The 42,890-nt window shown below is 37.1% G+C and carries 41 protein-coding genes (1 of these 41 only partly in view); 17 read left to right on the forward strand and 24 right to left on the reverse strand.

All coding sequences use genetic code 11. The annotated features are described in order from the left end of the window. Nucleotides 1–1,079, reverse strand: partial view of a M14 family metallopeptidase gene (locus ML462_RS13135; protein WP_240714285.1) — the 5' portion only. It extends 673 nt beyond the left edge of the window; 1,079 of the gene's 1,752 nt are visible here — the first part of the coding sequence; its start codon is at nt 1,077–1,079; the stop codon falls past the left edge of the window. Between the two features lie 229 nt (nt 1,080–1,308). Here ML462_RS13135 and ML462_RS13140 point away from each other — a divergent pair, with 229 nt between their 5' ends. Next, a complete protein-coding gene (locus tag ML462_RS13140) occupies nt 1,309–2,583 on the forward strand; it encodes a PQQ-dependent sugar dehydrogenase (RefSeq protein WP_240714286.1) in 1,275 nt (424 codons plus the stop codon). Continuing rightward, the gene (locus ML462_RS13145) at nt 2,555–4,879 is read left to right on the forward strand and encodes a TonB-dependent receptor (protein ID WP_240714287.1); all 2,325 of its coding nucleotides are present in this window, start codon (nt 2,555–2,557) and stop codon (nt 4,877–4,879) included. The genes ML462_RS13140 and ML462_RS13145 overlap by 29 nt, the downstream gene beginning before the upstream one ends. Before the next feature lie 211 nt (nt 4,880–5,090). Here ML462_RS13145 and coaD read toward each other — a convergent pair whose 3' ends face one another. Together coaD and ML462_RS13155 are read right to left on the reverse strand one after the other, a co-directional pair. Further along, nucleotides 5,091–5,546: a pantetheine-phosphate adenylyltransferase gene (gene coaD / locus ML462_RS13150; protein WP_240714288.1), complete on the reverse strand. Its 456-nt coding sequence runs from the start codon at nt 5,544–5,546 to the stop codon at nt 5,091–5,093. Between the two features lie 47 nt (nt 5,547–5,593). Continuing rightward, the gene (locus tag ML462_RS13155; protein WP_240714289.1) at nt 5,594–6,574 is read right to left on the reverse strand and encodes a D-alanine--D-alanine ligase; all 981 of its coding nucleotides are present in this window, start codon (nt 6,572–6,574) and stop codon (nt 5,594–5,596) included. A gap of 101 nt (nt 6,575–6,675) precedes the next feature. On the opposite strand from ML462_RS13155, the gene ML462_RS13160 reads away from it, so the two are divergent. From ML462_RS13160 to ML462_RS13175, 4 genes are all read left to right on the forward strand, one after another. Next, on the forward strand, nt 6,676–7,302 hold the full coding sequence (locus ML462_RS13160; RefSeq protein ID WP_240714290.1) for a PASTA domain-containing protein: 627 nt from the start codon (nt 6,676–6,678) through the stop codon (nt 7,300–7,302). Next, the gene (locus tag ML462_RS13165) at nt 7,292–8,350 is read left to right on the forward strand and encodes an RluA family pseudouridine synthase (protein WP_240714291.1); all 1,059 of its coding nucleotides are present in this window, start codon (nt 7,292–7,294) and stop codon (nt 8,348–8,350) included. Before ML462_RS13160 ends, ML462_RS13165 begins: the two co-directional genes overlap by 11 nt. Before the next feature lie 99 nt (nt 8,351–8,449). After that, entirely contained in the window at nt 8,450–9,211 is a 762-nt protein-coding gene (yaaA, locus tag ML462_RS13170; protein ID WP_240714292.1) for a peroxide stress protein YaaA, read from the forward strand. Between the two features lie 109 nt (nt 9,212–9,320). Beyond that, nucleotides 9,321–9,986 (forward strand): uracil-DNA glycosylase family protein, encoded by a 666-nt coding sequence (locus ML462_RS13175; RefSeq protein ID WP_240714293.1) that lies wholly within the window; start codon nt 9,321–9,323, stop codon nt 9,984–9,986. A 1-nt stretch (nt 9,987) separates the two neighbouring features. Here ML462_RS13175 and ML462_RS13180 read toward each other — a convergent pair whose 3' ends face one another. From ML462_RS13180 to ML462_RS13235, 12 genes are all read right to left on the reverse strand, one after another. Further along, a complete protein-coding gene (locus tag ML462_RS13180) occupies nt 9,988–10,122 on the reverse strand; it encodes a 30S ribosomal protein THX (RefSeq protein WP_089666642.1) in 135 nt (44 codons plus the stop codon). 3 nt (nt 10,123–10,125) lie between these two features. Further along, nucleotides 10,126–10,281, reverse strand: coding sequence for a hypothetical protein (locus tag ML462_RS13185; RefSeq protein ID WP_240714294.1), 156 nt, complete (start codon nt 10,279–10,281; stop codon nt 10,126–10,128). 71 nt (nt 10,282–10,352) lie between these two features. Beyond that, a complete protein-coding gene (gene trpA / locus ML462_RS13190; protein ID WP_240714295.1) occupies nt 10,353–11,123 on the reverse strand; it encodes a tryptophan synthase subunit alpha in 771 nt (256 codons plus the stop codon). Nucleotides 11,124–11,222: 99 nt separating this feature from the next. After that, a complete protein-coding gene (trpB, locus tag ML462_RS13195) occupies nt 11,223–12,404 on the reverse strand; it encodes a tryptophan synthase subunit beta (protein ID WP_240714296.1) in 1,182 nt (393 codons plus the stop codon). Nucleotide 12,405: 1 nt separating this feature from the next. Continuing rightward, nucleotides 12,406–13,122: a phosphoribosylanthranilate isomerase gene (locus ML462_RS13200; protein ID WP_479876078.1), complete on the reverse strand. Its 717-nt coding sequence runs from the start codon at nt 13,120–13,122 to the stop codon at nt 12,406–12,408. Then, nucleotides 13,123–13,911, reverse strand: a complete 789-nt coding sequence (gene trpC, locus ML462_RS13205) for an indole-3-glycerol phosphate synthase TrpC (protein ID WP_240714297.1) — start codon at nt 13,909–13,911, stop codon at nt 13,123–13,125. Continuing rightward, the gene (gene trpD, locus ML462_RS13210) at nt 13,912–14,907 is read right to left on the reverse strand and encodes an anthranilate phosphoribosyltransferase (protein WP_240714298.1); all 996 of its coding nucleotides are present in this window, start codon (nt 14,905–14,907) and stop codon (nt 13,912–13,914) included. Nucleotides 14,908–14,995: 88 nt separating this feature from the next. After that, nucleotides 14,996–15,619 carry an anthranilate synthase component II gene (locus ML462_RS13215; protein ID WP_240714299.1) on the reverse strand — a complete coding sequence of 208 codons (624 nt, stop codon included), beginning with the start codon at nt 15,617–15,619 and terminating at the stop codon, nt 14,996–14,998. Between the two features lie 10 nt (nt 15,620–15,629). Further along, the gene (locus tag ML462_RS13220) at nt 15,630–17,024 is read right to left on the reverse strand and encodes an anthranilate synthase component I family protein (protein WP_240714300.1); all 1,395 of its coding nucleotides are present in this window, start codon (nt 17,022–17,024) and stop codon (nt 15,630–15,632) included. A gap of 224 nt (nt 17,025–17,248) precedes the next feature. Then, a complete protein-coding gene (locus tag ML462_RS13225; RefSeq protein ID WP_240714301.1) occupies nt 17,249–17,818 on the reverse strand; it encodes a YceI family protein in 570 nt (189 codons plus the stop codon). Nucleotides 17,819–17,837: 19 nt separating this feature from the next. Next, complete coding sequence (locus tag ML462_RS13230; RefSeq protein ID WP_240714302.1) at nt 17,838–18,491, reverse strand: NAD(P)H-dependent oxidoreductase; 654 nt, start codon at nt 18,489–18,491, stop codon at nt 17,838–17,840. Next, the gene (locus tag ML462_RS13235; RefSeq protein WP_240714303.1) at nt 18,475–18,924 is read right to left on the reverse strand and encodes a MarR family winged helix-turn-helix transcriptional regulator; all 450 of its coding nucleotides are present in this window, start codon (nt 18,922–18,924) and stop codon (nt 18,475–18,477) included. Before ML462_RS13235 ends, ML462_RS13230 begins: the two co-directional genes overlap by 17 nt. A 152-nt stretch (nt 18,925–19,076) precedes the next feature. Between ML462_RS13235 and ML462_RS13240 the strand changes: the two genes are divergently transcribed. Both ML462_RS13240 and ML462_RS13245 read left to right on the forward strand, forming a co-directional pair. After that, complete coding sequence (locus ML462_RS13240) at nt 19,077–19,391, forward strand: rhodanese-like domain-containing protein (protein WP_240714304.1); 315 nt, start codon at nt 19,077–19,079, stop codon at nt 19,389–19,391. A gap of 162 nt (nt 19,392–19,553) precedes the next feature. Then, the gene (locus tag ML462_RS13245) at nt 19,554–20,243 is read left to right on the forward strand and encodes an outer membrane beta-barrel protein (RefSeq protein ID WP_240714305.1); all 690 of its coding nucleotides are present in this window, start codon (nt 19,554–19,556) and stop codon (nt 20,241–20,243) included. Between the two features lie 417 nt (nt 20,244–20,660). Here ML462_RS13245 and ML462_RS13250 read toward each other — a convergent pair whose 3' ends face one another. Continuing rightward, on the reverse strand, nt 20,661–21,251 hold the full coding sequence (locus tag ML462_RS13250; protein ID WP_240714306.1) for an HD domain-containing protein: 591 nt from the start codon (nt 21,249–21,251) through the stop codon (nt 20,661–20,663). 214 nt (nt 21,252–21,465) lie between these two features. Beyond that, nucleotides 21,466–22,320: a 23S rRNA (adenine(1618)-N(6))-methyltransferase RlmF gene (rlmF, locus tag ML462_RS13255; protein WP_240714307.1), complete on the reverse strand. Its 855-nt coding sequence runs from the start codon at nt 22,318–22,320 to the stop codon at nt 21,466–21,468. Between the two features lie 134 nt (nt 22,321–22,454). On the opposite strand from rlmF, the gene ML462_RS13260 reads away from it, so the two are divergent. After that, entirely contained in the window at nt 22,455–23,654 is a 1,200-nt protein-coding gene (locus ML462_RS13260; RefSeq protein WP_240714308.1) for an NAD(P)/FAD-dependent oxidoreductase, read from the forward strand. 53 nt (nt 23,655–23,707) lie between these two features. Here ML462_RS13260 and ML462_RS13265 read toward each other — a convergent pair whose 3' ends face one another. Further along, entirely contained in the window at nt 23,708–25,147 is a 1,440-nt protein-coding gene (locus ML462_RS13265) for an exonuclease domain-containing protein (RefSeq protein WP_240714309.1), read from the reverse strand. 91 nt (nt 25,148–25,238) lie between these two features. Then, on the reverse strand, nt 25,239–26,000 hold the full coding sequence (locus ML462_RS13270) for a helix-turn-helix domain-containing protein (RefSeq protein ID WP_240714310.1): 762 nt from the start codon (nt 25,998–26,000) through the stop codon (nt 25,239–25,241). Between the two features lie 238 nt (nt 26,001–26,238). On the opposite strand from ML462_RS13270, the gene ML462_RS13275 reads away from it, so the two are divergent. After that, nucleotides 26,239–27,321 (forward strand): leishmanolysin, encoded by a 1,083-nt coding sequence (locus ML462_RS13275; RefSeq protein ID WP_240714311.1) that lies wholly within the window; start codon nt 26,239–26,241, stop codon nt 27,319–27,321. Nucleotides 27,322–27,489: 168 nt separating this feature from the next. Continuing rightward, nucleotides 27,490–27,954: a methyltransferase family protein gene (locus ML462_RS13280; RefSeq protein ID WP_240714312.1), complete on the forward strand. Its 465-nt coding sequence runs from the start codon at nt 27,490–27,492 to the stop codon at nt 27,952–27,954. A gap of 11 nt (nt 27,955–27,965) precedes the next feature. Here ML462_RS13280 and ML462_RS13285 read toward each other — a convergent pair whose 3' ends face one another. Continuing rightward, on the reverse strand, nt 27,966–29,024 hold the full coding sequence (locus tag ML462_RS13285; protein WP_240714313.1) for an NAD-dependent epimerase/dehydratase family protein: 1,059 nt from the start codon (nt 29,022–29,024) through the stop codon (nt 27,966–27,968). A 157-nt stretch (nt 29,025–29,181) separates the two neighbouring features. Here ML462_RS13285 and ML462_RS13290 point away from each other — a divergent pair, with 157 nt between their 5' ends. Then, nucleotides 29,182–30,063 carry a DUF808 domain-containing protein gene (locus ML462_RS13290; protein ID WP_240714314.1) on the forward strand — a complete coding sequence of 294 codons (882 nt, stop codon included), beginning with the start codon at nt 29,182–29,184 and terminating at the stop codon, nt 30,061–30,063. Here the strand turns inward: ML462_RS13290 and ML462_RS13295 are convergent. Further along, a complete protein-coding gene (locus ML462_RS13295; protein ID WP_240714315.1) occupies nt 30,060–30,287 on the reverse strand; it encodes a hypothetical protein in 228 nt (75 codons plus the stop codon). The genes ML462_RS13290 and ML462_RS13295 overlap by 4 nt on opposite strands. A 516-nt stretch (nt 30,288–30,803) precedes the next feature. Here ML462_RS13295 and ML462_RS13300 point away from each other — a divergent pair. Further along, on the forward strand, nt 30,804–32,432 hold the full coding sequence (locus tag ML462_RS13300) for a beta-N-acetylhexosaminidase (RefSeq protein WP_240714316.1): 1,629 nt from the start codon (nt 30,804–30,806) through the stop codon (nt 32,430–32,432). A 186-nt stretch (nt 32,433–32,618) separates the two neighbouring features. Further along, the gene (locus tag ML462_RS13305) at nt 32,619–34,553 is read left to right on the forward strand and encodes an FAD-dependent oxidoreductase (RefSeq protein ID WP_240714317.1); all 1,935 of its coding nucleotides are present in this window, start codon (nt 32,619–32,621) and stop codon (nt 34,551–34,553) included. A gap of 82 nt (nt 34,554–34,635) precedes the next feature. Here ML462_RS13305 and ML462_RS13310 read toward each other — a convergent pair whose 3' ends face one another. Then, nucleotides 34,636–35,235 (reverse strand): DinB family protein, encoded by a 600-nt coding sequence (locus ML462_RS13310; RefSeq protein ID WP_240714318.1) that lies wholly within the window; start codon nt 35,233–35,235, stop codon nt 34,636–34,638. Nucleotides 35,236–35,527: 292 nt separating this feature from the next. On the opposite strand from ML462_RS13310, the gene ML462_RS13315 reads away from it, so the two are divergent. The 3 genes from ML462_RS13315 to ML462_RS13325 all read left to right on the forward strand — a co-directional run bounded on the left by ML462_RS13315 (nt 35,528) and on the right by ML462_RS13325 (nt 38,671). Next, on the forward strand, nt 35,528–35,779 hold the full coding sequence (locus ML462_RS13315) for a hypothetical protein (protein ID WP_240714319.1): 252 nt from the start codon (nt 35,528–35,530) through the stop codon (nt 35,777–35,779). 186 nt (nt 35,780–35,965) lie between these two features. After that, nucleotides 35,966–36,802 carry a mechanosensitive ion channel family protein gene (locus ML462_RS13320; protein ID WP_240714320.1) on the forward strand — a complete coding sequence of 279 codons (837 nt, stop codon included), beginning with the start codon at nt 35,966–35,968 and terminating at the stop codon, nt 36,800–36,802. A 147-nt stretch (nt 36,803–36,949) separates the two neighbouring features. Beyond that, a complete protein-coding gene (locus tag ML462_RS13325) occupies nt 36,950–38,671 on the forward strand; it encodes an FAD/NAD(P)-binding protein (protein WP_240714321.1) in 1,722 nt (573 codons plus the stop codon). A 154-nt stretch (nt 38,672–38,825) separates the two neighbouring features. On the opposite strand, the gene ML462_RS13330 is transcribed toward ML462_RS13325, so the two are convergent. Together ML462_RS13330 and ML462_RS13335 are read right to left on the reverse strand one after the other, a co-directional pair. Further along, nucleotides 38,826–39,989, reverse strand: a complete 1,164-nt coding sequence (locus ML462_RS13330) for a hypothetical protein (protein ID WP_240714322.1) — start codon at nt 39,987–39,989, stop codon at nt 38,826–38,828. Nucleotides 39,990–41,558: 1,569 nt separating this feature from the next. Then, nucleotides 41,559–42,587, reverse strand: coding sequence for a glycosyltransferase (locus ML462_RS13335; protein WP_240714323.1), 1,029 nt, complete (start codon nt 42,585–42,587; stop codon nt 41,559–41,561). Nucleotides 42,588–42,890 lie beyond the last annotated feature (303 nt).

Raw genomic sequence — 42,890 nt, forward strand, 5'->3', positions numbered from 1 at the left:
TTAAAGTTTCGTTTCGACGGATTTTCCTTATCTACCTCGAATTTCAAATTGTAGCTACGATCTGTTAGATATTTGCGGCGTGCCTGATTTCTGAGATCTTTGATAACAGTGCTTTCGGCATCGGTTATCTTGATCATAGATCTCATCAACTCGTAGGTTCCGCGCACTCTTTTATCGTATGGTTTCAGCATATGGGTTTCAACCATCATACCCAGGGTATTCCAAAGAGTGGTGTATCCCGTTGAGTATCTGGGTGAATCCATGAATTGAGTAAATCCTTTCTCAGGAACTTCATTAAATACATTTACATATGGAGTGATGTCCCAATCTTTTGCTTTTAAAGAGTCTTCCAGGGCTGGCATCATTTTCTTGTTCAGGTAACTTCCAAGATTGCCGCCCAATTTATCATGCTGAGTAAATAAGTGGGTTAGGGTATATTGATAATCTGCACCATTGCTTACGTGATTATCTATGAATACGTCTGGATTCAAGTAATGGAATATTTCGTAAAAAGTCTGGGCATTCTTTGTATCTGCCTTGATAAAATCTCTATTCAGGTCATAATTTCTAGCGTTTCCACGAAAACCGTATTCTTTGGGTCCATTTTGATTGGTTCTGCTGGTCGAATTCCTGTTTAATGCTCCACCAACATTATAAATCGGAATCGTGGCGATAATTGTATTTTTGGGAGAACTTATGGAATCTCCCGCCATGTCCCTGAAAAGCATCATCGTCGCGTCTATCCCATCACTTTCTCCGGGATGTATACCGTTGTTGATGAGCATGAAACTATGAGATTTTCGTAATTTTTCCAGGTCCTGTTCTCCAGAACTATTGTAAATAGCCAGATGTAGAGGTAGACCGCTGTCTGTTTCTCCAAATTCCTGAAGAGTTATACTTGGATAGGCATCAGCAAGATTTTCATAGAATTTTATGACCTCTGCGTAAGTGCTAGTTTCGGTACCTCCAGATTTTTCGAATCTAGTTTCGAAATCATAATCTTTAATAAGTCTGTATTTTGAGAAATCACAGGATGTAAGGCTGATCATTATCCCCAATACCAACCATAATTTTTTCATCTGGTTCTGTTTATTATGTTTTTTGTCAGATGCAATTCGCCAATTTAAACGAAAGGCTCATTTCATAATTTTTCCTAAAAAATATAGCGGTAAACTTAATTAAAAACTCAGAGAGTAGCTAAAAAACCGGCTGTTTCTGTGCAATGAACCTTTCTGTTAAAGTATATCTAATCTTATTTATATCTTTTTTCTTATCCCTTTTTACCGCTATTTTTATAAAAAATGCCAAATGAAAAGGACTATAGCGATGCTTCTGTTTTCTGGGATTGTCTACGGGCAGGCCAATGAAAACTTGAGTGAAGAAAAGAAAAATGAACTTGCACAAGGAGGACCAGATTATGCCGAAACAGCATTAGGGAAAATTGAACTACCCGCCCCATTTGCTTCAGAATCTGTTAGAAAAGAAAGTAAGATTGTGGCCTGGCTAGAGGGTGAAATGCCCAAAGCACCTGCTGGATTTAAAGTATCTGTATTTGCAGATGGACTTGATCATCCACGGTGGACCTATGTGGCCCCTAATAATGATATTTTCGTGGTAGAATCTGATGACGCTAAAAAAAGCGCCAATAAGATAACCATGTTTAGAGATAAAGATCAGGATGGAGTACCAGACGAAAAGTTTTCTTTTCTGAAAAATCTTAATCAGCCATTTGGTATGCTTATACTAGGTGATTATTTCTATGTTGCTAATGTGGATGCCTTAATAAGATTTCCATATAAAGAAGGTCAAAATACAATTGAAGGAAAACCTGAAAAAGTTATAGACTTACCTGCTGGTGGATACAATCATCACTGGACCAGGAATATTTTAGCTGGGCCAAATGAAGAGAAAATCTATATTACAGTAGGAAGTTCAAGCAATGTTGGAGAACATGGAATGGAAAAAGAAGAAAGAAGAGCCAATATTATTGAAATAAATCCTGACGGAACCGGGGAAAAGATCTATGCCGCAGGGCTTAGAAATCCTGTAGGAATAGACTGGAATCCAGTTACTGGCGAATTATGGACCGCCGTGAATGAACGCGATAAGATTGGAAACAACCTTGTACCAGATTATGTAACCAGTGTAAAAGAAGGCGGATGGTATGGGTGGCCTTATTCTTATTTTGGGGATATCAAAGATCCAAGATGGGCTTCAGACCCACACAACGAAATGGCTGAAAAGGCAATAGTTCCGGATGTTGCAGTTGGTGCTCATACAGCTTCCTTAGGATTAAAGTTTTATACGCATAAATCTTTCCCGGAAAAATATCATAACGGCGCTTTTGTAGGTCAGCATGGCTCGTGGAACCGGGCTGAATTTGCAGGCTATAAAGTATTATTTATACCTTTCGATGAAAATGGTGATCCGCAGGAACCTGAAGATTTCCTTACTGGATTTATTGCCGATGATGACGCCAGTCAGGTTTATGGTAGGCCGGTAGGAGTGACCACCCTTTCTGACGGTTCCCTGCTAGTAAATGATGATGATGGTAATGTCATCTGGAGAATCTCTGCTGAATAAGATCAATTTGAAGATAAAAATTTGCTTACTTCTGCTTTTAACTTTTAATGGGATTGCTAAATCTCAGGTTATTAGCGGAAGTGTTACCGATATAGATTCTGGTAATTCCCTGGAAAATGTAACCGTTCGTAATATAAAATCAGGAGAAACTCAGATCACTAATGAATTGGGGACTTTTAAATTTGAAAAGGTTGATTTCCCGGCTAAATTTCAATTCTCTCTTCGGGGTTATTCAGATTCAATAATTGAATTTAATAGTGAGCAGGACTCGGTAAAAGTTTTTCTGAAAAAGGAAATTGATCAACTTTCAGAGGTTTTGTTACGCAGTTCAAATATTCCGAATGAGCTGAGAAAAACACCTGCCTCGGTAAGCTTAATTTCCGAAAATGATCTTAAACGCACAGATAATTTTAATCTTGTTCAGAATTTCAATTATGTGCCTGGAGTTTTTGTGAGTCAGGGCGCTTTGAATACTAATAAGATCAATATTCGTGGAATTGGGGCCAGGTCACAATATTCCACTAACCGAATAAAAGCTTATATAAATGGTATCCCTTTAACCACTGCTGAGGGCGAATTGACTTTAGATGATTTTGATTCAGATTACCTGGATAGGGTCGAAATTTTTAAAGGACCGGTTTCTTCCAGTTTTGGTGCCGGCCTGGGTGGAGCTATTAATTTCTACACAAAACAAAATCGATCAGATCAAAGATCGGTAAATGCTGAATTTTCTTACGGAAGTTTTAATACTCGTAAGACCATGGCAAATATTACTTATTCAAAAGACAGTTTAGATATTTCCCTTAACTATAATCAGTTGCATAGCGACGGATTCAGACAGAATGGAGAGTATGATCGTATTTCATTTCTGGGTTCTGGAAGTCTCATTAATAATTCTGGAAACCGATGGAATTTCTTTTATAACTATACCAATCTCAAAGCCTATATTCCAAGTTCATTAAATGAAGAAGATTTTAGGAATGATCCTGAAAAAGCGGCATTTACCTGGTACGAGGCCGCCGGATATGAGTCTTACGATAAAAACATAATAGGTGTTTCATACGAGCATAATTTTTCCAGAAAATTTATAAATCAAACCTCGGTTTTTTACAACTCGAGGGATGGTTACGAGCCGAGACCTTTTAATATCCTGGATGAAGAAAGCAATTCAGTTGGTATTCGCACTAAATTCAATTATCAGTCTACTGTTTTTAGTAGAGTTTCGGAATTTAGCATTGGAGCGGAAACTATGTATGAATTTTATGAAACCGGAACTTTCGAAAATCTCTATGAAAATGCTTTAGAAAGGCAGAGTGTTCAGGGTGGTCGATTAAGCTTAAATGAGCAAAAACGAAAATACATTAACTTATTTGCTCAAATGAATATGGAGCTTAGCTCTAAGTTATCATTCGAAGCCGGGCTTAACTTTAATTCTACAGCTTACGATTTGGAAGATAAATTTAACGAGGAAGAATTGAATCAGTCTGGAGAATACAGCTTCGATCCTATATTTTCACCCAGGATTGGTTTAAGTTACGAGGCATTTGAAGACAAGAACTTTTATGTTTCGGCTAGCCACGGTTTTTCCACACCTACCGTAGCTGAAACTTTAACCCCGGAAGGTTTAATTAATACCGATCTTAAAACTGAAACCGGTTGGAATTATGAAATTGGTTTTAAAGGGAACTGGTTGAATAACCGGCTGTATACCGAGCTAAATCTGTATTCCATCCAGATAAGGAATTTACTTGTAGCCAGAAGGATAGGACAAGATCAATACGTAGGGGTGAATGCGGGAAAAGCAGATCACAACGGGATCGAATTTACTTCAACTTTCCAGGCAAAATTAAATTCTGATGTCAACCTCAAATTCTTTCTGAATTCTAATTTCAACTTTTTTACATTTGATCGTTTTGTTGATCTCGGAGAGAATTATTCAGGAAATACCATTCCCGGAGTGCCCGAATATATGGTTTCACCGGGAACAGAACTTTCTGTGAATGATTTTTCAGCTAATCTTAATTTCCAGGCCTTTGGAAGAATGGCACTGAATGATGGGAATTCTGGATATACAGATCCTTATCAATTATTGAATCTAAAATTGAATTATGATTGGGAGCTTGGTAGGAGAATAGGGGTTAGGTTCAATTTCGGGATCAATAATATTTTTGATGAAGCCTATGCTGCAAGTATTGTAACTAACGCAGTAGGTTTTGGAGGTTCAGCTCCACGTTATTATTATCCGGGAAATCCAAGAAATTTCTTCGGTGGAATATCTTTTGATCTCAATTTATAGTTCATTCCCATTGAAATGCAAAATCTTGAGAGATGCTGAATCAAGTTCAGCATGACTACGACAATATCGTTACCCTGAATTTATTTAACTTCGTTGAATCTTCGATTTCAGGGTCTATTTCTGTAAACAAAATGTCAATTATAAATTAATGAAAATTAAAAATTTAGGGCAAAGCAATTTTTTAAATTCATTGCAGAATGAGATTGAAAGCCTACTTTTTCCTGACAACATCTGGAACCATAAATTCATAATCTCCTCCGTGACGCATCACATCTCGAACAACGGTTGAAGAAATATGGGATTTTCCGGAACTTGAGAGGAGGAAGATACTTTCAATACCAGACATCTTATAATTGGTCTGTCCAATGGCCTTTTCAAACTCAAGATCCTGCCCGTTTCTTAATCCGCGAAGAATAAAACCTGCATCTTTAGATTTGCAATAATCTACCGTAAGTCCTTTGTAGGTTTCAACAGTTATTTTTGGTTCATTTTTGTAAGTTTCTTTGAGAAAATGTACCCGCTCCTCCAGGCTGAACATATATTTTTTACTGGAATTGGTGCCAATGGCGAGGATGATCTCGTCAAATAATGGCAAAGCCCGGTCAATAATATCGGTATGTCCTAAAGTAAGCGGATCGAATGATCCGGGAAAAACTGCTTTTTTCATCAGGCGGTTTTTGGTCGTTTATGAATGTAAAAGATACTTAGAAATTATTACTTCTGGTGAAGGGCAGCTTCAATAGCACTTCCGAATAGATCTTTTAAGCTGATTCCGGCTTTTTCCGCCTGTTGAGGTAAAATACTGGCCTGACTAATTCCCGGGGTTGTGTTCATCTCGATAAAATGCGGCTCCCCATCGTGAAAGATGAATTCAGATCGCGTAAAACCTTTCATCTTTAATTTTTTATAGATCATTATCGCGATATCCTGAACTGTTTTAGTGTCTTCTTCAGAAATTCTTGCCGGAGTGATCTCCTGTGATTTCCCGAGATATTTGGCTTCATAATCGAAGAATTCTCCATCAGGAATAATTTCAGTAACCGGCAATGCCATCACTTCTCCTTTATAGGTGATCACACCCACTGAAACTTCAGTTCCATCAAGGAAAGATTCAATAATGGCCTCGTTATCTTCTGTAAAGGCTGTCTTCACGGCATCGATAATTTCATCTTCAGTCTTCACTTTGGTTACTCCAAAACTGCTTCCTGCCCGGTTTGCTTTTACAAAGCAAGGCAATCCCACTTTATTCACAATTTCAGTGGTATCAATTTCATCTTCTTTATTCAGGAAATAATTTGTTGCAGCTTTCACGCCATAAGGCTGTAAAACACTAATTAGGTCTCGCTTATTAAAGGTTAAGGCAGATTGATAATAATCGCAGCTGGTCTGCGGAATACCAATTAATTCCAGGTAAGCCTGCAAAAGTCCATTTTCGCCGGGAGTACCGTGAATAGTATTGAAAACACAATCGAATTTAATTACTTTATCATTGAATTTGACTGTAAAATTGCTCTTGTTAATAGGGTAGGGAGTATCATCTTCTGCCACTACAAACCATTCACCTTTTAAAATATGAACACGGTATGGTTCATAGCGATCACGGTCAAGGTGTTTATATACGATATTTCCGCTGTTAATGGAAATGCGGTATTCGCTGGAATACCCGCCCATGGCAATGGCAATTTTTTTCTTCATATTCAATATATCCGGTTAGATGTCGTTAAACAAAAATATCACTTAAAAGGGCAGTCACCAAAACCAATGGGTTTTATATCTTTGCCCATTATTTATAAACTATGGGATTATTTCGATTTATATTCAGCAAGACCTTTTTAATTCAACTGGTGCTGGCAGGTATTGTATTGGTTATCATATCATTTTTAACGATGCAATGGCTTGATTATTCTACCAACCAGGATCAGAGGATCGAGGTTCCAGATTTGGCAAAAATGAATCTGGATAATGTTGAAGGCAGATTGGAAGAGTTGAATCTTGATTATGAAATCTTGGATTCTGCTAATTTTAATCCTGATTTTCCAAGGTATTCGGTGATAGACCAGGTTCCTGCTCCCGGAAAACTGGTTAAGGAAGACCGAAAAATTTATTTGACGCTGAATCCTTCAGGATACAGAAAGATACAGGTTCCGAATAATCTTATTCGAAAGACGAGAAGACAGGTGGAGCCAACCTTAAGATCTTTAGGATTTGAAATTGGAGAGGTGTCTTATAAGCCAGACATTGCTGAAGATGCTGTTCTTGAGCTTAGACATAAAGGCAAACTTGTAGAGCCCGGAGATGAGCTTATGAAAACTTCAGTTATAGATCTTGTGCTGGGGGATGGAAGTGGAAGATATCGAGGAAATGATTTGGATACTCTAGATACAGAACCCGAAACAGAAGAAAGCGAAATAGATGAATTCTAATAAAGACCTGAGAGAGGAAATTGAAGATGAAGAAGAGGACGAAAGTCTTTATGAACATCATAAATTCATCGCTGAGGTTGGCCAGAAACCACTTCGAGTTGATAAATATTTGATGAATTTTATAGAGAATGCTACTCGAAATAAAATTCAGAAGGCTGCCAAAAGCGGAAATATTTACGTTAATGGAGAAACCGTAAAGCAGAATTACAAAGTAAAGGGTGGTGATACCGTGCAGGTGATGTTTGAGCATCCTCCATATGAATATTTGCTGGTTCCCGAAGATATTCCATTGGATATAGTTTTTGAAGACGACACACTGCTGGTAGTAAACAAACCTGCCGGAATGGTAGTGCATCCTGGCCACGGAAACTACAGTGGAACTCTTATCAATGCCTTAGTTCATCATTTCGACAATCTACCAAACAATAGCAGCGATCGTCCTGGCCTAGTACACAGGATAGATAAAGATACCAGCGGACTTCTTGTTATTGCCAAGACCGAAGAGGCTATGGCGCATCTGTCCAAACAGTTTTTCGATAAAACCAGCGAGCGAGAATATGTTGCGATCGTTTGGGGAAATATGGAGGAAGATGAAGGCACTATTGAAGGGAATATTGGTCGAAACCCTAAAAACCGACTTCAGAATATAGTTTACATAGGCGATGATGCCGATAATGGTAAACCTGCGGTTACGCACTTCAAAGTTATAGAACGTCTCGGTTACGTGACATTGGTCTCCTGTAAACTGGAAACCGGAAGAACACACCAGATACGTGTGCATATGAAACATATTGGCCACACTCTTTTTAACGATGAGCGTTATGGTGGTGACAGGATACTCAAGGGCACAACATTTACTAAGTATAAGCAGTTTGTGGATAATTGCTTTAAGATACTTCCCAGACAGGCACTTCATGCCAAAACTTTAGGTTTTGAACACCCGGTGAGTGGCGAATGGATGAGCTTTAATTCTGATATCCCGGAAGACATGGTGAACTGCATTGAGAAGTGGCGCGGATACGCTAAAAATCAGTTGGAAGAGCTTTAGGATAAAAGGCATCTATAGATTCATAAGAAACTAATTTCAGGGATTTTTCGGTTTTTGAGATGATAACTTATCTTTGGTAGAAAATTAACCGAAAAAGAAATGAAAATTGTTGTTTCGCCGGCGAAAACGCTGGATTATGAATCAAAATTACCAACTTTAAGAGGGACTCAACCCGAATTTCTGGAAACAGCTACCAAGCTGAACCGAAAACTTTCCAGGCAAAGCAAAAAGAAGATCTCAGAATTGATGAGCATCAGCGATAAGCTGGCCGATCTCAATTATACTCGCTACCAGGAATTCGAGGAAGATCATGATAAGAAGAATTCCAGACCTGCGATGTATGCTTTCAATGGGGATGTTTATACCGGGCTTGACGCCTATTCTATTCCTACTGATAAATTGGATAAGATCCAGGATACTTTGAGGATACTTTCCGGGATGTACGGGATACTTCGTCCCTTAGATCTTATTCAACCCTACCGACTTGAAATGGGTACTTCCATTGGCATCGAGAGAAAAAATAACCTTTATGAGGTATGGCAGAAGAAAGTGACAGATTACCTGAATAATGAACTTCAAGAAGGTGAGCTCTTCGTAAATCTTGCAAGTAACGAATATTTCAAGGCTGTAAATACAAAAAAATTGAAGGCTGAGGTCATTTCTCCTGTTTTTAAGGATTTCAAAAACGGGAAGTTGAAGATCATCAGCTTCTTCGCTAAAAAAGCGCGTGGTTCCATGGCGCGGTATATTATCGATAACGATTGCCAGACCCTTGATGATTTAAAAGGCTTCGATTATGATGATTATCGTTATAGTGAGGAGCATACGGAGAATGAGAACGAACCCACGTTTATAAGATAAAAATTATCGTCATATTGAGTTATTACCTCGAGCGGAGTCGAGAGGTCAGCTTCTCAGAGATCCTGAAACTAGTTCAGGATGACATTAATTAAATCAAAATTAGATTTATTTGAAACTCTTTCACCATAAACATCCCTATCCACCATTCATCCCTGAAACAGCCACGAAGTTAATTGTGGGCACATTGCCGCCACCGCGGTTCACACAGGGAAAATTTAAGGATGATGATGTGGACTTTTGTTATGGAAGTCGGGATGGGCAATTATGGATTATTTTGAATAGAATTTTTGACCTTGATTTAAAATTTGAGAATACCCAGGAAGCTATTCAGCAACGGAAGGAATTTTTGGTAGAAAGAGGAATTGGAATTTGTGACGTTGTTGAAAGTAGCAGGAGAGAAAAGATCGATGCTTCAGATCTGGGAATGCAGAAAGTAGAATTACGCGATATGGTTGCTATTCTTCGTAAAAATTCTAAGATTAAGACTTTGTTATTTACAGGTGGAAATTCTAAAAATGGACCCGAATTTTTCTTTAGGCGATATTTAAAAGAGAATCATCCGGATATCAAAATGAAGATTATTTCAAATAAATCGCCAAAGATTCATCAATTTGTACTGGATGGCAGACTGATCAACACGGTTTCTTTAATAGCTCCGTCAGGTGCGGCGAATATTGCAGTGGGTAGCAATCCTTTTTATAAAGAACTAAAAAAGAAAAACCCTGAATTCAATACTCTTGATTTCAGGGTTCTTCAATATCGGGAATTCTTCTAGTTTATTGCAATTCTTTTTTATCCTGATCGGCTAAAGTGGTTGGCTTAATCTTGAATTTTTTCCTTTTCGGCCTCAATTTTCCACTAGTGCCAATGGCAATTTTTCCTCTTTTAGTCTTTTTATCGCCTTTTCCCATTAATTATTTTTTGTTTTGCTGATCCTTGATAGTTTTTTCATCGATATCAACCTTGTTCGTTTGTTTCTTGCGATCTCCCAATCCGCCAGTTAGCGGATCGTCTTCACTTTTTCTACGATCTTTTTTTCCTTTGTGCTTATCTTCAATTGGTCCTCCCATAACTTTAAATTTTATGATTTATTCTAAGATAGGCAGAAGAAGGATGAAAAGCTGCTAAAAGCCTGTTACAATTAGGTTAAAGCTTTAACATTTTCAACAAAAGAAGCGATTTTTGAGCTTCCATGCTCATTCAGATGTTTAATAAAAGCACTTCCTATGATGGCTCCCTTGGCATATTGCGTAGCCTGGTTAAAAGTTTCTTTATCTTTTATTCCAAAACCTACGATCTGAGGATTTTTAAGCTGAAGATCACTGATCCTTTTAAAATAAGACTTTGTCTCCTCACCAAAACCACTGGTAGAGCCGGTAACACTCGCGCTACTTACCATATAAATAAATCCGTCTGAAACTGAATCGATATATTTTATCCTTTCTTCTGAAGTTTGCGGAGTGATAAGAAATATATTTCTCAATCCATATTTCTCAAACAGTTCTTTATATTCTTCATGATAAACATCAACCGGAAGATCTGGGATTATAAGTCCGTCAATCCCAATTTCCTGGCATTCCTGGCAGAATTTCTCGACACCGTATTGCAGCATCGGGTTAAAATAACCCATAATGATCAAAGGTATTTCCACTTTATCTCTGATACCTTTTAATTGCTGGAACAACTTTGATGTGGTCATCCCATTCTTTAAGGCCTTGGTAGAACTTTCCTGGATGGTTGGACCGTCAGCTAAAGGATCACTAAAAGGAAGCCCGATTTCAATAAAATCGACTCCACTTTTTTCCAGGTCTACGATAATCTTTACAGTATCCTCAAAATCCGGGTAACCGGCAGTGAAATATATGGAAAGCAGTTTATGGTCTTCCTGCAGTTTTTTATTAATTCTGTTCATATTTTCTTTTTTCAGTCATTGCGAGGGCGAAGCCCGAAGCAATCTTTTTATATAAACTTGAGATTGCTTCGCTATTTCATAGCTCGCAATGACTGTAAATTATAAATTAAAATATTCGATATACGTATTCAGGTCTTTATCCCCGCGTCCAGAAAGGTTTACCACTACAATATCATCTTCCTTGAATTTCCTCGTTTCGAAAATTGCCAGGGCATGTGAGGTTTCAATTGCTGGAATAATTCCTTCCAGTTTTGCCAATTCCAGACCAGCTTTCATGGCATCTTCATCGGTAACACTAATGAATTCTCCTCTACCGCTGGTAAAAAGATTTGCATGCATCGGGCCAACTCCGGGATAATCGAGCCCGGCGGAAATAGAATAGGGCTCTGTTATTTGTCCGTCGCCGGTTTGCATCAGCAAAGTTTTACTTCCATGAATAATTCCTGCTTTTCCAAGTGCTGAAGTGGCAGCACTTTCTCCAGAATCAATTCCTTTTCCGGCAGCTTCCACGGCGATAATTCCAACTTCCGGATTGTCCAGGTAATGATAATAAGCCCCGGCAGCATTGCTTCCGCCGCCAACACAGGCCACTATAAAATCTGGGTCTTCTTTTCCTTCTTTTTCGGTTAACTGGTTTTTGATCTCTTCAGAGATCACCGCCTGAAATCTCGCCACCATATCTGGGTAAGGATGAGGTCCCACCACAGAACCAATGATATAATGCGTATCCACCGGATTATTGATCCAGTCACGAATGGCTTCGTTGGTTGCATCTTTTAGTGTCTTACTTCCAGATTTTGCAGGAACTACTCTCGCTCCAAGCATTTTCATACGGGCAACATTAGGCGCCTGTCGTTCAATATCGATCTCTCCCATATAAACGATGCATTCCATGCCCATCAATGCACAAACAGTTGCCGTAGCAACTCCATGCTGGCCCGCACCGGTTTCGGCGATGATCCGTTTTTTACCAAGCTTCTGAGCCATAAGGATCTGCCCGATGGTATTATTCACCTTGTGTGCACCGGTATGACAAAGATCCTCCCTTTTCAGGTAAACCTTCGTTCTGTATTTCTCGCTAAAGCGTTTTGCATAATAGAGTGGAGTAGGGCGTCCTACATATTCTTTAAGAAGTTCCTTGAATTCCTTCTGAAAGGACTCTTCTTTCATGATGTCTAAATAGCGAGAACGCAATTCTTCTACATTTGGGTAGAGCATTTCGGGAATGTAAGCCCCACCGAACTCTCCATAATATCCTTTTTCGTTAACCTGATAGCTCATTCTATGAATTTATCTGAGTTTTGAAATCTTTCAATTCCTTTAATTTTTTTAATCCTGGTTTCAATTCGAACTTACTATTCACATCTACAGCATAAAGAAGATCTGGTTTTCCTTTTCTGTAAAAATGACTTTTTAATTCAGCAATTGCCTTCCCATGTTCCGGCCCTATACCACCGCTTAAGAAAAATGGGGTATTCGAAGGATAATTTTTCAGGATCTTCCAGTCGAATTCAGTTCCGTTTCCGCCACGATGTTTACCTTTTGTATCAAACAGAAAATAATCTACGATTCCTTCAAATGGTTTAATTTCCTGAAAATCGAAATCATCACCCACAGAAAATACTTTTATAATTTCTGGGGTGTTTCCCAGTTTCTGAAGTTTCTTTTTCAGATCAATGGCAAATCCTCCAGATTCATCTCCGTGTAGCTGGACGGCATTCAACCTGTAATTTATAACCTTCTCCTTAATTTCTTCAATTTCGGAATTTACAAAAACACCTGCTTTTTTGATTTCCGGAGAAATCTCAGGGAGTTCCCCCTCAAAATATCTCGGTGATTTGCTATAGAAAATAAAGCCTAAATAATCCGGCTGCAATTCGGCAATCTGAATAATATTTCCGGTTTGTTTCATTCCACAAATTTTAAGACTCAATCCTGAACTTTGTCCCGATGCCGGAGTAATCAGGGATTTTTCTTTCATGTTCTTTTGATCCATCATTTACGCAATAGATTTTAGTTCTTTAATAAATTCTTTTGCTGCAGCTCCCGGATCATCGGTTTTCATGAAATTTTCACCAATGAGAAAACCCTGGTAGCCGTAATTTTTAAGATCTGCAATGGCTTGTGTATTGCTGATTCCACTTTCGGAAACTTTCACAATTTCATTTGGAATCAATTCTGCCAGTTCTTTTGAATTCTCGATACTAACCTCGAAAGTCTTCAGGTTTCTGTTATTAACGCCGATCATATCTGCATTCACCTTCAATGATTTCTGTAGTTCTTCTTTATTATGGATTTCGAGAAGGACATCCATTCCCAGATCTTTTGCGGAATCTGCAAGGTGTATCAACTGCTTTTCGGAAAGAACCGCGGCAATCAAAAGGATCGCATCGGCACCGTAGGCTTTTGCTTCCTTGACCTGGTAATCATCGATCATAAATTCCTTCCTCAAGATAGGGATATTAACTGAAGCTCTGGCATAAAGCAAGTCTTCCAGGGAACCTCCAAAATACTTTCCGTCAGTTAAAACTGAAATCCCCGAAGCATCTGCCGATTCATATCCTGTTACAACATCCTGAACATTCAGGCTTTGGTTGATCACAGATTTTGAAGGGGACCTTCGTTTATGCTCAGCGATAATTCCTGATCCGGATTTTAAATTTTCGGCTAGAGAAAAGCATTTTCTGTCGAATAGAACGGAATTCTCCAGTTGAGAAACCGGGATTAGAGATTTCTTTAGTTCAACCTCTTTAAATTTATCTGCTATGATCTTATCAAGGATATTCATTTATATCTGACTTAATTCCTGTAATTTTTTAAAACTTTCAAATGCTTTGCCAGATTCAAGAGATTCTCTGGCAGCAGCAAAACCGTCCTGTGGACTCAGGCTTCTTGAAGTTGCAATAGCCATACCAGCATTGGCACAAACTACATTGTTTTGAGCTTGTGTTCCCTTGCCTTTTAAAATATTGGTAAGGATTTCTGCGGAACTTTCGATGGAACCACCACCGGCAATTTCAGCCTGTTTTAACTCTGAAACTCCAAAATCAGTCGCTTTTAATACTCTTTCAGAATTATTACTGATGCTTTTAGTTTCTCCAGTAAGGGAAATTTCATCATAACCATCAAGGGCATGCAGGATGGTATAATTTTTATTAGTATTCTGATATAAATAGGCGTACATACGTGCCAGTTCAAGACTGAAAACACCTACCAGTTGGTTCTTCGGAAACGCCGGATTCACCATTGGTCCAAGCATATTGAAAAAAGTTTTAACCGCAAGACTCTTTCTAACGGGAGCAACATTTTTCATAGCTGGGTGAAATAAGGGAGCATGCAGAATGCAAATATTAGCCTCATCAATACATTTTTCAAGAAAACCTGCATCATTGCTGAATTTGATTCCAAGATATTCCATCACGTTCGAGCTTCCGCTAACCGATGACACACCGTAATTCCCATGCTTGGCCACTTTTACTCCGGCTCCAGCAGTTACAAAAGATGAGGTTGTTGAAATATTAAAAGTATCTTTTCCATCACCACCTGAACCGCAAAGATCTACAGCTTCATATCCTGAAAGATCAACCTTTATGCATAATTCGAGTAAAGCATCCCGAAAACCTTCCAGCTCTTCGATGGTGATACTTCTCATCATATAAACGGTTAGAAAAGCAGCGATCTGGGTTTCGTTATATTTTCCTTCAGAAATATTGAAAATAACCTGTTTAGCCTCTTCTGTGCTGATGGTTTCGTGGCTAATTAGCCTGTTTAAAAGTTCTTTCATTATTTATAATTTCTTCTGATCTGTCATCCTGAACTTGTTTCAGGGCTTTTGAGAAGCTGAAACAAGTTCAGCTTGACGCTGTGTTGAACTAATGTGATGGTTTCTCAGATTTTGATACTTCTACTTTTTGCCTATTATCTAAATCTGGCCCGTGCGCCCAGTTTTTGATCATTTTCTTTCCTTCAGGAGTTAGTACAGATTCAGGATGAAACTGGACTCCGCGTACATCAAATTCTGTGTGTCTTAGGGACATTATCTCTCCCTTTTCATCATAGCTGGTTGCCTGTAGCATTGGAGGAAGGTCTTTTTTTACTACCCAGGAGTGATATCTGCCCACCTGTAATTCCTTTTCCAGACCGTTAAAGATATATTCATCATCAACAAAAAGTTCAATTTTAGTGGCAACGCCGTGATATACCTCATCGAGGTTAAGTAATTTTCCGCCAAAAACTTCCCCTATTGCCTGCATTCCCAGGCAAACTCCCAGGATGCTTTTAGTAGCGGCATATTTTTTAATAATGGGTTTTAAGAGGCCGGCTTCATCTGGAATTCCGGGACCTGGGGAAAGTAAAATTTTATCATACTCTTCAACATCGTCAATGTGTAGTTGATCATTACGCCTTACTACCACTTCGCAATCCAGTTCTTCCAGGTAATGCACCAGATTATACACGAAAGAATCGTAATTGTCTATTACCAGTATTTTCTTCATCTTTTTCATTCTAAATTTCTTCAGCAATTTCAAGGGCTTTGGTTAAAGCTCCCAGTTTATTATAAACTTCCTGTAATTCATTTTCAGGTTTTGATTCTGAAACTATACCTGCTCCAGCCTGGTAGTGTAATTCATGATTCTTGCTTACAAATGACCTAATGATGATCGCATGGTTAAAATTTCCCTCAAAATCCATAAATCCAATTGCTCCACCGTAGGCACTCCTATTCACGTTTTCGAACTTTTCGATCAGTTTTAAAGCCATTGGTTTTGGCGCCCCGCTTAGGGTTCCTGCCGGAAAAGTGTCGGCCACGATCTGAGGTGTCGCTACATCACTGGAAATCTTACCGGTAACCTTGCTTACCAGGTGGATCACATGAGAGAAAAACTGAATTTCGCGGTAAGTTTCTACCTTTACCTCGCTCCCGTTACGGCTAAGATCATTCCGGGCAAGATCTACCAACATTACATGTTCAGAATTCTCTTTTTCATCTGCGGCAAGTTTCTTCGCGATCTCAGCATCTTCTTGATCATTTCCGGTCCTTTTAAATGTACCGGCAATGGGATGAATTTCTGCCCTTCCTTTATTAACTACCAATTGCGCTTCAGGGGAACTACCAAAAATTTTAAAATTCCCATAATCGAAATAGAACAGGTAAGGGGAGGGGTTCACATTTCGAAGTGCACGATAAACATTAAATTCATCACCCTTGAATTTTTGCGAGAACCTTCTAGAGAGGACTAGCTGAAATACATCACCTCTGTGGCAATGGTCTTTAGCTGATTTTACCATGGATTTGTACTCCTCATCGCTTAAATTAGAAACCGGATCTTCACTTCTGCTGAAATTGTAAGAGGCAAAATTCTTTACTCTTAATAATTGCTCAATTTCATCCAGATTATCCTCAGAATTGTAGGAGTGATCAAAAATATATGCCTCATTTTTGAAGTGATTAATGGCAATGATATTTTGATAAACTGCGTAATATATATCAGGGATCTGTAAATCCTCTTGTTTTCTTTTAATTTCAACATTTTCAAAGTATCGTACCGAGTCGTAGGCGATATAACCAAAAAGTCCATTATTAATGAACTTGAATTCGGAAGAATCTGCTTTAAAAGCTTTGGAAAACGTCTGAATTTGCTCTGGTACAGAAACAAACTCATCAATATTCAAAGTTTTGGAACTACCGTTAGGGAATGTGGTAGTGATCACTTCATTTTCCAGTTTGAAACTGGCAATAGGATTACAGCAGATATATGAAAAACTATTATCACTAGCATGATAATCGCTACTTTCCAAAAGTAAACTATTGGGATATCTATCTCTTAATTTAAGGTAGATACTCACCGGAGTTATAGTATCGGCAAGGATCTTCTTGTATTTTGTATTTAATTCAAACATGAAATGTTGATTTTAAGCAATAAAAAAAGGCCTGTCGTGAGACAAGCCTTGGTAATTTCTATATTGGAAATAGCAGTTTAGCTCACGAATTTTGACGTAAGTAATTCCACCACCAGTTATTTCTTTTCATTAAAAACATGACTTCAAATATAAAGATGAAATTTTTCTAAACAAATATTTTTCCAAAAATAAATCCCGGAATTAATTATCCGGGATCTAACATGCTAGAATTTGAGGTTTACTGCAAGTTCAAAGTTGTCATAAATGGTCTTGTCTCCTAGATTGTCAAAGAAACTTCCTGAACCATATCTCACGTTATATTTTGAACGGTCTATTGTTAGTTCTGTAGATGCAGAATTACCATTCATTTCCAGGTCGAAGGTAATTGGATGAGTTTCATTTTTGATGGTAAGGTCTCCAACGATACCATATTTACCGTTTCCTTTTTCAGCTGCACTGGTAATTACCAGTTTAGCGGTTGGGTGCTTTTCAACTCCGAAGAAATCTTCCGATTTTAGGTGTCCCTCCAGCTTTCCTTTGTTTTCGCCGGTAAGGTCTGTAACTGCAATTGTACTCATGTCCATTACGAATTCCCCGCCAACAATCTTATCATCTTCCATCATGAAGTATCCGCTCTCCAGATCTATAGTACCATTATGTGATCCGGTTACTTTTTCACCAGTCCATTTTACAGTACTGGCTTCAACGTCCACCTCTTTTTTTGTATTGGTGAATGCAAGAGTAGTCAATACTATTACTGCGGCAATTCCGCCTTTTAAAATTCCAGTTTTCATAATTATTGATTTTTGTTTGTTAAATTATTTCTATTAATTCCGATTTTGATTTTCTTACTTTGGTTAAGTGCTGATAATGATCCTCTTCACTTCTATATCCTACTGGTGCTATAACTGCAGTAGTAAGATTTTTCTCTTCAAGTCCAAGGATTTCATCGAATTTTTGCGCATCAAAACCTTCCATAGGACAAGTGTCGATCTTTATACTAGCCGCTGCAGATAATAAATTACCCAAAGCAATATAAGCCTGTTTAGCAGCCCAGATTTCTTGTTGTTCGGGAGAAAGTTGAAGCGTAGTATTCGTAATCATATCTTCCATTCCCTTTAAATTTTCCCTGGACAAATCTCTTGTATCTGCAATGTTATCCAGGTAGGAATCTAAATAGGCCTTATTTACCGATTTCAAATTAGCAAATACCAATAAATAAGAAGCATCTGTGATTTGCGTCTGATTCCAGGCAGCTGCTTTCAATTTTTCTCTTGTTTCCTGGTCTTTCACTACGATTACCTGGTAGGGCTGAAGGCCATAAGAAGAAGCAGATAACTGAATACTTTCAAGTAAAGAGTTTAGATCTTCCTGGCTAATTTCCCTTTCTGAATCGAATTTTTTAGTAGCGTAACGCCAGTTCAAATCTTCGATATAGGTGTTTTTTTCTTTAATTTCTAAGTTCATTTAATTGAGTGTTTAGGAGTAATATTTCTTTTTCATTTATTTTACTGGCTATACCTTGCTCGTGATCTTCCACCAGCGGATCCAACTTTCTTAAAAGTTCAAGTCCTTTGAAAGTTATTCTTATCTCAACCTTTCTTCGGTTGGATGGACAAACAATTCTTTCGCAAAGGTTCTTTTCCACTAATTTATCTACGAGTCTTGTGGTATTGCTCATTTTCGTAACCATTCTTTCCTGAATTGTGGAAAGATTTGCAGGTTTTCCTTTCTGACCACGAAGAATTCTTAAAACATTGAATTGCTGACTACTTATTTCGAAAGGTTTGAGTATTTCAGCCAGCTTCTCACTGAGGTAATTCGCAGTAACAATGATGTTCAATACCAGCTTCTTGGCTTCCGGCATTTCTTTAGTTTTAAGTAATTCTTCTATTTTCATTTGTATCTACAACAATTGTATGTACAAATATAAAGCAAGTTGAGGTTGATAAAATTAATTTTCTGTTAAAATTAGTACTCATTCTTTGATGGATGCTTCAAAAAAAAAAATGGACTTATATTTACCATACCAATAAATTTAATGTTACCAATATGAAAGAATTAAATCAGGAAGAATGGCAGGATAAGCTTAAAAATGATAAAGATGCAGTAATTCTGGATGTCCGTACAGAAGAAGAAGTAGACGAAGGATATATTCCAAACTCAAAGAATATAGACATCTATAAAGGGCAGGGTTTTATCAATGAGGTAGAGAAACTCGACAAGTCAAAACACTATTATATATATTGCAGATCTGGTAAAAGAAGTTCTCAGGCCTGTACTTTACTTGATCAAATGGGATTCAGTGAAACTTATAATCTTTTAGGAGGATTTTCTGAGTGGGAAGGTGAGAAGAAGACCGACTAATTAATAATTTTACCCGAAATAAAAGCACCAAATATTGGTGCTTTTTTATTGTGCCTATACTCAAGATGATTTTTTTACGTTAAAAAACATAGTCTGAACTATTTGATTAGTCTATTAAATTGATATATTTAACCCCGATTGTCCGCGAATTATACTATGATTATGAATAAAGCTTTTTATTTATTACTTATTGGCTTATTGTGCTTTTCCGTGTCTAATGCTCAGGAATTTAGCTTTGGAATAAAAGGTGGTCCCAGTTATGTAATGGGTGGCCAGATCACGGGAAGAGTAGGTGGAGGTACCGATTTTGGAGGTACCGTAGAGGCTGATTCTAAGTTTAAATATCATGGAGGAGGTTTTTTTGAAGTAAGATTCAATAAATTCCTTATTCGGCCGGAAGTTATATACAGTGCTATGGAAACTGAATTTGCTTTCCCAACCAGACCTTCAATTTATGCTGTAGAGAAAGTTAGCGTGCCATTGCTATTTGGATATAATGTTTGGGGGCCTCTGGACATTTATGCAGGACCTGCATATCAAAAAATTCTGGATGCCACCTTAGAAGGTAATGAACCAGATCAACCAGTTATTGTGCAGAATACTCCACTCGCAGCTCAAGCAGGAATTAAGGCTAGTTTTGGACGATTCGAGCTGGATCTTAGGTATGATCGTACACTTGCTTCCAAAGAACCATATATTATTAACATTGTAAATGGAGGAAGTGACGGATATGGAATAAATACAGCAGATTTTGATGACTCCAGATTAAACCAGATCTTATTAAGTATAAGCTTCAAGATATTCGATAGTGCCGCGAATCCTGGAAGGCGAAAGGGAGGATGTTACTTCTAGCACTATCAAATTTCAAGTAAAATAGTATTGCGACTCCCATTGAGGAGTCGTTTTTTTTACCTCATAATTCCCGCCAAATTATAATATGAGCCTAATATTCATAAGAGTTATGTGGCATGTGGCGATAACCTAGAACAATTATAAATTTCGAAAATTAAGACTATATAACCTGAAAAATAGAAAAGGGATAACACTGGTTATCCCTTTTCCTGGTTGGTTAGTTAAAGAATAAGGTAAAATTTTCACCTATGCTATACTTACTCAATAACCAAAACTTTGAATTTTAAAGCTATAGCAATTTTTTTTAATTTCCTATTATCTTTTTAGTGTTTCGCCGAAAGATTGCTGAATTACCTAATATTTATTTCAGAATTGGAATCATTCTTTAAGCAGATGGATTGAATTTAAAATAAGATTTTAAATGTTTTTTTCTTCCTGGGCCAGAATTAGTTTCTTTTTATTCTTTTGCTTAACCGGTTCTAAAACTTTCATTCCAAAAGGGGTTTGAAACTTATGAGTGTTCAAAAAGTCGAGCTGGATATCGAACCATCTCTTTTGATCAATCGAAGGATTTGAATAAAGTAATTCCCGATAAAGAAGATTGGAATAATGATCATAATCTTCTGTACCCAGATAAAAGAGATCTGCGTCAGCGACAATTTTATCATACTTATTGAAGGTTTTCTGAGGAATTCTGGTAGCGTTTATCATTCCGCAGATCTTGGAAATTTCTTCTTCAGAGTAACCAAATTCAGGTAATTCTTTTGACGCTAGCTTACAACTTTTAGTTTCGTGATCTTCCCGACCTATTAAAAATCCAGCATCGTGGTAAAGGGCCGCGACCTTGATCAGGTTGATCTCATATTCAGAAAGGTTCTGGTCTTTAGCAAGGAAGATTGCACGATCTATTACAGACCTTGTATGGCTCGCGCTGTGATAATATAAATAATAAGGTAATTCCTTTTCCAGGCGCGAATAAAGACTATCAAAAATCTGATTAAATTCCATTTTCAGGTCAATTCGTCAATTTTACTTCCTTCTTAACTATTACTATTTACGAAATTTAACGCAATTATGTCTAATTTTTAATAATCAACTTTAATTGGCTGATTTATGAAAAAAGTATTTTGACATTAGCGAAGAGTTATTTTTCTTTCTAAAAATCCTTCTAAACACTACGTTTAGCTGTAAAATTAACCGTTGATTTTATCAATTAGAGCTTTTAAAATTTCCAGGCGATAATTCTGGATTTTTTGTTTCCCTGATGCATTTCTATTGTTTTGTACTCTGCTTTTAACTTTATTAGTTGTTTAAAAATTTTTTCCAAATTTTCCTTCCTCGAAACTAAACTGGTGAACCAGCCAACCTGTTCTTTAAAAAGAACACTTTCTTTTATCATTCTTTTTATAAATAATGCTTCACCTCCATTGCACCATAATTCATTGGCCTGTCCGCCAAAATTTAATTTGTTTCCCTCTTTTACTCCAAGATTTCTTATCTTCTTTTCTGCCGCTTTTTTTGCCTCCTTTTCTGAAGAATGAAAAGGTGGATTACACATACTGAAATTAAAATATTCCTCTTTGCCTATAATCCCCTTGAATATACTTCCGCGATCTTCCTGAAATCGAATGTTGATTTTATCGATCAAATTTTGGTTAGCAACAACATTTTTTCGAGCGGCGATAACCGAGGTTTCTTCAATATCTGTTCCGGTCATTTTCCAGCCATAAATTCGATTGGCAAGAATTGGGTATATGCAATTAGCCCCTGTACCAATATCAAGCCCGGATATATCACCCTTTTCATTTTCATGAGATATGAGGTCTGCAATATGGTGTATATAATCTGCTCTTCCAGGGATTGGAGGACAAAGATAGTTTTCAGGAATATCCCAGTTTTCAACCTGATAGTGAAGCTTTAATAAAGCCCGATTCAATTGAAGTATCGCTCCTGGATTGGCAAAATCTATGGTTTTCTCTCCATTTTTTCTTTGAATAATGAATGGAACCAGTTCCGGATTAACTTCTGTTAATGATTTAAAATTGTAAGCTTTTCTATGAATATTTTGAGAATGCATTCATGTGAATTTTCTTTTTCAAAGATATAGCCTTTAAAGCAATCCTAATCATTCAAAAAAGATGCTTTAATGTGATAATTGTTACTTCTGGAAAGCCATGCTTTGGATAAATTTATAGTATAAAATTAAGAGTCATGAAAACCGTGGTAATTGGAGGTAATTTTGCGGGAATGACCGCAGCCTTAGAGTTAAAAAGAAAAGCTGGAAAAGATCATCAGGTAGTGATGGTAGACAAATCACCCTTATTTTTATTTATTCCCTCATTGATTTGGGTACCCTTCGGAAGACGTGAAATAAAGGATATCTCTTTTAAGAAAGATGCCATTCTCAATAAAAAAGGTGTTGATTTTATGCAGGCCGAAGCGCTTAAGGTTGATACAAAAGCTCAGGTAGTAAAAACTAATAAAGGTGAAGTTTCCTATGATCACCTGGTAATAGCCACCGGCCCCAAAGTGGCATATGATGTGGCGCCGGGTGTTAAGGAGTTTGCTCATTATATAGGTACACCTAATGGAGCAATGAAAACAAGAAAAGCCCTGGAGGAATTTAAAAAGGATCCTGGCCCTATTGTGATTGGCGCAACCCAGAATGCAGGTTGTATGGGTGCTGCATATGAATTCCTGTTCAATATCGAAAAATGGTTAAGAGAGCAAAAGATCAGAAAGAAAGTAGATCTTTATTGGATCACTCCGGAAACCTTTCTCGGACATTTCGGAATTGATGGCATAGCCGGAGGAGAAACTATGCTAAAATCCTTTATGAAAATGTTCAATATACATTATCGAACTGAAGTTGGAGTAGAAGAAGTATTAGAGGATAAGGTTATACTTAGCAGCGGTGAAGAACTTCCAAGTAAATTCACCATGCTTATGCCACCTTTCGTTGGTGTTGATTTTGTTAAGAATTCTCCTGAACTCCAGGCAACTCAGGCGGGCTATATTCCGGTAACCGATGATTATAGACATGTTAGTATTCCAAATATTCGGGCAGCAGGGATTGCCGTAGATGTGAAGTTAACATTTAAACCGGGGAAAGTTCCATTTTCAGGGCCTAAGACAGGTTATCCTTCAGATGAGACTGGAAAGATTGTTGCTGAAAACATTTCAAGAATTATTAAAGGTGAGACTGAACTTAAGAAAAAAGCCTGGGGTAAAATTCCTGGAATTTGTGTTATGGATGCAGGTAAAAAAGAAGTGATCATTCTCTCGAATACATTATTCAAACCAAGGAAATTTGCGGTCATGATACCTAATGTGATCTTTGACTTCTCCAAGGTTCTCTTCGAAAAGTATTTCCTTTGGAAAACCAGACACGGATTATCACAATTACCATGATAATATGTTTTTAATCATGTAAAAGGCCATCAATTTCTGGTGGTCTTTTTTTATTAGTTGAATCCGGCTAGAAGATCTTCAGGCTCGTAATATTCGGTTTCCTCTGAAATTTCATTTAATTCAATCCTTTTGATATTCTTTTTCGTGCTTAAATATCTGCTTACAATTCTATCGGTATAGGCAGAGTTGTTTTGAGGAATTAGATAGTTTCTGAAATCTTCAGGATGAGAGAGGTCTTCAGATTCTCCAATAAAACCGTATCCTGCATACCTGCCTTTACTCAGATAAATAAATGCTTTTTCACCCTTCTTTCGTCCCTTTTCAATCAATAAACATGAGCTTTCATATTCCTGAGTATGTTCCACTGCCTTAGCTACCCTTTGATTATATTCTTCTATCGATATTTCATCTTTACACATTCCACTACACTCTTGGATCTTGTAGTGAGCACATTCTTTCAGGTCTCTTTGTAATCCACAATATTTTGGGCAAAGATTAAATTTTAAACATAGTTCTTCCAGGAATTTCACGGCTTCTTCCCTGGTGTAAAACTTCATCCAGCTAATGGGCGATTTTTTATTCTTGTGAAGGGCAAAAACCTCAATTCCCTTCTGGTTATGGTATGAAGTGAGTGTATATGGTTTTGTGTACTGTTTCTGTGCTTTGTTGTATTTCGGATAATATTTCAGGATCTGTTCTGCTTCCCGAAGTAAGGCCAGCAATTCATTTCCGGTAAGTTCATAATCGATACTATGTGTAGCCTGCATTAATTTATACTTTCGGTTGGATCTTTCCTGAAAATGTGATTTTATGCGGGTCTTAATATTTTTTGCTTTTCCAATATATAAAGGAATTCCGTCCTTATCCTTGAAAAAATATATACCTGTAGTTCTCGGCATTTTTTCAAAATCTGAATTTCTGAAGTGGGGAGGTAGATAGGAAGCCCCGGTTTTCCGGTTAAGGAATTCGGTGATCACTTCATATTCTGGGTCCAGAGAAACACACCTTTGAAAAAGTGTTACTGTTGCTTCGCAATCACCACCTGCACGGTGCCGGTCGAAATGAGGAATATTTATACTGGTACAAATATTTCCAAGGCTATAGGAAAATAACCCTGGAATTAGTTTTTTGGTAAGGCGAACGGTACAAATTCTTTTTCTTTTGAAATCTCTGCCAATATCGGAAAATTCTGATTTTAAGATGTTGTAATCAAAATTCACATTATGAGCTACAAAAATACAATCCTGGGTAATTTTTTCGATCTCGTCGGCAACTTCTGAAAATTGAGGAGCATTACAAACCATTTCATCATTGATGCCTGTAAGGCTTTCAATATAAAGCGGAACAGTTTGCTCTGGATTAATGAGCGTAGTATACTCATCTACCACTGATCCATTCTGTACTACCATAACACATATTTCAGTGATCCGGTTACCCTTTATACCACTACCGGTAGTTTCAATATCAGTAATCGCGAATTTGGCATCTTTCATGCCCGAAAATTACGGCTAAAATGGAAAATATCCAAAGTGTAGGAAAAAATCCAATGTAAGGTATTCTACTTTAATTGATCACAAGAATTAATTATTCTAAAGAAGTCCTTAATTTCTGAATTTCTTTCTCCAGAAAGAAAAGTTTTTTATCTATTTCAGAGCTTTTATTTTTCGGCAGCCGATGATAGAAAACATATTTCACTTCCCACATTTCTTTGATTTCAGAAATATCAATTTCTATGTCCTGCACCCCTTCACGATCTGCTTTTAAAATAAGACTTTCGCCCTTAGGAAATAATCTTCTTACCAGGATATTTTCATTTGTAACAGTTAGATAGAGAATAGAACTCTTAATGTTCGAGAAACCATCATTCAAAACCTTTTCTGCAATTACCACATCTTCTGGATAAAGGCCATCACTATTTTTACTCATTTCCAGGTCATTTATTATGAAAGCTCTTAAATCTTTTTCATTATTTACCGGTATCTGTATAGACGGAAGATCTTGTATATAATTTTGTTTGTCGCAATATTGAATATAATCCTCATAATTTTCGGGATCTATACAGGGTATTTTTGAAAAAGTATCCTCTTTCCCTGTAAGATTTGTGGTATCTGGATCTCCTTTAAAGCTTGTTAATTGGTTCACCGTTAACTCCTTAGTAAGAATATCTCCAATAGGGATACTAAAATAATTAGAAATCCTGATGATAGTATCAATTTTAGGTTCGCTACGACCTTCTTCATAGGCGCCAAGAGTCCCGCGTTTCAAATCAAATATTTCAGCGAAAGATTGCTGACTTAGTGATTTTACGCTACGTATTTTTCTAATATTATTTCCGAATAAAGACATGAAGTGTCAAATATGATGTTCATATATTTCTATTAGTGTAAAATTAAACACGATAATGATTTTTTATTAAAATTCTAAGGTTATATATTTTTATGGTCAAACAATAGTTAAATTTTAAGCTTTTATTCCTTTTTTATACTATTGATAATCAAATTATTGTAATATTTAGTAGTAAAATTTCTACATTAGAAAAGTATAGACAAACTATACTCTATTATTAACCATTAATTCTTATAATATGAAATACTTATTTCCTTTAAACGGAATTAGAATGCCTTTTAGAAAAGGCTCTCAATTTACAATGCTTTCCTTGGCATTATTTTCACTTATTTTTTTCTCATGTTCCGAAGACCAGGTGCAACCTGTTTCTGACCAGGTAGAAAATTCCCAGGTAAAAGACTTTACTTTAATTGAACCTACCAAGGATCTTATTCAGTTAGAAGCAAAATCTGGAGATGATCTGTCGAAGCGTGCAACCCAGGCTGCAGGTCCAGATCGTGGAAGGTTTAATATCACCTTAAGATATTTAGTTCCACCAACAGATAGGCAAAGAGAGGTTTTTGATGCAGCTGCTGCCAGGTGGGAACGCAGTATAATTAAAGATTTGCCATCGGTTTCTGGAGAGGTAATTCCATCAGCATTTGGTGGTGTTCCACCTATTATAACCGCAGAAGAGGGTATAATTGATGACCTAATCATAGAAGTTGTCCTGATTCCGATAGATGGTCCGGGTAATATTCTTGGTTCTGCTGGTCCCAGATTTGTGAGAATCCCAGAGCTTACCACTATCAGCGGAGTTATGCAATTTGATGTTGCAGACCTGGCAACTTTAGAGGAGTTCGATCTTTTCGAAGAAGTAATTGTACACGAAATGGGACATGTTTTAGGAATAGGTACTTTATGGAATCTTAATATTCCACCATTAGGAATAGACAGGCAATTAAGGTTTGGACCCGAAAGCGATCCTTATTATGGCGGAAAACAGGCTAATGTCTTCTGGAATGCCGAAGGAGGTGAATTTGAATTACCAATTGAAAACATGGGTGGTCCGGGAACAAGACTAAGCCACTGGCGTGAATCTGCTCTAAATAATGAGTTAATGACAGGTTTTCTAAATCTTGGCTATAATCCGCTTAGTAGGATAACTGCAGGGTCTCTAGAAGATCTTGGTTATGGAACAGCCAATGTTGGTGAGCAATATGATCTACCACGTGGAACCGAAGGTGTTGATCCAGATAACCTTTCAGAACCAACCGAAGGTCTGAATATTGCAGCAATGGAAGAACTACTTGAACCTATTGGTGTAGTGAAAATTAAATAAACCAATGGTTTAGTACCATCCTGTTTTCAGTAAAAACAGGTTTAGAAAATTAAAAGAGTTTGGTCTCAACGTAATGAATAGACCAGACTCTTTTTTATTTTAGATAAATTATCAGCGACGAAAATGTTGTTCAACAAGTTTGACAGCGGCAAATAAATTTCTCAAAGCATGGAATTAAACAGGAAAGATTATTTTTTCGTGGGTGTACAATTTTTGCTTTTCCTGATTTATTTTCTGGATGTCGAGATCATAGATTTTAATATTCCTTCATGGCTTGAGGTCTTGGCGCTAATTATTATTGTTTTTGGGGTCATTATTTTTTTGGTAGCTCTGCTTCAACTTAACCGAAACTTGTCGCCGTTTCCAACTCCAAAATCAGACTCCCGTTTGGTGAAAACAGGAATTTATAAATACATAAGGCATCCAATTTATTCCGGGATTCTTATAACTTTTCTGGCTTACGGAATTTTCACAACTTCCTTGTTCAGAATTTTGATCACATTCATTTTATACGCCTTATTTAATTTGAAATCGAAATATGAGGAAAAGCAATTAAGAGGTCGTTTTCCTGAATATGCCAGTTATCAAAAGAAAACCGGGAGGTTTTTCCCGGTCTTTTTTCGAAAGAAATAAGGTCATTGAGGTTAAATAATCTTATTGTCTATTAGAACCTGGAACGAGTCTTCCATGGTTTCCTGTATTGGACGGAATTCAATATTCAGATCATTTTTTATTTTGGAATTATCGGCCTTCCATTCCACATTAACATTATTCCTGATAAATTTCCGGGATAGATTCTTATTCACATACGGCCCTATGAGCAATAATATCCATTTTGGAAGTGCCTTTGTGGGGACCGGGTAAGAATCTCCATATTTAGGCTCCAGGGCTTCTCCAAGTTCGACAAAATTGGTATTGTGCCCTGAAGTGATATACCTGCCTTTAGCCGAAGATGTAAACCCGGCTTGGAAATGAGCTTCTGCCACATCACGAACATCAACCAGTCCAATTCCTAGTTTTGGAGCACCCATTTTGAAAGTACCATCGCCGAGCTGCTTTAATAAGCTGAAACTTTCTGAGGTGGTTGCGTTGGGGTTCAATGGTGGGCCCATGACCAATGATGGATTTATAGTCACCAGATCCCATTGATCCTGATCCTTCTGAATCTCCCAGGCTTTTTTCTCTGCCAGTGTTTTTGAATAAGAGTATGGCTGGTAGTCTAGAGAAGCGGTAGTATTCCAGATATCTTCTGTCAGTTTTCCTTCCGGAGTCTCTTTCACTTCTATGGCATCGGTATAGATCGCAGCACAGCTACTTGTTAAAACCACTCTTTTAACGCTGGGAGTTTTATTCGCCTGTTCCAGGACATTTGCTGTACCTTTAACTGCTGGTTCGATGAGGTCCTTTTGAGGATCTTCGTATTCTGAAGTAAACGGCGATGCCGTATGAAATACAAGTTCACAGCCACGCATAGCGTCAGCATAGGAACCTTCATCCAATAAATCTGATTTGAAATATTTGATCTTTCCGGTAGAATTACTGGCAATACCATTAAGGTGGTGAACTTTATGTTCTTTTTCTGGATCTCTGATCGCTGCATGCACAGTTATACCATCTTCAAGTAATCTCTTTACCAGCCAACCTGCGACATATCCTGTTGCCCCGGTTACCAGAACAGGTTTGCTCTTATCTATTTTTTTCATATCTATAGAATTTCGTATTTCAATAATGTACTCCTTTTTTATCTCTTTTAAAATTTTCCAATTTATTTTGCAGCTAGTGTAGGATTTAATACGCTAATTGTTTCAAAATAGTTGAAAAAGATGGAAATTACCCTGCTCTAAAACTAACCGAAAAAATATGGCATCAGGAATATTTGCTCTTTTGGATGATATCGCTGCATTGATGGACGATGTAGCAACAATGGGAAAAGTAGCCGGGAAAAAAACTGCCGGACTTTTAGGAGATGACCTGGCGGTAAATGCTGAGAAAGCTTCTGGGTTTATGTCTTCAAGAGAAATTCCCGTTCTGTGGGCAATAACCAAGGGATCCTTCTTGAATAAAGTAATAATTCTTCCCATTGCCTTCCTTTTAAGTGCTTTTGTACCAACAGCTATTAAGGTCATTTTGATTATTGGAGGTTTGTATCTGGCCTATGAAGGCGCAGAGAAGATCTACGAGTACTTTTTCCCTCATGCAAATCCTCATGAAAAACCTAAATTGGAGAAACTTACTAAAGAGGAAGCGCTGGCGAGGGAGAAGGAAAAGATTAAATCGGCGATTATTACCGATTTTATTCTTTCTGTAGAGATCATCATCATTGCCCTGGGTGCTGTAAGCGATGAATCGCTAAATATACAGATTCCTGTAGTCACTCTAATTGCTGTGGTCGCAACCGTAGGTGTTTATGGGGTTGTAGCATTGATCGTTAGAATGGACGAATTCGGGGCAAGACTCATAGATCTTAATGAGAGAGATGATAGCTTTTCAGACAAGGTTGGCAGATTTTTAATAAATGCATTACCCAAGGTGATCAAAGGTCTATCAATTATTGGGACTATTGCCCTGATGTTGGTTTCAGGAGGAATATTTGTACATAATATTCATTTTATTCATGAATTGGTACACAGCATACCTTCGATTCTGGGAGAATTTCTGGTAGGCTTGATCGTAGGAGCACTTACTCTTCCCATAGTAAACCTTTTAAAAAAGCTTTGGAAATCTATTTTTAAGAAATCCTAAATGTTATAATTCAGCACAATATTCAGCTGGAACACATCTACCTTGTTGAAATTGAAATTATGATTATCTGAAACTCCTTCGCTATATTCCCTTTTTCTGAATTGAGGAATTCTAACTGCTATACTTTCCTGTGACTTTGCATTTGTCTGCATACCGGAATTGAGCTTACAACTGAGGCAGGACAGATTATTGATCGCATTTTGTATGCTTTTCCTTTCCTTCATGGGGCCTATGTGTCTGGAATTTCAGAGCTTAATATTAAGCCAAATCTCACTTCGTGGTCCATTAATCCTACTGCATAAATTGAATCGAGATTTCTAACCTGCCAATCTTCAGTGGACACCCCTGCTGTTGAGAAAACTGAAGGGAAAAGACATATACCAATATTCCGAAAGAGAGCATTAATAGTACTCCAAAAACCAAAGAAAAATTCTCTTAAGAGTGATCTAATGAATGAGCGAAATAATCCTTTCATAGATATTAACCGGCAAATTATCAATTACCGGGCTCAAAATTTAGTATAAGCCATTATTAATCTCAGTAACCATTTTTCCGGTAATTACAAGGATTATATTTAAATGGATCACAATAAATTTCTCAAATTCAACTTAAAAAGATAATTAATTATCTTTCCATATCGCGAATTTCAGTTCGCTAAGGTTTAAAGGAGTTTTTAACTAGATCAATTTATGTTTATGCGTAACAGGCTTTCACTCTCGTTTTTATTGATAACAATTTTAATGCTTACAATTGAAGAGGCTTATAGTTTTCAGAATTCAACACACCAGTTGAATATTGTTCCTAAACCTTCAAAAGTTAAAAAAGGCGAGGGAGGTTTCGTAATTGATCCTGAAGTGAAAATTCAAGCCGGAAAGAATTTAGAGAATGAAAGGAACTTTTTAAAAGAAATTCTTACAAGGTCAATAGACCTGGATTTCAGTAAAGGGAATAGATTGATCCAGTTAAAAATATCAGACCGGTTTGATAATGATGAAGCTTATCATCTCCAGGTATCCAAAGATCACATAGATATTGAAGCATCTACAAATGCAGGTATATTTTACGGTATTCAAACATTAAGGCAATTACTCATACAGAACAATAAGGAGTTCAGTTTTCCAGTGGTTGAAATTGAAGATTCTCCAGCTTTAGGTTATAGGGGAATGCACCTTGATGTTGCAAGGCACTTTTTTGATGTAAATGAAGTGAAGGAATACCTGGATATGCTGGCCCTGCATAAGATAAATACTTTTCACTGGCATCTCACCGAGGACCAGGGATGGCGTATTGAGATTAAGAAATACCCAAAGCTCACTGAAATTGGAGGTTTCAGAAATGGAACTATTGTGGGAAGATTTCCAGGATCTGAAAATGATAATGAAAAATACGGAGGATTCTACACTCAGGAAGAGATCAGGGAAGTGATAAAATATGCTGAAAAAAGACATATTACAATTATTCCCGAGATCGAAATGCCTGGGCATAGTAGTGCAGCAATAGCGGCTTATCCTTATCTGAGCTGCTTTCCTGAAGAGAATACGATTGTGCCTGAGGGAAGGATTTCAGAATCTGGGAAGCATTTGCAGGAATCTGGAAATCCAAAGATCGTTCAGGAATCATGGGGAGTTTTTGATGATGTATTCTGCGCCGGAAAAGAATCCACTTTTACTTTTCTCGAAAACGTGCTGGATGAGGTCGTAACTCTTTTTCCTTCAGAATATATTCATATTGGTGGGGATGAATGCCCGAAGGCAAACTGGGAACGTTGTCCAGATTGCCAAAAAAGGATAACTGACCTCGGACTGGAGGATGAGCATGAGCTGCAAAGTTATTTTATTCAGCGTATGGAGAAATACCTGAATGCAAAAGGAAAAAAGATCATTGGCTGGGATGAGATCCTTGAGGGCGGACTCGCACCTAATGCCACTGTAATGTCCTGGAGGGGAGAAGAAGGAGGTATCGAAGCGGCAAAGCAGAAGCATGATGTGATTATGACTCCAACCGGATATTTCTATTTAGACTATTATCAGGAAATAGGACTGGAGGGCGATCCTATGGCAATTGGTGCATATCTGCCATTAAGTAAGGTCTATTCATACAATCCTAAACCGGAAGAATTATCTAGTGAGGAAGCCGAATATATTTTAGGTGTACAGGCTAATGTATGGACCGAGTATATGCAGAATTTCGATAAGGTCCAGTATATGACCTTACCTAGATTGGCTGCATTGGCTGAGGTAGGATGGACCCGTAAAAAAGATCGAAACTGGTTGGATTTTGTGAAGCGAGTGCAGGGATTAAAATATATTTATGAAGCTCAGGATTATAATTATGCAGGTAGAAAAAATTCTGAAATCCTGATAGAATAGATGATTTCAAGAACTTCAGGTTCTTTTTACATTTTTCTTCAAATGATTCTGATCAGATTTCCTGATTTTAGATTTCCTGGTAGGGTTGTTCTATATTGGTCTTATCCTCGTAATTCTCCTTTTTCAAAATTTTAAAACTGTTCTTTTTGCTTGATTTTGTTAAATTTAGGGGTATAAAACTATATTTTGAAAAGAACAGATCAATCAAACTTCCTTAGTTTATTCTTTCTGCTTGTATTTCTGTTTGGTTTTTCAGTTTACTCTCAGCCCACTGAAAAAGCAACCTACGATCTTGTGATTCTTGGAGGAACTCCTGGTGGAATAATGGCGGCCATAGCGGCCAACCGGGATGGGTTTAAAAGCCTTATCATTGAACGTAATGGACATATTGGCGGTCTTCCGGCAAATGGCCTTGGAGCTACAGATATAAAAACCGAGGCTGCCGTTGGTGGACTCTTTAAGGAATTTATTGGCCGGGTAGAAGGACATTATATTTCAAAGTATGGCAAGAACTCTTCCCAGCATAAAATTTCAAAAGGTGGATACAGGTTTGAACCTTCCGTAGCCGAAAGTGTTTTAACTGAAATGCTGAAGGAACATGAGCTTATAGATGTATGGAAAAACTATCAGTTCGATGTTAATACGAACAATATTTCAATAGAAAATAGAAAGATACAATCCATAATAGTTTTTAATAGGATAACGGGTGAAAGCAAAGAAGTCTCAGGAAAGATTTTCATAGATGCTACTTATGAAGGAGACCTTATCGCAGCAGCCGGGGTTGAGTATGTTCTAGGAAGGGAATCCAGGAATAAGTATAATGAACGATATGCCGGAAAAATATATAAATATTGGGGAGGACCGGTAGGTAAGGGATCTACCTTTGAAGCTGATGATGCCATACAGGCCTATAATTACAGGTTGTGCCTTACAAAAGATCCAGAGAACAGAATTGAAATAGAGAAGCCTGAGGAATACAATCGAGAGGACTATGTAAGTTTGATTGATGATGTGCTTACGGGAAGGAACACGAGCAAGTTATTTCAAAATTATAAAAAGAAGAATCCAGATTATTCCAATAAAACAACAGCTTCTGTGGTTGCCGACAAACCAAAAATTCCAGGTAATCCTGATGGTATTCAAAAGGTTGTGAACCTGGTAGATCTTCCCAATTCAAAGACTGATGCCAATAATCAGCATTTGGCCTTTATCTCGACAGATTTGCCCGAGGAGAATTGGCCCTGGCCAGAGGCTGACTGGGAATGGAGGGATAATTTTGCCAAGCGGCTTAAGAATTACACCCTTGGTTTATTATGGTTTGCCCAGAATGATGAAGAACTGCCAGAATGGTTCAGGCAGGAATGTATAGGGTGGGGACTGGCAGCTGATGAATATGTAGATAATGAAAACTTTCCCCGGCAGGTATATGTTCGTGAAGGCCGCAGGATGAAAGGGCAATATTTTTATACCGGAAAAGATGTAAAACCAACAGGAAAGAATAGGCGACCTCCGGTGCATGAGGAGAGTATCTCCGCGGGGCACTACAGTATCGATTCACACGGTGTAAGAAAAAGAGAACCTAACAGGGTTCATCTGGACGGGTTTTTAAGTGATCATACAGAACCTTTTACCATACCTTATGGAGTCATGGTTCCAAAGGAGGTAGATAATCTTCTGGCCCCGGTTCCCGTATCTGGCAGTCACCTGGGCTTTTCCACTCTTCGGATGGAACCTACATGGATGGCTTTAGGTCATGCGGCGGGAATCGCGGCTGCTACGGCTATAGAGACATCAGAAAACGTTAGCGATATTAATATTGAACGCCTTCAGCTGAAACTTTTACGGCAAGGTGCCGTACTTATGTATTTTGAAGATATCGATAGAGAACACCCGGCATTTTTCGGATTTCAACTTTTAGGATTAAAGGGTATTTATGACGGCTGGTATGCAAAACCCGATAAAAAAGTTTCCCGCCACAAACTTCGGGAAGCTATAGATAAATTGGGATTAAAAATTGAAAATTTTAAGAAAAATGACTTATCCCGAAGTGAATTTGCACAGATCGTTTTTAACGAATATTTCAGTAAACAATTAGAAAAATATCAATTAGGAACAGATTAATTTAAACGGTCCTTATGTAATGAAATATTGAAATTGCTTAAAGTTACAACTACATAATCTGGCTTTTTCACGCTATTTAAATTCACCATTTATCAAAAGCTGCTTTATCAGTATTATTTACTCGGCTATAGGTGCCACGAATCATGCGAATCTGGTATAAATGACCAAAAAAATGAGTGCAGCGAATGGCCATTATAGTTCTTAAATCTACATCTGCTCTCTTTTTATCATTTTCGTTATAAAGGTATTTTGAAGGTCGTCTGATTTGTTCGGGATTCAGGTTTTGTACAAGCCTATCATATTTTTCGTGTGCTTTGGTTAAGCGGTCTTTCATTTGATCAAAACTATCAGATTGAAAGGAAGTGGAAGGTTGCTTATCTATAAGATACAATCCTTTTTCTTCTATAGCATCGCTAGCCCATTCCTCGAACCAGGTAAGATGCCCTACAATCCACCGGATCGAATTTGCTTCGTCATTGATCTTCCAGTCCAATTCTTCCTCGGTGATCCCATTAAGTATTCCCCAGATCCATGCAAGTGAATCGTTATCCATTTCTCGTAATAGACTAACCTGAGCTAACAAATCTTCTTTTTCCTTTGGGATGGCCCAGGATAACAGTGGAAGAGAACAAAAAGCGGCCGAGGCCGGTAGACTTTGCAAAAGCAATTCTCGTCGTTTCATAATTATTGTTTTTAGATCAGCATATAAAAGATAATTAAAATATACCAAACCTCTGTAAATCAGTGTTTGTCTAGAGTATTTTGAATGAATTGTAGGATGCATGTAGACATTTAATAGATAAAATGCATTACTTTAAAACGGAGGATATTTTTTAGAAATACTAAATTTATAAAGTTTCTCTATCAATTAAATAAGCGGTTAAATGCCAAGGATTCCTTAAATGGACTGTTATATTTAAGGATATTCTTTAAGTTGCCAATATTGAAAATATCCGTAAAAGGGAATAGATCCTATGAAGCAAAAGGTACATCTTACCAGATTGAATCAGAACAAAGAGATCATCGAAGAGATTGAGGAAGAATTCCAGATCCTTGGGGAGGAAACTTATAAACATCCGAAGAATAAAAAAGGAATGATCCCAATGCGGACTTCCCTTGGTAAATATGTGCATATTGGTACCAGGGAGGGGGATTACCGCAGGTGGTATATCACCGAAAGCCTGAATGAAGAATTGCTTAATTTGAAGGAAGAAGATCAGGGTTAAATACATGTAAGTTTTAATGATTACCAGGTTAAATATTATCATTACTTCCACCGGCTCCACATCCTTCAGAATAAAGGTTGAATTTCTAAAGAATACAGGAAAAGGATCACATAAATTACCCATCTCTTTTCCATACCGAAAGCTGTTTCATATCTAATTTGTATTTTACAGGAAATCAAAATTTAAATGGATAAAGACTTCTGGCTGGAACTTAAAGAACAACTTCTTGTTTTTCTAATCGAAATTGGTCCTGAACTTATTTATGCCTTAGTCACTCTGATCGTTGGTATTTTCGCAATTAGGATTATTATGAACATCCTTAAAGGAGCTTTGCGAAGATCGAAAGTAGAGCTATCCTTAAAGACCTTCGTAGAAAGTTTAAGCATATTTCTTTTATATGGATTCCTGTTCTTTATTATTGGTTCAATATTGGGAATTAAAACCACCTCGTTTATTGCTGTTTTTGGAGCAGCAGGAATCGCAGTTGGTCTTGCTCTACAGGGAAGTTTGTCCAATTTTGCAGGGGGTGTACTAATCCTGGTATTCAAACCCTTTAAGGTGGGTGATCTAATCTACGTAAACGAAAAACTAGGATTTGTAGAGAAGATCGATATCCTGTATACCCGTATAAAGACCTTTGACGGAAGGATCATAACTATGCCTAACGGAAACGTTTCCAATAGTGATGTAGATAACCGAACCATGGAAAGATATCGTAGGATAGATCTAGATCTGAAATTTTCCTTCGATGAAGATCTGGATCATATACGGCCCATAATTATTGCCGGGATGGAAAAGCATCCTAAACTCGCTACACATCTGCCCGTGGATGTATGGCTGAATGAAATTGGGGAATACCAGATGAAAATTAAAGCCAGATGCTGGGTGGAATCTGTCGAATACTGGCCTGCATACTGGGAACAATTGGAAGCCGTCAAGAAAGAACTGGATAAGCAAGGGGTTAAGATGCCAATTCCGAAACATGAAATATATAAAGAAGGTATGGCTCAAATTTCATCTTAAAATGTTGGATGTCATCATTTAAACCCTCGAGGAATAATCTTACAAAATGGCTGAACATTTAAGCTATTGTTAACTATCAATCTTCATAGCATTTTAAATTAGATATTTGCCAGAAATAATACATTCTGTAGTTTTTTAATTTTATTTATGCACAAGAAAGTGATAGCCATTGTTGGTTGTGGTCCCCGGGGCCTCGCTGCATTAGAGGAATTATTCAAAGAAATATCCAATTTTAAAACCAGTATTGATTTCGAGGTGATCTTATTTGAAACTTCGAAGAATCTGGGTACCGGAAAAGCATGGGATCTTGATCAGCCGAATTCTAACTGGATAAATATTTCAGATTTTGCGCTTCAGGAACTCGAGGGCCGGGTAAAGATCTCATTTGATTCTTTTAGTGTACCTTCTTTTCCTTCTTACCGGGATTGGTGTCTTGCCAATGGTTTTCAAAAGGCTTCAGAAAAAGATAAGGATGTTTACCCGCCTCGAAGTGTTATGGGAACCTATCTGAATGAGCGTTTCAATAGTATTTTTGATATTTTGAAGGAGAATAACCTTGTCAGTCATTATTCAGAAGAAATTGTAGACCTTCAAAAGAGCGATAATAAAATAAAGCTAATTTCTACGGAAAGTAGTTATGATGTAGATGAATGCCTTCTAACCATCGGGCATCAACCAACAGAACTTTCCGAAGAATCCCAAACCTGGAAAAATCATGCTGAAAGAAGGAAATGTGTTTATATTCATGATCCATACGAATCTGAAATTGCAGATAATAACTGGGATCATAAGGAAATAGCGATCAAAGGCTTTGGACTCTCCATGATCGATATTTGCAGGATGCTGACTACCTGCCGCGGAGGCGGCTTCAGAGAAAAACCTGATTCGAAATTCCTGAAATATCTCAAAACTGGTGATGAGGTTAAGATCTATCCATTTAGTCTGGATGGTCTGCCGGTTGTTCCTAAACCCTATGGCAGGAAAGTAGACTCCTATTTTCAGCCTTCGAAAAGACAGGTGAAACATTTTGAATTGAAAATTGAAAATCACCTGGTAGAACCCGAAAAGATCGAAAATATTGATTTTTTAGTTTCAGCCTTTGCCAGCATATCTGCTGAAATATATTCGGAAATGGAAACTCCCTATACAAAGGGAAACTATGAAAATGAAGAGATAGAAAAGTTGATCAAGGATTGGCTGAATGATATGGATACTAAACATGCTTTGATACTGGATACCAGTATGCCGACAAGGGATTATATGGAAAAAACGGTGTCTATGGCTAATGGAGAATCTGCTTTTAGTCTCGACTATACTGTAGGTCAAATCTGGAGGCAGCTTCAACCAACCATGTATCGATTGTTTGCTCATTCCGGGCTAAAGGGTGAGGTTATGAAAGAGATCGTAGACCTGGATGAGAGTACTAAACGCTATTCCTATGGTCCTCCGGTTGAAAGTATCCTGCAATTGCTCGCCTTAATGGATGCCGATGTTCTGGACCTGCGATTTATTAAGGATCCGGAAACCGACCTGCATGAAAAGGGATGGAAACTAAGAAGAGAAAATGAGTCTGTAGTGGCCAATGTGATGATCAATTCAATTCTGGCAGGACCAGATATTGAAAAAATGGATAGTACGATCATTAAAAAACTTAAAAAAAATCTTCAAATTGAACAGGTTGAAAGCGGCCTGGGAATAGCTACCGAGTCAAGTGGACTAATTCTGGTTGAAAATTATAATTCGCAAATTCCTGTCGCCGTGCTGGGACGAAATTCGAAGGGCAGTATCCTGGGAACAGATGCGATCCTGGAATGTTTCAGTCCGGAGATCGAACTCTGGGCACAGGGAGTAGTAGAAAGGATTAGCTAATATTACCTTTAAATGGAATAATTATTAGTCCTGGAATGGCCTAAACAAAAACCGGCATTTATTATAATTTTGAAAGGCTTCTAAGTCATCGCCTGCTTCTATTGGACATCTTGATTCCATCAGAGAACTTTCCAACGCTGGTTGGAAGCCATTTTTAAATCTTTTTGTAAACTACAACACCAATAAATATTAATACCAGTAAAATTGAGATCAAAACAATAGTTCTCCAAAAGAGTTTATCTATGATTTCCTCTGTTCTGTTAAATGTTGTATCAATACTTTGATTGGTCAGGGCTGTCAAATCCTTAAAAGTAGCTTCTCTTTGCAAGTTTATTTGTTCAGATAGTTCTGCCAGAACGATCTCTCTTTCTTTTTTGATCTCCTCAAAAATAATTTCCCGCTCCTGTTGCAATGCATTTATTACTGCTATGCGTTCATTTCTTATGTCCTCAAAAGCAGTTTCGCGTTGGGTGTCGATTAAACTTGGAGTAGATTCCAGTAATACTACAGATCGTTCCAATAAGTTCGTTAAGGAATCGAAGCGACTGGTTAGAACAGGATTAGTCATAGTATTATTGATTAAATATTCTGATTCCCAGCGTACCTGTTTCGGAAGAACCTCCATATAAGAACCTAGTTGAGAACGCATCTGATCCAGATTTTGAGACATATCTTCAGCCAGTCCTTTGAAAGTAACTTTCTCAGCAGTTTGAATCTTCGTCATGAGCGGAATGGTGGATTGCCTTACAAAATAAGAGCTGTGGAGGGGATGTTCTTCAGCAAAATCTGTAACTAGTTTGGTACCTTCGGAAATATCATTATCGGGAACCAAGTTCCTGCCGATATCCAGTAAATCCTTCCACAGAGAGTCCATAGTTTGTATGGCAATATCCTGATGGCTTCCAAATAGATTTTTACCTGCCCCATTTTCAAAATACAATTTCAATTGGTAAGTAAACACGGCCATATCTATATATCCAAGAAAGGGATCGCTGTTGTAAATGGCTGTATTAGCAATAGGAATGGAGTTCAATTTCCAAATTAGAGCTTCCCTGTCTATAACTGGGTCTGAAGATAATTGCATGATACTATCTGCAGATTCAGTTATGCTTCGCTCGAACCTGTAAAAGAAATCGTTCATGGTAGTTCTCAATTCTTGCTGAGATATTTCAACAATCCCCCCACCTGGGCCTACCGACTTTTTCTTCCTTTGAGCACATGATAACTGGCTGATAAAAACAAGGCTTATAAAAATTCCATAGATCAAAGATTTACGACGGAAGAAAATAGAATTGATAGTTGAACGAAGAGATATCATACGCTGCCATTTTTATATTAATATCTTAAGTAGAGCTTTTACCTCAGTGAAAAGCAGAAATTGCCAGGGTTAAACTGTACCTCAATTCAAATTTTTTTCAATAGCTTATAGGTGATTGGAGTTGTTTAATTTTCCATATTTCATACTGTCATCTACCTTTTATCTCTTTATTTCGATTATTTTTTCAAAAAATCACCTTAAGTTTTAAATGAAAATCATGTAATTCAAAAAGTTTTGGATATAAAAGATATGACATAATTGAGAATTTAGAAAAAATAAAAAGCTCTGAGTATCTTCTCTTTAGACTGATTTTTAATGAAAATAAGTTTGCCCTGTACCCCGGAAGGATCTTCTGATCTAATAGGCAAATTGAAGTCATTTAATTTCAATAATCAAACTGTGAATTTTTTAAAGAATCTCCAGAATTAGGAATATTTTTTCAGGACTTTCTCCGGTTGTACCATGCCCAGTATCTTTAAAATTTACAAAAAATTCTTGGCGCTGATTTTTTGTTTTCGATGTATCTATCTTTTTTCCAGTCTAAACCAACAGAATGATCGTTGTTTCCTTGTATGACCAATACAGGAATTTGAATACTTGCTAATTGTCTTAATATGTTCAAATTGTTATATAGTGTATCATTTTGAAACTCCCTATTCACAAAATCAGCTTTTTAAAAGAAACTCATTAAAGTATCCATAGCAAAATATACATATTTTAATACCTTCTGGAAGGCAGGGCCATTTTGGGTTTATCTCTGTACGAATTGAAATTGAGCTGCCTTTAAAATTTATTTTTTTTCAAACCCATATCTTAAAGAAATTATCAATTCGGTTTTTATTTTTTCCAGTTGAACTCATTCGTTGTGGTGCTTTTCAACTTTCATTTGAATATTAGAGTTTTCTATAAGTTCGTAAGCTTATTCTATTTTAATTAGGTTATGACAGAAATACGTAGCATTCGCCACACCACCATCACTAATCTTTGAATTGACCTTAGATTGATCATTTATGAGATATAGGAAACTATAGGGTGCTCCTCAAAAATCTCTCATTGTATTTAATTTTCTTTTATCATATTTCTGAACTAGGTGATCAATTACAATCCCAGGTCTTCTGAATACTGTTTCATATTGATTAAATCTAAATTTTGAATTTCTTGAGCTATCTGCTCCTTCTCTGGTTCGTGCATGAAATTGAATAATTCTGTTCTAAAGAATTTTTATATAGATCATATTCTAACGTGGAGAACTTCCCTTGACCACCATGAAAATGAAGAATTACGGGGTCATGAGAGTTTGCTTCAACTCATACAAAAAATTAAGATTTTTCCACAGTAATTATAAATGATTCAAATAGAGTTTCCACTATGGTATTGCTGAAAAGTAAAAGAATTGTAGGAGTAACAAATGGGTAAGTTTTTAATTCATTTGATGTCTTTATAGGTTGACTTTCCTAAGACATATCAGAATTTTCGATGTTGCAAATAGAATTTGAAGGAAATAATTATATAAAATCAATGAATAATCTCTAAAAAAAAGGAGTAGGAAAGATTCTTATAATCAGTTTATCATGCTGTTATACTTTTAATCACCTCTTTTGGAACCACATAATTTAAATAATAATTCTTAGCTCCAGTTTCTAGTTTTTTACGATAAGAAGGATTGGAAAGTAACATAGAAATATCCTCCTGCAGGTTATTCAGGTTCGACACAAAATGAATATTTTCTCCATGTGTCAAAGCCCCTGGTAAATTATTTGAAAGTGGTGTTGAAATAATAGCTTTACCCATGGCAAGATATTCTCCTAATTTCCATCCATGACAATCGTGAACTGCCGGTGTATTAAAAACAAATAAGGATTCTTTAGTTTTTTCAATGTAAGATTTTACCGAGTATCGCTCACTAAAAATCAAGTCTTTAAAAAGCTTATATTGAGGGTGGTCCTGGTTTGAAAAAAAGCCACCTTCAAAATCTATATTCATAGATTCACAAGTCTCAACGAATGTTTTTCTGTATAGATTAGTTCCCTCAATACAATTTTCATGAGGCCACAATGTACCTATCAAAAAAACGTAAGGCTTATTTCGTTCATGTATTACTTCAGAATGATATTCCTCTAGTTTAGGTCTTTTAAATTGTAAGTAGTAGTCTAAAATATGGGCCTTCAGTGAAACTAATGGTCTAAATTTACATTTTATAAAATTTAAAAGACAGTTATAAACCAATTCAAACCCTTCCCACAGATTAATTCCAAAACCAGGTGGTATAGAAATTATTTTCTCATGAAAAGAATTGTCAGATAAGTAAGTTGAAAAATTTATTTTAGCATACCTATCGCACCAAATATATGCTCTTTCCTTAATGGTTCTTCTATCTGCAAAATCAATGACGTATTTCTTAAGGCTTTTATTATTGATTACCACAAAAGCCATATAATGATCATAAGAGTAGGGATCTGAAGCTCGTTTTAAGGAATCGAAATATTTTCCAGAAAATTTCACATTCTCCTTGCCAAAAACATCATATAAGCCTCTTATATAAAAAGAAGAGTATTTTATTCTAATAGTAGGGTCAATGTATACTTTTGTCTTATTCACTAATTTTCTAATTAATTGGCTTATCAACGGTCTCCTTTAAATTTGTTTATTAAGATTAGGAACGCGGATTTGTCGGCTTAGTATTGGTTTGTTGGTCAAGTTAATTATTTTCTTTCTAACGGTGCCGCTTATTGGCGATGAACCGTCTTAAGTTTAATTTCTCTAAATTTTGAATGTATAACCAGAAAGAACAAAAGAGAGGAATAAGGTTACATGAACCGTGGGAACTTGAGATTCCGTCAACAATGATAATCCCCTCTCTTTTCTACTTTAATTTCGTTTAGTTCTGTGAGACCTGGATCT

The sequence above is a fragment of the Christiangramia lutea genome, from assembly GCF_022489035.1.
Taxonomy (GTDB): domain Bacteria; phylum Bacteroidota; class Bacteroidia; order Flavobacteriales; family Flavobacteriaceae; genus Christiangramia; species Christiangramia lutea.

Coding starts and splice junctions, on each gene's coding strand:
- ML462_RS13215 (WP_240714299.1), bottom strand. CDS start 15,619: ATGAAGAAAATACTGGTAATAGACAATTACGATTCTTTCGTGTATAAT.
- yaaA (WP_240714292.1), top strand. CDS start 8,450: ATGAAAATTGTTGTTTCGCCGGCGAAAACGCTGGATTATGAATCAAAA.
- ML462_RS13300 (WP_240714316.1), top strand. CDS start 30,804: ATGCTTACAATTGAAGAGGCTTATAGTTTTCAGAATTCAACACACCAG.
- ML462_RS13275 (WP_240714311.1), top strand. CDS start 26,239: ATGAAATACTTATTTCCTTTAAACGGAATTAGAATGCCTTTTAGAAAA.
- ML462_RS13235 (WP_240714303.1), bottom strand. CDS start 18,924: ATGAAAATAGAAGAATTACTTAAAACTAAAGAAATGCCGGAAGCCAAG.
- ML462_RS13280 (WP_240714312.1), top strand. CDS start 27,490: ATGGAATTAAACAGGAAAGATTATTTTTTCGTGGGTGTACAATTTTTG.
- ML462_RS13265 (WP_240714309.1), bottom strand. CDS start 25,147: ATGAAAGATGCCAAATTCGCGATTACTGATATTGAAACTACCGGTAGT.
- trpB (WP_240714296.1), bottom strand. CDS start 12,404: ATGAGCTATCAGGTTAACGAAAAAGGATATTATGGAGAGTTCGGTGGG.
- ML462_RS13165 (WP_240714291.1), top strand. CDS start 7,292: ATGAATTCTAATAAAGACCTGAGAGAGGAAATTGAAGATGAAGAAGAG.
- ML462_RS13140 (WP_240714286.1), top strand. CDS start 1,309: ATGAAAAGGACTATAGCGATGCTTCTGTTTTCTGGGATTGTCTACGGG.
- ML462_RS13245 (WP_240714305.1), top strand. CDS start 19,554: ATGAATAAAGCTTTTTATTTATTACTTATTGGCTTATTGTGCTTTTCC.
- trpC (WP_240714297.1), bottom strand. CDS start 13,911: ATGAATATCCTTGATAAGATCATAGCAGATAAATTTAAAGAGGTTGAA.
- ML462_RS13185 (WP_240714294.1), bottom strand. CDS start 10,281: ATGGGAGGACCAATTGAAGATAAGCACAAAGGAAAAAAAGATCGTAGA.
- coaD (WP_240714288.1), bottom strand. CDS start 5,546: ATGAAAAAAGCAGTTTTTCCCGGATCATTCGATCCGCTTACTTTAGGA.
- ML462_RS13225 (WP_240714301.1), bottom strand. CDS start 17,818: ATGAAAACTGGAATTTTAAAAGGCGGAATTGCCGCAGTAATAGTATTG.
- trpA (WP_240714295.1), bottom strand. CDS start 11,123: ATGAACAGAATTAATAAAAAACTGCAGGAAGACCATAAACTGCTTTCC.
- ML462_RS13230 (WP_240714302.1), bottom strand. CDS start 18,491: ATGAACTTAGAAATTAAAGAAAAAAACACCTATATCGAAGATTTGAAC.
- ML462_RS13315 (WP_240714319.1), top strand. CDS start 35,528: ATGAAGCAAAAGGTACATCTTACCAGATTGAATCAGAACAAAGAGATC.
- rlmF (WP_240714307.1), bottom strand. CDS start 22,320: ATGCATTCTCAAAATATTCATAGAAAAGCTTACAATTTTAAATCATTA.
- ML462_RS13260 (WP_240714308.1), top strand. CDS start 22,455: ATGAAAACCGTGGTAATTGGAGGTAATTTTGCGGGAATGACCGCAGCC.
- ML462_RS13180 (WP_089666642.1), bottom strand. CDS start 10,122: ATGGGAAAAGGCGATAAAAAGACTAAAAGAGGAAAAATTGCCATTGGC.
- ML462_RS13325 (WP_240714321.1), top strand. CDS start 36,950: ATGCACAAGAAAGTGATAGCCATTGTTGGTTGTGGTCCCCGGGGCCTC.
- trpD (WP_240714298.1), bottom strand. CDS start 14,907: ATGAAAGAACTTTTAAACAGGCTAATTAGCCACGAAACCATCAGCACA.
- ML462_RS13295 (WP_240714315.1), bottom strand. CDS start 30,287: ATGAAGGAAAGGAAAAGCATACAAAATGCGATCAATAATCTGTCCTGC.
- ML462_RS13270 (WP_240714310.1), bottom strand. CDS start 26,000: ATGTCTTTATTCGGAAATAATATTAGAAAAATACGTAGCGTAAAATCA.
- ML462_RS13160 (WP_240714290.1), top strand. CDS start 6,676: ATGGGATTATTTCGATTTATATTCAGCAAGACCTTTTTAATTCAACTG.
- ML462_RS13310 (WP_240714318.1), bottom strand. CDS start 35,235: ATGAAACGACGAGAATTGCTTTTGCAAAGTCTACCGGCCTCGGCCGCT.
- ML462_RS13330 (WP_240714322.1), bottom strand. CDS start 39,989: ATGATATCTCTTCGTTCAACTATCAATTCTATTTTCTTCCGTCGTAAA.
- ML462_RS13320 (WP_240714320.1), top strand. CDS start 35,966: ATGGATAAAGACTTCTGGCTGGAACTTAAAGAACAACTTCTTGTTTTT.
- ML462_RS13200 (WP_479876078.1), bottom strand. CDS start 13,122: ATGATGGATCAAAAGAACATGAAAGAAAAATCCCTGATTACTCCGGCA.
- ML462_RS13285 (WP_240714313.1), bottom strand. CDS start 29,024: ATGAAAAAAATAGATAAGAGCAAACCTGTTCTGGTAACCGGGGCAACA.
- ML462_RS13155 (WP_240714289.1), bottom strand. CDS start 6,574: ATGAAGAAAAAAATTGCCATTGCCATGGGCGGGTATTCCAGCGAATAC.
- ML462_RS13145 (WP_240714287.1), top strand. CDS start 2,555: ATGTCATCTGGAGAATCTCTGCTGAATAAGATCAATTTGAAGATAAAA.
- ML462_RS13240 (WP_240714304.1), top strand. CDS start 19,077: ATGAAAGAATTAAATCAGGAAGAATGGCAGGATAAGCTTAAAAATGAT.
- ML462_RS13220 (WP_240714300.1), bottom strand. CDS start 17,024: ATGTTTGAATTAAATACAAAATACAAGAAGATCCTTGCCGATACTATA.
- ML462_RS13290 (WP_240714314.1), top strand. CDS start 29,182: ATGGCATCAGGAATATTTGCTCTTTTGGATGATATCGCTGCATTGATG.
- ML462_RS13250 (WP_240714306.1), bottom strand. CDS start 21,251: ATGGAATTTAATCAGATTTTTGATAGTCTTTATTCGCGCCTGGAAAAG.